Consider the following 55800-nt stretch of genomic DNA (forward strand, 5'->3'; position numbering starts at 1 on the left):
TCTGCCCGTCGCCCTTTGCTGCTCCCAACCGGCCACCACCCTGTGAAGAGCGTGTGGATCGGCGCGCATCAGTCGGTCATCACTTTGGCGTATGAATCCGGTCAGGGCCTCTGGATATGCTGTGGGCATGAATGTCACCCGTCACTTCAGTGATACGCGGACGGAAGAGGGCCGCGTGAGAATTCTCGTGCAGACCTCCCAGTTCGTGCTGGAGGCGGAAGGGCCGGGCTGGCATCATCGCAGCGTCCATCCGGATCTGGGCGACGTCACGCTGGAGTTGGCGTGGCTGCCGGGTCTGGGTGCGTGTCTGTATGGGCAGGTCTTGGAGGATCTGGTCCGGCAGGTGCAGCGGGACGGGACCGCCGCGGAGTTCGGTGGTACGGACCTGCCCGGCGCGGCGTGACCTTGTCCTGAGTTCTTTCTGGAGCGGCTCCGCCTGTGCCCGGCGGAGCCGCTCTCTGTGGTGGATGGTGGACAGGTGCTCACGGACAGCGGTGTTCAGTTCCAGTGAGGGGCGAACAGCACGCCCTTCGACTCCACCTCCAACCGTTGCCGTTCTCAGGTGCTCGCTCTGCTCCAGTCAGAGGTATCGAGGGAGACCGTCGATACCTCTGACTTCTGCTGTGGGTTGACCGCCTGGCGTCCGGGTTACTCCACGAACCAGAGGATGAACCGGGTGTTCTGTCCCTGGCTGTCCAGCGCGTAGGCGAAGGCGGCCCAGGCCATGATGCGGGGGTGGTGCAGTTCGGGCAGGTGAGCGGTCAACGTGGCGAGGTCGGCGGCGCTGAGGACGGTCTGTCCGGTGATGTGCCCGTCCTCGAAGAGGGCTTCGGCACTGACCTGCACGCTCAGGTCGTCTGGGTGGCCGCGCCCGGCGACGTCCGCGGCTTCAAGGGCCGCGTGGAGGTCCTGGGCGGGGTCGAGCAGGAAGCGCGCCTCGCCGGTCCAGTCGCCGGTGGGCGCGGGGTCCGGGTGGGTCGGCCGGGTTTCGCAGAAGATGAAGGCCAGGGTGGGCATGGCGCGCTCCTCGGGTCGCGGGTTCACGGTGGTGCCCGGTGCCTGCACCGCAGCCCTCACTGCCTCCGAGGGCTGCAGTCAGCAGAGCACGCGGGCATGAGGGCTGATGCTGGCGAGTCGGGGGGTGTGCTGATTGGCCTGGCCCGGGCAGGACCGTCGTCGGTGACCGGGCGGTCAGAGATTCGGTTCAGCTGGCCGAGCCGACGGCGCGGTCGCCTTCGGGGTTCTCAGGGGCGCGGTTCAGGATGGCCTGCGCGTCGGGCCGCTCGATGATCTGGAAGCGGCTGTTGCGGATGGCGGGCGTGAAGCCGGCGTCCACGGCGATGCGGATCAGTTCGCGCACGGTCGCCTGGTGGCGGTCGTGTCCGGCGGCGGCGGAAACGACGTTCTCCTCCAGCATGGTGCTCCCCAGGTCGTTGGCGCCGTAGTACAGCGCGGCCTGCCCGACCTTGAAGCCCTGCGCGGGCCAGGACGCCTGGATGTTGGGGATGTTGTCCAGCGCGATGCGGGCAATGGCGAGCTGCTGCAGGTACTCGTGCGCGGTCGCGCCGGGCGCCTTGCCGTGCAGGCGGGTGTGTTCGGTCTGCAGGGTCCACATGGCGAAGCCGGAGAACCCGTTGCCGTCGTAGTCGCGGTTCGCCTTGTCCTGCTGTTCGCGGATCTTCAGGAGGTGGCTGGCGCGCTGCGCGTACGTCTCGCCGAAGCCGATGACCATGGTGGCAATGGTGTACAGGCCCTTGCGCTGCGCGGCGTCGATGATCCGGAACCAGTCCTCGCTGCGGATGCGGGCGGGGGCGGCTTTCGCGCGCACATCGTCCTCGAGGATCTCGCCACCGGCGCCGGGGAGCCCGTCGAGGCCCGCCTCGATCAGCGTGTCGAGCAGCGCGTCGAGGCTCAGGCCGAAGGTCTTCTCCATGAACAGGACTTCTTCCGGTGAAAAGGCGTCGATGCGGATGGTGGGGTGGTGCGCCTTGACGTGCCGCAGCAGGCCCGTGTAGTAGTCCAGGCCCAAGTCGGGGTTCACGCCGCCCTGCAGCAGGATGCGGGTGCCGCCCACCGCTTCGAGTTCGCGGATCTTGTGGCTGATCTGCTCGTAGTCGAGGGTGTAGCTGTCTTTCTGGCGGCGGGTGCGGTAGAAGGCGCAGAAGTTGCAGCCGACGTTGCAGATGTTCGTGTAGTTGATGTTCCGGTCGATCAGGAACGTGACGGTGTCGGGGTCGCGGCGCGCGAGGCGCAGGTGGTGCGCGACGGCGGCGACGTCCGGGAGGGGCTGGTGGTACAGCGCCTCGATCTCGGGGTGGCTCAGGCGGTCGCCGCGTGCGGCGCGGGGCAGCAGGTCGCCCGCTGCGGCGGTGGAGGCGGGTGCGGTCATGTCCGGAGCGTAGCACCGCGCCCGGCGGGCATTGGTCTCCCCTTTCACGGACGTACCGGTGGCGCAGGGGCGCTGGGTTCGGGGTGCACCTGCCCCGGCCCAGCACACAGCACGACACGGGCAGCGGGCGGCACGGTGGCCGTTCGCTTCGCGGAACGCGGCTTTCAGGTCCACCAGCGGGTGGTGATCTGCAGGGTCACGGTCCGCAGGATTCTGGAGGCGCATATGGTCACGACGCGGACCAACAGGGCGCCGCGCAGAAGGTGGATGGGAGGGCGCGCCGATGCCGGGAACGGGCACGTCCGTCTGGAGGTCGGGAATGATGATGCCGCGCGGGTGCTCATGTCCCCTGATGAGATGACCGCAGGTGCTCCCCACATGGCGCTGTCCCCGCCAGGCCCCGGGGGTTCCGTGGCGCCTCGCTATCCGGTGGCGATCGTCCCCTCTGCTCGGGTCAGCGGGACTGAACGTGTTCCTCGGGGTCACCGGAAGCCGCTGTGAGCAGGCTGAGCAGGTCGCGCAGCTGTGGGTCGGTCAGGTGGGCGAACTGCCGGGCGTGCAGGTCGGTCAGGGGCGGGTCGAGGCGGGCCAGGAGGTCCCGTCCGGCGTCGGTCAGTCGGGTGGCGACGATGCGGCGGTCGGGCCGGTCGCGGTCCCGGGTGACCAGTCCGGCCTTCTGGAGGCGGTCGAGGAGGCGGGTGACGTCGGGGTCGTGGTCGAGGAGGCGGTCGCCGATCTCGCTGCAGGTCAGGCCGCCGTCTCCGGCGCCGCGCAGGATGCGCAGGACGTTGAACTGGGGGGCGCTGAGGCCGTGGGCGCGGAACAGGTCGGCGCCCTGGCGGTGCTGGTGCAGCGCGAGGCGTTGCAGGGCGAGGTAGGCGCGGTGATGCAGGCTGCCGGGCGCGCCGGGGGCGGGGGTGTCGGTCATGGGTTCAGGGTAGCGGGCGGACTGGCGGTCCGGTTCCGCTGCTCACCTCCATCTCGAGTTTATTCGTTGCCACGAGTATCCGTCAAAATCCTGATGCGGTGGTGGGGTGTTCATGCGGTCTGAAGGCGGCGGTTTCCCTGGACCCCCTGCGGGACGCTGGACGTATAGTGCAGCACGTTGAGGCTGGAGGCCGGAAGCGCTTCCATGCCGGGAGGACAACCATGAAACTAGGCATGATCGGACTGGGCAAGATGGGCGGCAACATGGTTCTTCGCCTCACCCAGGGTGGAATCGAGGTCACCGGCTACGACCGCAGCGAGGAATCCGTCGCGCAGATCGAACGTCAGGGCGCCCGCGGTGCCCGCAGCATGGACGACCTGATCGCCTCGCTCGGCGAGCCCGGCACGCGCGCCGTGTGGGTCATGGTGCCCGCCGGGAAGATCACCCAGAGCGTCATCGACGACCTCGCCTCCCGCCTCGCGCCCGGCGACATCGTCATCGACGGCGGCAACAGCAACTACAAGGACAGCATCCGCCGCGCCGAGGACCTCGCCGAACAGGGCATTCACTTCGTGGACGTCGGCACGTCCGGCGGCGTGTGGGGCCTCAAGGAAGGCTACGCCATGATGATCGGCGGCGCCGAGGAAGCCGTCGAGCGGCTGCGTCCCGCCTTCGAGGCGCTGGCACCCGCCGCGGACCGCGGCTGGGGCCGCATGGGTCCGGCGGGCAGCGGGCACTACGTGAAGATGGTTCACAACGGCATCGAGTACGGCATGATGCAGGCCTACGCCGAGGGCTTCGAGCTGATGAAGGCGCACCAGGACTTCAACCTCGACATGGCGCAGATCGCCGAACTGTGGCGGCACGGCAGCGTCGTGCGCTCCTGGCTGCTGGACCTGACCGCCGAGGCGCTGCAGAACAAGGCCGAGTTCGAGAAGCTCTCGGACTACGTGGCGGACAGTGGCGAGGGCCGCTGGACGATCATCGACTCCATCGAACTGGGCGTGCCCACGCCCGTGATCACCCTGGCGACGCAGATGCGGTTCCGCAGCCAGCAGGAGGTCAGCTACGCCGGGCAGATGCTCTCGGCGATGCGCCGCGCGTTCGGTGGGCACGCCGTGAAGACCATCGAGTCGCCCCGCCAGGAGGGGCTGGTGCCCGAGGTGGCGCCCGGCGATCACCCCAAGGTGGCCGCGCCGGAAAACATCGGCCAGACGGCCAGCGCGGGCGAGGGGAGCGCCGCCGAACAGCTGGGCGAGACCGGGCAGCAGCGCGTGAAGGGTGACGCATGACCCGCAGCACGAAGAAGAACAGCCCCGAAAAAGACACGACGAAGACTCCGGTCCCCAAGAAACCTGTTGCCAAGAAACCCGCCGCGAAGAAGGCCGCCAGCGCCGCCCCCGCGAAGTCCACCCGCGCCAGAGGCGTGAAGGCCAGTGAGGTGCAGGAGAACGTGGACCGCAAGGTCGCCGCGCAGGCGGTCGGCGTGGCCGACGCCGCCCCGAAGGCGAAGAAAGCGGCCCCGAAGAAGAACGCCCCCAAAAGCAGTGCGGGCGCTCCCGGCGAGGACGGCACGAACCCCTTCCGCGCGCTGATGCGCCGCAACCGCGCGCCGGAACCCGCGACGCTGGTCATCTTCGGCGCGACCGGCGACCTGTCCCGCCGCAAGCTGCTGCCCGCCGTGTTCGGCCTGTGGCAGGACGGCCTGCTCGGCAGTGCGTTCAACATCGTCGGGGTGGGCCGTCAGGAGATGACGGACGAGCAGTTCAAGGACTACGCCGTCCAGGCGCTGAAGGACAGCAAGGAAACCGACGCGATCCAGCCCGGCAGCCTGGAGAAGTTCCGGGAACTGCTGTACTACGAGTTCGGGGATTTCGCCGGGGACGAGGTGTACGCCAAGCTGGGCCGTGAACTCGACCGCGCCGAGGAGGCGCACGGTGGACGTAAGAACGCCCTGTTCTACCTCTCGACGCCGCCGAGCCTGTTCGAGCCGATCAGCAACGGCCTGGGCCGCCTGGGCCTGTCCGACGAGTCCGAGGGCTGGCGCCGCCTGGTGATCGAGAAACCATTCGGGCGGGACCTCGCGTCCGCGCGGGCGCTGAACGACGCGATTCATCACGTGTGGAACGAGTCGCAGGTGTACCGCATCGACCACTACCTGGGCAAGGAGACGGTGCAGAACCTCATGGCGATCCGCTTTGGGAACGCCATCTTCGAGCCGCTGTGGAACCGTGGGTACGTGGATCACGTGCAGATCACGGCCGCCGAGGACCTGGGCTTGGAGGGCCGCGCCGGGTACTACGAGGAGGCGGGCGTGGTGCGCGACATGCTGCAGAACCACCTGATGCAGCTGTTCGCCCTGACCGCCATGGAGCCCCCGGCGGCCTTCGACGCGGACGCCATCCGCGACGAGAAGGTGAAGGTGCTGCGCGCCGTGAAGGAGATCCCCAGCGGGCGCGTGCAGGAGGTCGCGGTGCGCGGCCAGTACGGCGCGGGCACCCTGTACGGCGAGAAGGTCCCCGGTTACCGCGACGAGCCCGGCGTGCGCGAGGGCAGCGTGACCCCCACGTACGTGGCGCTGAAGCTGGAGGTGGACAACTGGCGCTGGCAGGGCGTGCCGTTCTTCCTGCGGACCGGCAAACGACTGCCGAAGAAGGTCACGGAGATCGCCGTGGTGTTCAAGCGCCCCCCGCTGGGCATCTTCCCCGGCGGCCTGGAACGCAACGTGCTGGCGTTCCGCATCCAGCCGGACGAGGGCGTCAGCCTGAAGTTCAGCAGCAAAACGCCGGGGCAGGAGATGGTCCTGCGCGAGGTCGTCATGGACTTCCGCTACGACGCGTTCGGCGCGCAGCTCGAAAGCCCGTACTCGCGCCTGCTTCTCGACGCGATGGTGGGCGACGCGACGCTGTTCCCCCGCGAGGACGAGGTGGACCTCGCGTGGCAGATCGTCAGCGGGATCCTCAGCGAGTGGGACGCCGACCCGGCCCGCAAACCGCGCAAGGGTGAGGGGCCGGACTTCCCGAACTACACGTCCGGCACCTGGGGTCCCGACGCGGCCGACGACCTGATGGGCGAGGACCGCCGCTGGCGGCGCCTGTGAACCGGGAGGTGAGCGCGTGACATACGCGACGGACCTGAAACCGCTGGGGCCGGTGGACACCACCGTCCGCAAGGCCCAGGCGACCCTGGACGAACTGTGGGCGCAGACGAACGTGGAAACCCGCGCCTACACCGGCAACATGATCGCCCTGACGGTGAAGAAGCACCTGGGCCGCGTGCAGGAGGCCCTCGCGGGCCTGGAGGGCCGCTACGCGGGACGGCAGATCATCGGCGTGATGGACGGCACCGACGACCTGACCGTGCACGCCGCACTGGTCCCGCAGACCGGCGGGCTGTACGTGGAACGCCTGACGCTGGAAGCCAGCCCCGAGCAGCTCCAGGGCGCGATCCTGCCGCTGATCCGCCCGGCGACCGTGAACCACGTCTGGTGGGGCGCGGACAGCCGACCCGAGGGCACACTGCTGGCGGAACTGACCGAGATCGCCGATCAGGTGATCGTGGACAGCCTGACGCTGGACGTGCCCCCGTCGCGGCACTACGCGCTGGCGGACCTGGGCTGGAGCCGCTCGGCGAGCTGGCGTGAGGCGCTGGCGCAGCTGTTCGACTCGCCGGACGCGGCCCGTCAGCTGCCCCGCGTGACGCACCTGACCGTCCGGCACGCCGGGAAGAAGGACCTCCCGGCGCGGCTGTTCGCGGGCTTCATCGCGAGCACGCTGGGCTGGAGCGACCTGCGCGACGTGGAGTTCAAGATGGGCCGCTGCGGGCGCGAGAACGGCGACCTGTGCGGCGTCGAACTGCGCGGCGAGGGCGTGACCTTCAGCCTGAAGGCCGAGGGCGGCGACATCGCCCTGGCCGCCTGCCACTGGGACGGCACGCAGCGCGTCAGCGAGGTCCCGGTGCCCAGCATGACGCTGGCGCAGGGACTGGCGCGCGTCATGGCCCGCCCCGAACGCGGCGAGGTCTTCGAACGCGCCTGGACACTGGCGAAACAGACACTGTAACCGCACGACAGGAGGGGCCGCGCCGCTGATCTGGTGCGGCCTCTCCCCTTTTCGGTCCGGACGGCGCGGCATACTGCGCGGCGATGAGCGCCTCGCCCCATGACCGGCTGCACGACCTCGCCCTGAGCCTGGGGGCGGACGCGGTGGGGTGGGCTCCGGCGCGGGTGCCGCGCGCGGCGGTGGACGAGTACGCGGGGTGGCTCGCGGCGGGACGGCACGCGGGCATGGGTTACCTGGAGCGGCAACTGCCGGTGCGGGCCGATCCCGCGCAGCGCCTGGAGGGCGTGCAGAGCGTGCTGGTGCTGGGCGTGTCGCACGCGTTCGCGCCGCCACCCGTGCCGGAGGGGGGCGTGCGGGTGGGCCGCGTGGCGCGCTACGCGTGGACGCCGGACTACCACGATCAATTACAGCCGGTCCTGTCGTGCCTGGAGGCGGAGGCGGCGCGGCTGGGCGTGCGGGCGCGCGGGTACGTGGATCACGGCCCCATCATGGAGCGGCTGTTCGCGTCCGGCGCGTTCCTGGGCTGGCGGGGGAAGTCCGGGATGATGGTCAGCACGCAGCTGGGCGCGTTCGTGACGCTGGCGGTCCTGCTGACCGACCTCCCGCACCCCGGCGGGGCGGAGGCGCACCCGGACCGCTGCGGGCGCTGCATGCGCTGCGTGACGGCCTGCCCGACGGACGCCATCGGTCCGGACCGGGCGATCGACGCGCGGCGCTGCGTGTCGTACCTGACCATCGAGCACCGCGGGCCGGTACCCCACGAGTTACGCGCCGGGATGGGCGAGTGGCTGTTCGGCTGTGACGTGTGCAGCGAGGTCTGCCCCTGGACCCTGAAGGCAGGACCGCTGGCGCAGCTGCTGACACCCAACCCGGAATTGGCCCATCCGGACCTGTCCCGTTTCTTCGGGGTCAGCGAGCGGGAGTTCGAGCGGCAGTGGGCGGGCACGGCGTTCCTGCGCCCCCGGCGCAAGGGCATGGCCCGCAACGCCCTGACGGTCCTGGGGAACACCCGCGCGCCGCAGGGCTGGCCGCTGCTCCTCGCGGGCGCGCAGGACCCCGCCTGGGAGGTGCGGGAGGCGGCCGCCTGGGCACTGGCGCAGTGGGGCGAACTGGAACAGGTGCGCCCCCTGCTGGACGATCCGCACGAGATGGTGCGGGCCTCTGTACTTGGCTTACTGGACGGCGCGCAGGGCTGAGAGGAGGTCCGCCCGACCCTCCCGCACGAACACCGGGGGCTGGCCGACCGGGGCGTCCACGGTGACGCTCTGCCCGCCCTCGTGGGGCGTGCCGGTCCAGGCGTGCACCCAGCGGATCCCGGCGGGCAGGTGCACCTCCTGCCGGGTCACGCCGGGATTCAGGACCGGGGCGATCAGCAGGTCCGCGCCGAGCAGGTACGCGCTGGGGTGCGCCTCCAGCGGCTCGGCGGGGAACTCGAACCACAAAGGCCGCATCAGGGGCGTGCCGTCCCGCTGCGCCTCGCGCATCAGCGCGGCGCGGTAGGGGGCCAGCGCGGCGTACAGTCGGGCGGCGCGGGCCAGGGTGCGGACGTGCGCGGGGTCGTACGCCTGGGCGTTCGCGGCGGGGCGGTTGCCCTCATGGGTACGCAGCAGGGGCGTGAACGCGCTGAAGTCCAGCCAGCGGTCCAGCAGTTCGCCGCTGCGGCGGATGTTCAGCGGCGCCTGCGTGATCGTCGTGTACCCACCGGCGTCGGCGTGGTTGAGGCTCAGGCCGCTCAGGCCGCCGCTCAGCAGGCCGCTCAGGGCGGAGGCCAGTCCGTCGGGCTGCCCCCAGTTCACGAGTTGATCCCCGGCCCAGAACGCCACGGTCCGGCCGGGACTGGTGGTGAAGCCGCTGCGGTGGAACACCAGCGCCTCGCCGGTCAGGCCCAGGTCCGCGATGACCTGTCGGTTCAGGTCCTGCCACAGGCCGGGGTAGCGGTTGTGCAGGTCCAGCGGGGTGCCGCGGGCGGGCGCGGCGTCCAGGGGGACGCTCTCGCCGAAGTCGGCCATCCAGCCGTCCAGGTCCGCGTCGCGCAGCGCATCGGTCAGCACGCCGCGCAGCCACGCGGCGGCCTGCGGGTTGCTGAGGTCCACGAGCGCCGCGCTGAACGACGTGTTCCGCTGGTCGTACGGCGTGCCGTCCACGCGGCGCAGCAGGTAGCCCTTCTTCGCGGCCTCGCGGTACAGGTCGCGGCGGGCGTTGCCCTTGCCGCTCACGTCGGTCAGGAAGGGGTTCACGTACCCCAGGACGCGCACGCCGTCGCGGCGCAGTTCGGCGCGCAGGTCGGCCCACCCGGCGTAGTGGTCGCGGTCCAGTTCCCAGTTCCACCACAGTTGCTTGCCGAAGCTGGTGGTGCGCTGCCCCACCCAGTCCTGCAGCCACAGGGCCGCGACGGGCACCCCGGCGGCCTTCGCGCGGCGGTAGGCGTCGCGGACGCGCGCGGTGCCGCCCTGCATGCCCAGGATCACGCCCTGCCCCGTCCAGGCGGGCAGGGGGGCCATGCGGCCGGTGTCCGCCGTGACGGCCCGCACGAGGCTGCGGGCGTCGGGCCCGGCGGTCAGGTGGACGCGGAGGGTGGTGGCGTCCGCCTCCAGCCGCCAGCGTCCGGCGCGGGTGTCGAGCGCGCCGGGCTCGGTGTTCAGGCCCAGCACGCTGACGCCCGACCCGTCCGGCTGGCGCAGGAGCAGGTGCGGCGTGGGCGCGTAGGTACTCCAGCGGGTGCCGCCCGCACCGTTCTGCGTGAGGTTCGCCAGGAACGTCAGGGGCTGTTCGCCGCGCCCGACGCCCTGCTCGCTGACGATGACCGGGACGCGCTGTCCGGTGAGGTCCAGCGTGAACTGCTCGCCGCCGCCCGTAACGCGCGCGCCGCGCAGGTCGCCGCTGAGGCCGACGCGGTTCAGGCCGGACCCTTCTGGCACCTGCGCGGTGACGTCCAGGCGGTTCCCCTCGGCGCGGAGGGTGAGGGTGTACGGCACGCCCGTCACCCCGCACGCCAGTGTGCCCCGGACGGTGATGCTGCCGGCGGCAGGGGTGGCGTCGGTGACGCTCTGCGCGGCGCAGCTGCGGCGCACGCGTTCGCGGGTGCGGATCATGCCGCGCGCCTCGCTGTACGTGACGTCCACCTGCTGGGCGTACAGGCCGCCAGCACCCTGCCACACGACTTGCCCGGCTTGCTCGACCGTCCACTGTCCAGCCCCGGCGCGCAGGCGCAGCGGTCCGGCCTGCACGTCCCGCGCCGCGCCGCTCAGGTGGGCGCTCACGGCGCGTGGGGACGGTGCGGGACGGATACCACCGTTCAGGACGGGGATCAGGGTGGCCAGAAGGCCGAGTCCCAGGGTAGTCCCGGCGATCCGCGCGGCCAGGACGCTCCTCTTCTTCACGTTGTTCATGCAGGGCTCATGCTGCCACAGGTGGCGCGGCCAGCGCGGTTCTGTTCCACGCGCGGGTGACAGGAGATTGCGCCAGATGGCCCACGCGCCACGCCCCCGCCGCCCGCTACCATGGGAGGCGTGCGCCCTCGTCTGCTGACTGCCCTGACTGCCCTGATCCTCCTGCCGCCGGGGGTGGCGCAGTCGGTCGCGACACCTGTCCTGACCCCCACCGTCACCGCCCGCTTCCTGCATGACCGCGCGGCGTTCACGCAGGGCCTGCAGTACCTGGGGGGCGGCACGCTGCTGGAAAGCACCGGCGTCGTCGGTCAGTCCGGCGTGCGCCGCGTGGACCTGAAGACCGGGAAGGTCCTCGCGCGGGTCGCGACGCCCATCGCGGGCGCGTTCGGCGAGGGCGTCACGGCCCTGAACGGCGTGGCGTACCACCTCACCTGGGAGGACGGCGTGGCCGTCACCTTCGACGCCGCGACCCTCAAGGAGACCGGGCGATTCCGCTACAGCGGCGAGGGCTGGGGCCTGACCACCGACGGCAAGGCCCTGATCATGAGCAACGGTTCACCGACGCTGGTGTGGCGCGACCCCAAGACGTTCCGGGTCAAACGCAGCGTTCAGGTGACCGACGCCGGGCAGCCCGTGAAGAACCTGAACGAACTGGAGTACGTGCAGGGCAGCGTGTACGCCAACGTGTGGCTGACCGACCGCATCGCGCGGATCGACCCGCAGACCGGGAAGGTCACCGCCTGGATCGACGTCTCCGGCCTGACGCGCGAGGTCAGCGCCGCCGCCGCGAAGGCCGGGCACGCCCTGACCTTCGACGACGTGCCCAACGGCATCGCGTTCGTCCCCGAGCGCGGCACGCTGCTACTGACCGGCAAACGCTGGCCGACGGTGTTCGAGGTGAAACTGCCGGGCGTGAAGGCCGAGGACCCCGGCACGACCGGCCGCGCCCGCACCCGGCGCTGACCTGAACGCAGAAGGGGGCGGCCACTGATCGGCCGCCCCCTCTACCCTGCCTCGCGGTCAGGGCAGTCGCGCCTGCACCGCCTGCCAGATCGCGCCCGCCAGGTCGTCCTCCGCGCGGGTGGCGTCCAGCACCAGGAAGCGCGCCGGAGTCTGCTCCGCCAGGTGCAGGAACCCGGCCCGCACGCGGCGGTGGAAGTCCAGGTCCGCCTGCTCCAGCCGGTCGGGCTGCCCGCGGCGCGCGGCCCGCTCCAGACCCACCTGCGGGTCCAGGTCGAGCAGTACCGTCAGGTCCGGCGTGAGGCCGTCCGTGGCGGCCAGCGTGATCTCCCGCAGGAGGTTCACGGGCAGGCCGCGCCCCGCTCCCTGGTACGCGAGGCTGGACTCGGCGTAGCGGTCGCACACGACCACCTCGCCCCGCTTCAGCGCCGGGCGGATCTCGTTGGCGACCAGCTGCGCGCGGCTCGCGGAGTACAGCAGGAACTCCGGCAGCGGGTCGATGGTCAGGGTGGGGTCGAGCAGCACCTCGCGCACCCGCGAGCCCAGGGGCGTCCCGCCGGGCTCGCGGGTCAGGCGGTGCGGAATACCATCCGCGTCCAACCTTGCGCCCAGCCGGGCCAGTTGCGTGCTCTTGCCAGCTCCCTCGGGTCCCTCGAAGCTGACGAACAGCCCCGGATGCAGGGGCGTCACAGGCCGGTGGGGTGGTGCAGGAACTGCCACGCCAGCCCGAACTCGTCCTCCAGGCGGGCGGCCAGGGCGCGCACGCCGAACACCTCGGTCTCGTAGTGCCCGGCGTAGATGACGTTCACGCCGTACTCGAACGCGTCATGGAAGTGCTTGTGCTCCGGCTCGCCGGTCAGCAGTGTATCCAGGCCCATTGCGGCCGCCTCGGCGATGCTGCCCGCGCCGCTGCCGCTCAGGACGCCCAGGCGCCGCACGGTCGGGGAGCGCCCGCCCCCGTGCACGAGGCAGATCTCCCCGGTCAGTTTCTGCACGCGGTCCGCGAAGTCCTGCAGGGACTGCTCGAACGGCAACTCCCCTGCAATGCCGATCTTCCCGCCGGCCCACTCGCCGAACGGTTCGGTGTTCTGCAGCGTCAGCGCCTGCGCGATCATCGCGTTGTTCCCCACGACCGGATGCGCGTCCAGCGGAATATGCGACACGTACAGGTTCAGGTCCGCCATCAGCGCCGCGCGGACCCGCTCACGGTGCGGGCCACTCAGAGCCAGCGGATCACCCCAGAACAGACCGTGATGCGTGATCAGCAGGTCCGCGCCACTGTCCGCCGCGTGCTGGATGGTCTTCAGGCTGCTGTCCACCGCGACCGCCACGCGCCGCACCGTGCCGGTGCCCTCGATCTGCAGGCCGTTCAGGCTGGGGTCCTTGAAGGCCCCCACGTTCAGGTACTCGTTCAGCCAGCGGACCAGGGTGTCACGGGACACCTCGCCGCGGGTGGGGGTCAATGAGACATACGACATGACAGGCATTCTAGTCCTGCGCCCCCACCCGCGCAGGGTGCCGTCTCACACGCAGGAACGCGCTCAGCAAAGCAAAAACCCCGACCCACTGGGGGTCGGAGTTCTGTTGGTGGCGATGCCCGGACTTGAACCGGGGACCTAACGATTATGAGTCGTTCGCTCTAACCAGCTGAGCTACATCGCCTTGAAAAAGCCCCGCGTGCGTGCGGGGCACCTTCTGGTGGAGCTGAGGGGATTCGAACCCCTGACCTTCTGAATGCCATTCAGACGCGCTCCCAACTGCGCCACAGCCCCTCGCTGACCTTGCTGCCTCGTTTGAGGCTCAGCTATGCTAGCAGCGACTTTCCGGACTGTCAATACGCCGTGCGGGGCGCGGTCAGCGCGGCTGGAGCTGCTGCGCGGCCAGCTGCACGTACCCCTCGATCAGATGGATGATCACGGGGTTGTGCGTGTGGACGCCGTGCGCCTCGCCGACGCCGCCCTCGTCGATGAAGTGCGCGACCAGGGCCGCCTCGCCGTCGCGGGCGAGCAGGAACGCGCGCTGGCCAGGCGCGGCAATCGCGGGCAGATTCGTCAGCGGCGTGCGGTACAGGTCCACGCCGCGCGGGCTGAGGCGTTCCAAGCGGTCCGCGAAGCTGGCCTCACCGGCCATGAACAGGCTGCGGCGTGCGTTCAGGGTCAGGTCCTCGCACAGGCTGCGGATGGCCGCCTCGCCGTACAGGTGGTACACCGCCTCCGGGGCCGGGTCGGGGGCGAGGCGAGACAGGTCGCGGTCCAGGGCGCCCAGGCGGTCGTCGAAGGCGCGCCGGGCGCGGGCGAGGTACTCGCGGGCGCTCAGCGGGGCGTACTCCAGGGGATTCTGCCCCACCTTGGCGGCCAGACCGCGCCCCTCGAGCCGCTCGAGCGTCTCGTAGATCTTGGGCCGGGGAATGCCGGCCTGCCGGGCCACGCGGGCCGGAACGGCGCGGCCCAGGGCCAGCAGGGCGGTGTAGGCACGGGCCTCGTACTCGGTCAGCCCGAGCGCTTGCAGGTGAATCACGGCGCTCATTACGCCTCAGCATACGGGATGCGCCCCCCGGGGTCGGCCCGCCGCGGAAGATCAGGAGACGTGCCCGGCGGCGGCGCCGCGTGGCCCGGCAGGCCAGCATGCAGAGGACCGCCCACACCTGAAGGGTGAGTGGCCAGGGAAGAGTGATGGCACCCCGGAAAGACGCCGGGGTGCTCGTGAAGCCGTCGGGATCCGGCTTACTTGTTCTGAGAGAGCCGTTCGAGGACCAGCCGACTGACGGTCTTCAGGGTCTCGAAGACGCCCACGCCCTTGTCGGACACCGCTTCGAAGATCATGAGTTCCTTCTTGGGGTCCACGACCGCGCGGATCATATCGAGCGGCAGGGCGTCAGGCAGGTCGCGCTTGTTCACCTGCAGCACGATCGGCACGTCGCGCACGTCGATGCCGTGCTCCAGCAGGTTCTCGCGCAGGTTGCGCATGCTCTCGGCGTTGGCGCGCAGGCGGTTGGGGGCGCTGTCGGCGACGAACACGATGCCGTCCACGCCGCGCAGAATCAGTTTGCGGCTGGCGTTGTAGAACACCTGTCCGGGCACGGTGTACAGGTGGAATCGGGTCTTGAAGCCCTGCACGGTCCCCAGGTCCAGGGGCAGGAAGTCGAAGAACAGGGTGCGTTCGTCCTCGGTCGCCAGACTGACCATCTCGCCGCGCAGGTGACCGGGCACCTTGGAAAAGACGTGCTTGAGGTTGGTGGTCTTGCCGCTCATGCCGGGGCCGTAGTAGACGATCTTGCAGTTGATTTCGCGCGCCGCGAAGTTGATGGTGCTCATGGAACTCCTCTGGGGGGAAACAGGCGAACGGTGAGGGGTCGGATGAGCCGGGGATCAGCCCAGCAGATCGTCGAGCAGCGAGGTCGCGCCGGCGCTGAAGTCCTCGCCCAGCTGCACGGGGGGAATGTCCTTGAGTTCATCGAGGATCGACGCGATCTGCCCGATGGTTTTCTTGGCGTACACCTTGACCTTCCCGAGGGGAACGCTGGCGTCGAAGATCAGGGTCAGGAGCGAGTCGGTGCCGACGGATTCCACGTACAGCGTGCCGTTTTCACCCTGGTGGATCTGCTCGCTGAAGGTCCGTTCGCCCAGCATGTTCGCCAGGGCGGCGGTGGCGGCGGCGTTGCTGGCCACCAGTGTCGCGACGCTGTCCAGTGCAGGGGGGCGCGGCGCCCACAGGGCCTCCTTGTGAGAGAGAACGAAGCCCTTGCGGTCCACCAGCAGGCCGTACCGGACGCCGGTGGTGTCAAGGAGTTCCTGAATGAGGCCGTCGACGCGTTCGAAGGCGTCCCCGTACAGCGCCAGTGAAGGTTCGATCATATAGGTGCAAGTATAAAATCACTTTTCATACAAGCTCGTCACTACGCCGGACCGGACTGTCTGAATCTGACTCGACGGCTCACCCGCCCGCGCGCAGGGGGGCGCTACACTCCGCCACGTGAACGGATTCCGCCCATTCCAGGCCCTTCGACCTGCCCTTCTGCTGCTGGGCGCCGCCCTGCTGGGAATGGCCGGCGCGCGGCCCGTGGCGATCGGCGGCGTGGTGCAGCCGGCCGCCGTGGGCACGCAGCCCCTCCCGGGCGGCGAGATGCTGCCGGTGTGGACCCTGCCGCGCCTGGGCGTCACGGTCCGCAACGACCCGAGCGACCTGCGCCTGCTGGTCGGCCCGCGCGAACTGCGGTACGCCCCGGCGACCGGCTGGCGCGCCGTGGGCTTCCCGCTGACCGTGAAGCTGCCCGTTCCGCAGCTCAGCGGCGGCAGCCTGTTCGTGCCTCTGGCGTCCCTGACCGCGCTGGGCGTGCCGGTACTGGCGGATACGCCCACCCTGCTGGACTTCGCCGCGCCCGCCAGTGTCCCCATCGCGACGCTCCCTCCCTCACCGGACCTCGGGGTGCCAGCGGCTCCCGGCCCCACCCCGCAGACCGGCCCTGCCCCGCAACCGGGTCCCGCTCCCTCTCCCCTGCCGCAGCCCACGCCGGTATTCACGGTGAACCTGGACACCGTCCGCGTGAGCCGCACGCTGCACCGCACGGTGGAGGTGCAGCGCGTCGTGCTGGAACTCAGCGGCGCGGCCGCCTCCAGTGTCACGCGCCTCCAGACCGGCCTGAGCGTCACGCTGGCAGGCGTGTCGGTCACGCCGGGCACACAAATCCTGGAATCCGGCGACACCCTGACCCTCACGCAGACGCCGCAGGGCGCCACCGTGAACCTCACGACCGGGGGGGGCCGCAGTGAGATCTTCACACTGAACAACCCCGAGCGAGTCGTGATCGACACGACCACCTACCTGGACGGCACCGTGCCCCCGCCCATCGACCCGGAATCCCTGCCCGAGGGGGTCACGTACCGGCAGCTGGGCGCCCTGCACCTGCTGAGTTTCGACCCGGCCCGCTACCAGCCGCGCGTGGTCAGCGCCCCGACCGGGCAGGCCAGCGGCGTCGCGGACCTCGTGAAGCGTGCCGGGGGCGTGGCCGGCGTGAACGGCGGGTACTTCGACCCGGGCACGCACCTCCCCGTGGACCTCGTCGCCGTGGGCGGCCTGATGACCGCGCCCAGCCTCGAGAAGCGCGCCACGCTGGGCTTCACCGCGCAGGGCGAGACGCTGTTCGGTTACCCACGCCCCCGGTACGTGCTGAGCGGCGCGGGGTTCAGCGTGACCGTGAACAGCGTGCGCGCCCGGCCGGACCCATCCCTGCTGACGGCGTTCGTCGGGGACGGCCGCACCCGCGTCGGGGCCGATCAGCTGACGACGCTGCTGCTGACACCCGGCGCGGCCCAGGTGCTGTCCGCGCTGACCGGGGTGGTCACGCCGCCGGCCGGAACGCTGGCGTTCACGTTCGATCCGGCGCGCTTTCCGCAGCTGCCCCGCTCGGCCGGGGCGCCCCTGACCGCCACACTGAACTGGCGGGCGGACAGCAGCTGGAACGCCGCCGCCGACGCGCTGAGCGCCGGGCCGCTCCTCGTGCAGGCCGGACGGGTGGCGCTGGACCCCGCCCGCGAGGGCTTCAACACCGCCGCGAGCATCTGGCGCCCCACCCGCCAGGTGGCGTTCGGGACGCTGGCCGGACAGCCCACCATCGCGTTTCTGGAGCACGGCAGCCCAGAGGCGTTCGCAGGCGCCCTGGTGAAGGCGGGCCTGCGGGACGCGGTGCGCCTCGACAGTGGCAGCAGCGCCACCGCCTACGTGACCGGCGGGTACGCGAACCTGGGCGGGTACCTGAACACCGTCTGGAGTCGGTCCGTGCCGAACGCCATCGTGCTGGTGCCCCGCACGGACCTCGTCCCGGCCGCGCGGCGCTGAGCCGCCCGGCTGGCAGGGGGCGTCAGCGGACCGTGACGGTGAAGGGAGACACCACGGTGCTGTCCGCCTTGCCGTTGTCCTTGAGACGGACCACCAGTTCACCCGTGACGACCGTGCCGGGCGCGGGTTTCTGCGTGAACTGCAGTTCCAGGCAACCCTCCGCCTCGGCGCTGTTGAAGAGCCTGCCGAACATGGCGGTCAGCTCATCCGGGTCGTTGGTCTGCTGAAAAAATCCGCCGGTGCGGGACGTGATGTCCTGCGACACCGTGAAATCCACCTCGCCGGTCACGTCCAGACCCACGATGTACACCGGGGTGCCGTTGGCGTTCGCCGTGCGGACCACGTCGTCCACGGTGGACGTGCTGGCGTTGTCCTCGCCGTCGGTGAGGATCAGGATGCGGGTGTTGGTCTTTCCGGTCGCCTTCAACAGGTCGCTGACGTCCAGGATCGCGTCGTACAGCGGCGTGTTGCCCCCCACGAAGGTCGCGTGGTTCACTGCGGCCGTCATCAGACCCTGATTCCCTGTGAAGTCCTGCCACAGGTGCGCGGCGCGCAGCCCTGCACTGGGACCGGTGGTGGCGTCAAACGACAGGACGGCACCCATGTCCTCCTTGCGCATGCGTTTGGCGAAGGCGTGCCCGGCCTGACGGCGACGGTCGTCCGGATCGTTCCAGGACATGCTGCCGGTGGAATCCAGGGCCAGCGCCGCCGTCAGGTCGCCGCCGGCCTTCACGTTGCCGCACACCCTGACGTTCGCCTGCCCGGCACTGAGGTTGCGTACGGACGCCGAGTCGATCTGCGCGGTCCCCGTGACCGTCTCGCCGCTCTTGGGGGTGAAGCTGAACTGGTAGGTGTCCTGCGCGACGAGGCGCGATCCGTTGACCTCGCCGGACGACGCGGCCGGGGGGAGGCTCGGCTGGGCCGGTTGCGCAGGGCCGGACGATCCGCCGCAGGCCGTGAGGAGCAGGGAGCAGGTGATCAGCAGTGGGGTGGTGTGTCGCATCGGTGGGACCTCCTGGGATGAAGTGCCCCTGACGGTAAGCAGGGCGGCGTGTCACGCCACCCACCCCGCAATTCATGAACAGCCGCAACAGAGTCCCGACAGAACGCCGAGACGATGCACTCCCACTTCAGTTCATCGGGGCACCGGTCCCGGGTGCATTCAGGGCCACCCGGCCGCATTCAGAGAGGGTGAACTGGACCCTCAACGCGGTGGGACGTGAAGTTGAGAAACCTGCTGCTGACTCCTCACTTCCAACCGCTGTTGTCGACGGCCTCTCGCTCTGCTTCGCAGCTCTGCGAGTCCGCTCGTTTCAGGTGTGCTGCGGGAACCCCTCACCACACCCGAAAACCGCTGTGAGATTGAACACTGCTGCCCGGCCCTCGGGCCCGTTCGCGCAGGGCGTCCTCGTAGAAGAGTTTCGTGTGGTGCATGCGGATCAGCCCGGCGTCGTACAGCGCGTCGAACTCGGCCTTCGGGACGAAGCGGACCTCCAGCACCTCGTCCGGCAGGGTGGGGACGAGTGTCGAGCCGGGCAGGGCCTCGGCCAGCCACGCGTGCCTCAGCACCGGCTCGCCGTCCGGGAAGTGCCCCAGGTAAGCCGCGAGGAACTTCAGCAGGCCTGCGCGGACGCCCGCCTCCTCCCAGGCCTCGCGCACCGCCGTGTCCTGGGGGTTCTCGCCGGGTTCGACGGTCCCGCTAGGGATGTGCCACAGCCCAGCCTTCTGCCGCTTCCCGGGCACGCCCCGCTCCCGCACGAGCAGGATGTCGCCCGCCTCGTTCAGGATCACGACGCCCGCCGCGCGATGCTCCACGGGGGTATGCCACTCCGGGCCGAACTGCATCAGCCCACCCGCCTCACGACCAGCCCAGCCGCTCACGCAGGGCCGTGATCTGCGCCACGTGATGCCGCCCGTGCCACGCGTACATCGCCAGCAGCGTGTCCACGCTGTACGTGCGGCCCTGCGCCGGATGCGTCCACGGGCGCGCCCAGTCGTCCCCCTGCGGGTCCAGCGACGCCAGCAGCATTCCCAGCCGCGAGTGCAGCGCGTCCAGCAGGTTCAGGCTCACCTCGGGCACCAGCTCATGGTCCGCCAGGGTCGCCCAGCGGTCCTCCTCGTACGGCTTGATGACCGGATTGTCCTCGGTCAGGGCCAGCTTCAGGCGAACGAACGCGTTCATATGACTTTCCGCCACGTGATGCACGACCTGCCGCACCGTCCAGCCCCCCTCGCGGTACGGGGTGCCCAGTTGCGCCTCCGAGAGACCCTGCACCGCCTCGAACAGGTCGGCAGGCAGCGCGAAGACGTGCCCCAGCGCCTCCACCCGCTCGGCAGGCGTCAGCGTCATCGGCGTGGGCATCGGCCCGATCGGGTAGCGCAGGTCCGCCGTCACAGCGCGCCCTCCACAGCCGCGCGATCCGCTGACTCCTGCGGGTCCTCCTTGCGGGTCCAGCGGGTCGCGTCGCGCCGCTCGATCTTCGCCATCATCCGCTCGAAGCCCCGCTCCAGGCTCAGGCCCCGCTCGTTCGCCATGCAGATCGTCACGAACAGCAGGTCCGCGAGTTCCATCTCCAGATCCCCGGCGTCCTCACCCTCCTTGGGCTTCTTGCCGTTCTGGTGCGCCAGGACGCGGGCGATCTCGCCGGTCTCCTCGGTCAGGCGGGCCAGCATCAGCAGCGGCGGGAAGTACCCCTCCTCGAACTGACCGATGAAGGCGTCCACCCGCGCACTCGCTTCCTGAAAGGTGAGGCTCATGCGCGCAGGATAACCGGCCTACCCGCCCCTGCGCCGGATAGCGGATGCCGCCCCGCGCCCCGGAGGCGCACCATGACGGCATGACCCGATCCGCCCGCCCCCTGCACGCCGGGCCCCCCGTGTGGGACCTGACCCGCCCCGAGGGTCTGGGCGTCACGCCCGACCTGGGGGACGCCCGCGCGCACCTCCCCGCGCTGCGGGCGGCCCTGGCGGGCGCGCTGGTCGCGGCGGACGGCGCCGACCTGGTGTTCGTCGGGCGCTCGCCCGAACCGCTGCGGGCGTACCTGCTGGGCCTGCTGTCCGGCGTGCCCACCCCTCAGCGCGTGGCGACGCTGAACGTGTCCCTGCTGAACGCCACGCTGACCCCGGCGCAGGCGCGCACGCTGCGGCCCCTGCTGGCCGGGGCGGGCCTGCACCCGCGCACCCTGGTCCGCGAGGACCGCCGCGCGGCCCTGGTGGACGTCGTCGCCTCCGGCGGGACGTTCGCGGAACTGCACCGCACCCTGCGCGACTGGGCCGCCGAGGACGGCCTGGGCCGCGCGTGCATGACCCGCAGGGTGACCGCCGTGGGCCTGCTGCGCGCCGCGTACGCCCGCCCCGGCGCGTGGCGCTGGACCACCCAACCGGACCTGCACGCCGTGAAGACCCGGAGCGTGCTGACCGACCCATCACTGTGGCAGTGGCTGGCCGAGGAAAGCGTGAAGGTCTCGCCCCGCTGGCCCACCCAGGACTGGCCGCACCCGCGTGAGCACCTGCCCGAGCGGACCAACGACACGCGCGCCGCACTGGCGCAGAACCGCGCGCTGCTGCTGCTCGGCGAGGACCGGACTGAACGGGAGCAGATGACGGCCGCCCTGATCCACGCAGGCGGTCTGGACAGCGCCGCTGTTCGTACCCTCATCCAGCACTGGCGGGTCGGGGGGCGACCCGTCCGCCGGGACCGCCCGGCCCACCGCCCCCGACCCAACTGAACGTGGGGGGCAGCCAGACCGGCTCCCCCCCACCGTTTCCCTTAGGTCAGCGGATGTACAGGTACGTTTCCTGCACGTCGCGGTCCTCGACGGCGTACGGCTGCAGGTACGCGGTGCTCGTGGCGTTCCAGCGGCCCTCATCGTACGTGCCACGCAGGACGAGATCCGTGGTGGGACGCACGCGGGTGAAGATCGCACGGACCCGCTGAATGCCGCGCGGGGAGGACACGTTGTACGTCACGCCATCCTGAGCGCGCGGGAACACGGTCGAGCCTGCCGGGACGTACACGTTGCGGACGAGGGTGCTGGCCTCGCTGCCCTGCAACGCAATCAGGGTCACGTACCCGGCGGTCCGGGAGCTGAACAGGAACCGGACGGACTCCCCGACCGCGTAGGTGCTGCCCTCGCCGCGGTCCGGGCGGAAACTGGTAATCAGGTTGCTGCCCGACCCCTGCAGGTTCAGGTTGGGACGGACAGTGACAGAGCAGGCGCTGAGGCCCAGGGCCAGGGTGCCGAGCAGAATCGCATTGCGCATGTGATCACCCTATGACGCGAAACTGACCGGGAGCTGAGTGCCGTCCTCACGAAGTCAGGCGGCGTGACGGGCGTAGGATGGAGCATGCGTCCCCGACAGTTGCTGCGCCCGCTGCTCGTGCTGGCCGTGGCCTGCAGCGTCCCGGCCCTGGCCGCCCCTGGCGACGGTCCGTACACCACCAACCGGTTCTTCGCGGACCTGACCGCAGACCGGGTCACGCGCGTGACACTGAACAGCGCCGGTCTGGCCAACGTCACTCTGGCCGGCGAGACCGGCACGGTCGTCCGCTCGCTGGTCGTCCCACCCGACGGCGCGACCCTGAAACGCATCCGCGCAGCCAGCGTACCCCTCACCGTCACCGGCAGTGGCAGCACGCTGGGCTGGCTGGGGCAACTGCTCCCGCTGATCCTGACCGGCCTGATCCTCGTGGTGCTGTGGCGGTCCATGCGCGGCGCGCAGGGCGGCAACAACCCCACAAACTTCGGGCGGTCACGGGCGGCGGTGATCAGCGAAGGGCAGATCAAACTCACCTTCGGCGACGTCGCCGGCTGCGACGAAGCCAAAGCCGACCTCCAGGAAGTCGTCGACTTCCTCCGCCACCCCGACCGCTACCACCAGCTCGGCGCCCGCATCCCACACGGCGTGTTATTGGTCGGCCCCCCAGGCAGCGGCAAGACCCTCCTCGCCAAAGCGGTCGCCGGTGAAGCCCGCGTCCCCTACTTCAGCATCTCCGGCAGCGACTTCGTCGAGATGTTCGTCGGCGTCGGCGCCGCCCGCGTCCGCGACCTGTTCGAACAGGCCCGCAAGAGTGCCCCCTGCATCGTCTTCATCGACGAGATCGACGCCGTCGGCCGCAAACGCGGCGTCAACATGCAGGGCGGCAACGACGAACGCGAACAGACCCTCAATCAGCTGCTCGTCGAGATGGACGGCTTCTCCTCCGGGCAGGAGGTCATCATCCTGGCCGCCACCAACCGCCCCGACGTCCTCGACGCCGCGCTGCTGCGGCCCGGACGCTTTGACCGGCAGGTCGTCGTGGACGCCCCCGACGTGCGGGGCCGGGAGATGATCCTGCGGATCCACGCCCGGAAGAAACCGCTGGACGCGAGCGTGGACCTGAGCGTCATCGCGCGGCGCACGGCAGGGATGGTCGGCGCAGACCTGGAGAACCTGCTGAACGAGGCGGCACTCCTGGCCGCGCGGTCCGGGCGGACCCGCATCACCGCACGGGACGTGGACGAGGCGCGGGACCGGGTGCTGATGGGACCCGAACGGCGCAGCATGGTCGTCCGCGAAGCGGACCGCAAGGTCACCGCCTACCACGAAGTCGGCCACGCCCTCGCCGCCCAGCTGCTGCCGCATGCCAACCGCGTCGCGAAACTCACCGTCGTCCCCCGCGGCCGCGCCGCCGGCTACATGATGCCCGACGCCGACGACCGCCTCCACGTCACCCGCCCCGCCCTCGAAGACATGATCGCCGTCGCCCTCGCCGGACGCGCCGCCGAAGACATCATCTTCCACGAAATCACCACCGGCGCCCAAAACGACTTCCAACAAGCCACCACCATCGCCCGCCGCATGGTCACCGAATGGGGCATGAGCGACCACATCGGCAAAATCGCCCACGCCACCGACCAGAGCACCTACCTCGGCGGCGGCCCCCAGATGCTCCCCATGAGCGAACACACCGCCGCGCAGATCGACCACGAAATCAAAACCCTCATCGACGCCGCCTACACCCGCGCCACCAACCTCATCGGCGAACACCTCACCCGCGTCCACGAGATCGTCAGCGTGCTCCTCACCCGCGAAACCCTCACCGGCGAAGAATTCGCGGCGCTCCTCAACGGCGAAACACTCGAACCACTGCCACCCGCAGCGCCCAGCACGCCGCCCAGTCTCGCGGGGTGAGGTCGTAACAAGCCTGTTTGGCAGTGACGTCGTGGGGCTGCGCCTGCGGCGGGCCTCCCCACCCCCCAGCCCCCTACCCCAGGGGGGCAGGGGGAGCGGTCGCTGCGCTCGGCAGGTATTTCTCTGAGCTGGTCGGCAGGTATGGGGCGGGTTCGGCCACTGATGGGGTTGCACACCTCCGGGTTTGCTGCGGGCGCCCCGCGCGCTGCGCGCACGACGGGCTCGATTGCCACGACGATGGGTTGGCCCCACACCTTGGTGCGTGCCGGAAGGTTCTACTTTTTGGGCTTCTGCCAAAGCGGTCTTTTGAAAGTCGATCAACGGCTCGCTTCATGTTGCCCAGCCACTGACCGCAGACCACCACCAGCCGTCGTGCGCGCAGCGCGCGGGCCTTACGGGGGGCGGTAGGATGGCGTCGAGGCCAGACCCGTCACCGCCCGACACAAACACGCCGCACAAGTAAAAACTCTTGCCCAGTGCAACGTAAGCCCCCCCTGCCCCTCTGGGGTAGGGGGCTGGGGGGTGGGGCAGCCCGCCGCCAGGCGCAACCCTTCCAACAGGGAGCCCCACCGCCAGGCGCCCCCTGCCAACTTCTTTTACCCGAAGTACCCGAGCAGGTCGATCAGCGTGCGGGCGTAGTCGTTGGGTTTCAGGCCGCGTTTGTCGAGTTTGACGCTGGGTGGGAAGGTGACGACTTCGGTCTTGTAGGGGAAGGCGCGGAGGGCGGGGGCGTCGTAGTCGAGGGTTTTGTAGGCGAAGGTGATCTGGATCTGGGTCATGGTTTCGCCGATGCTGAGGACGCGGCGGGCGGCGGCGGTGAGGCGGAGTTTGGCGAGGTCGATGAAGTTTTGCACTTCGGGGGTGGGGGGGCCGTATTTTTTGCGGAGGTCGCGTTCGACGCGGCTGATGGCCTGGAGGGTGCGGCTGTCGCTGAGGCGTCCGTAGGTGGCGATGCGGGCTTCTTCGTCGTTCTCGAAATAATCGGGGGACAGGCGGGCGTCGATGGGGAGGTCGATGCTGATGGTGGCGGGCACTTCGATTTTTTCGCCTTTGAGTTTGGCGACGGCTTCGGCGAGGAGTTCGGTGTAGACGTCGATGCTGACGGCCTGGACGTGGCCGTGTTGTTCTTCGCCGAGGATGTTGCCGACGCCGCGGATTTCCATGTCTTTCTCGGCGAGGAGGTGCCCGCTGCCGAGGTCCTGGAGGTCGGCGATGGCCCACAGGCGGCGCTGGGCGTTCTCGGTCATGCGGGGGGGGTAGAAGAGGTACGCGTAGGCGGTCTGGGCGCGGCGGCCGACGCGGCCGCGGAGTTGGTAGAGCTGGGCGAGGCCGAGGCGGTCGCTGCGTTCGATGAGGATGGTGTTCGCTTCGGGGATGTCCAGGCCGGTTTCGACGATGGTGGTGGCGAGGAGCACGTCGAAGGCGCCCTGTTCGAAGCCGAGCATGATCTCTTCGAGTTCTTCTTCGTTCATGCGGCCGTGCGCGACGCCGATGCGGGCTTCGGGGACGAGGTTGCGCAGGTAGAGGCTGCGGGCGCCGATGCTGGCGATGCGGTCGTGGATGTAGAAGACTTTGCCGCCGCGTTCGATTTCGCTGAGGATGGCGTCGCGGACGGTGATGGGGTCGAACGGGGCGAGGACGGTCTGGATGGGTTTGCGGCCCTTGGGTGGGGTCTGGATGCTGCTCATGTCGCGCAGGCCGACCATGCTCATGTAGAGGGTGCGGGGGATGGGCGTGGCGGACAGGGCGAGGGTGTCGACGGCGCGGGCGTCCTCGGGAATGTCGAGTTTGCCGTCCTTGGGCACGTCGGGAAGTCCTCGGAGGGCGCGGAGTTTTTCTTTCTGGCCGACGCCGAAGCGGTGTTCCTCGTCGACGATGATCAGGCCCAGGTCGCGGAACTGCACGTCGCCGCTGAGGAGGCGGTGCGTGCCGATGAGGATGTCCACCTTGCCTTTGGCGGTGTCGGCGAGGATGCTCCGGGCCTGCTGGGGGGTGGTGAAGCGGGAGAGGCCCTCGACACGGACGGGGAGGCCTTTGAAGCGTTCGACGAAGGTGCTGGTGTGCTGCTCGGCCAGCAGGGTGGTGGGGACGAGGACGGCGACCTGTTTGCCGTGGCCGACGACGCGGTGCGCGGCGCGCAGGGCGACCTCGGTCTTGCCGAAGCCGACGTCGCCGGAGATGAGGCGGTCGGCGGGGTTGGCTTTCTCCAGGTCGCGCATGGTTTCTTTCAGCGCCGTGCGCTGGTCGGCGGTGAGTTCGAACTTGAAGTTCGCTTCAACCTGCTCGTCCCATTCGGGTTGGGCGGGGAAGGCGTTGCCGGGCGTGACCTGCCGCGCGGCGTACTGCACGAGGAGTTTCGCGGCGACCGCCTCGGCGTTCTTGCGGGCCTTCTCCTTGGCTTTCGCCCAGTCCTTCTTGTCGAAGGAACTCAAGGAGGGTGGGTCGTCGGTGGTGCCAGGGTGGCGGCGCAGGACCGGGAGTTGCTCAATGGGGACGCTGAGGCGCGCGCCGCCCCGGTACGTGAGGTTCAGGTAGTCGCGCGTGACGCCCAGTACCTTGCGGGTTTCGAGGCCCTCGAACTGCCCGATGCCGTGCTCGGGGTGGATGAGGTAATCCCCGACGTGCAGGCCCAGCGCGTCCGTGACGGGCTTGCCGTTCAGGCGTTTGCCGCGCAGGGCACTGCCGCCCTGGAAGCCGTAGATCAGGTCCTCGGTGAGGACGACCGTCCTGTGCTCGGGGATGACGAAGCCGCCCTCCCCTGCCGCGCGCAGGAAGCCCAGGCCCCCCTCGGGCACGCGGGGGATCTTCAGCCACGGGATCTCGTGGGTGTTCAGCAGCTTGTCGGCCAGGTACGCGGCGGTGCGGTCGTGCCGCACGAGGATCATCACGCGGTAGCTGGCGTCGCGCCATTCGTTCACGTCGCGTTCCAGGTCGCTCAGGCGTGCGCGGTAGAACGGCAGGGTGGTCAGCCCGGTATCCAGGTCCGGCAGGTCCAGCGGGGTGCGTCCGAAGCTGGTCACCTCGCGCCCGGCCAGTTTCGGCCAGAAGGTGTCGATCAGGACGCCCAGCGCGGACGCGTAGAACTCCGGCGAATCCAGAAACACCCGCCCCGGCAGCAGGTCCAGGCGGGTGGCGTCCCATTTCACCTCCGTCAGGTAGTCGGCGGTGGGTTCCAGCGTGAAGCTCTGCGCCTTCTCGCCCGTCAGCGCGCCGGGCTTCAGGAAGCGCAGGGTGTCCAGTTCGTCCCCGAAGAACTCGGCGCGGACCCACTGGCCCTCCTCGGCCTCGGCGGGCAGACCCGATCCGGCCGACAGGCGCAGTTCCAGCGTGTCGCCCTGAATCTCGAATCCGGGCTCCTCGCCGCGTTCGTACCCGAGGCGTTCCAGGCGTTCTAGAAGGACCTCGCGCGGGTAGCTGGCGCCCACCTTCAGGGTCAGCGCGTGATCCTCCGGGCGGGACGGGAACAGGTCCAGCGCGGTGTTCACGTCCAGCACCACGTGCTCGTGCCGGGCGTCCCAGTCGCGCAGGCCAGGGTTCACGCTGACCGGCGCGCCCAGCACCCCGGCCGTCGCGTAACTGCCCAGGCGGTCGGGGGTAGTCAGCAGCACGGCCGGACCAGGGAACGCCGCGAACAGCGCCGCGCGCGCCACCTGCGGGAGCAGCAGCAGGTTTCCGGGCGGGGCGGCGGGCAGCAGTTTCGACAGGTTCGGCGCAGCAACAGTCACCGGAAGAGTTTACGCGCCCCCACGAGAAAACACCGAGAGCGAAAAGACTTACCGAATGCCCCCCGGGGGTCCACCCGCTGCTGCACCCAAATGAGGACGTGCCCTCGGTGCGCTCCGCGTACGGTGAGAGGTATGACCCTGCGCATCCTGCTCCTGAACCCTCCGCACGGTTCAATCGGCAGCCGCATTCCCGTCGAGCAGCTCCCCCCACTGGGTCTGCTCAGCCTGGGCGGCCCGCTGCTGGACGCGGGATTCACGGTGGAGCTGCTGGACGCCGACCTGTACAACCTCCCCCTGCACGAGATCCGCCACCGCGCCCTGCACTTCGCGCCGGACGTCGTCATGACCGGCCACGCCGGGTCCACGTCCGCGCACCCGGTCATCATGACGATCCTGAACGCGCTTCGCGGCGCGCTGCCCGGCGTGCCGTTCGTGTACGGCGGCGTATTCCCCACGTACCACTGGTTCGACATCCTGACCGAGCACCCGCAGGTGGACATCGTCGTACGCGGCGAGGGCGAGGTCACCGCTGTGCGACTCGCGCAGGCCCTCGCGCAGGGCACTCCCCTGATGGACGTGCTTGGCCTCGCCTACCGCCAAGACGGAAAGCCGCACGCCACCGCGCAGGCCACCATGCTCACCCCGCTGGACGACGCCCGGGTCGGGTGGGAACTCATCCGGCACGCCGACTACTTCTACTGGGGCGCGCGGCGCGCCGTGGTCGCGCAGTTTTCGCGGGGCTGCCCCTACCCGTGCAGCTACTGCGGCCAGCGGGGCTTCTGGACGCAGCGCCGCCACCGCGACCCCGTCCGCTTTGCGCAGGATCTCGCCCGGCTGCACCGCGAGGAGGGCGTGCAGGTCATCAACTTCGCGGATGAACTGCCCACCGGGAACCGCGCCGCTTGGGCCGCGTTCCTGGACGCCCTGATCGCCGAGAACGTGAAGCTCACGCTGGTCGGCTCCACCCGCGCCGGGGACGCCGACCTGCTGCCCCGATACCGGCAGGCGGGCGTGATCCGCTTCCTGCTGGGCATCGAGAGTTACGACCAGGTGACCCTGCAGAGCATCCGCAAGGGGGCCAGCACGAAGGACGACCGCGAAGCGATCCGCCTGATGCGCGAAGCCGGGATCATCAGCATGGCCACGTACGTCGTGGGCTTCGAGGAGGAACGCGACATCGACTACTGGCACTCGTTCCGGCAGCTGATGCTGTACGACCCCGATCAGATCCAGCTGCTGTACATCACCCCGCACCGCTGGACGCCGTTCTTCGAGACCGTCAAGCACCGCCAGGTCGTGCAGACCGACGTCACCAAATGGGACTACAAGCATCAGGTGCTCGCCACCCGCAACGTCCCGCCGTGGCGGGTGCTGCTGTGGTTCAAGCTCATGGAGGTCGCCGTGCAGCTGCGCCCCGCCATGCTGTGGCGCACCCTGACCCACCCCGACCCGGAGTACCGCCACGCCATGCGCTGGTACTACGCCGTGGGTTTCCGGGTATGGCTGCATGAGATCCGCGAATTCACGTTCAAGCTGCGCCTGCGCCGCGACGGCCCCAGCCTGGAGGACTTCTGGGGCAGCAGCCTCGCCCAGCACGAGGAAGCCCTGGCCCGACCGTCCCGCCGCCCCGCCCACACCCAGAACGGCGGACTCAACCCGTAGCCGTGCGTGGGCGACCCGTCGCCAGTTTCAGCACCCGGTCCGGAAAGGCGCTGAACGCACTCGCGGGGACCTCCACCTGCGGGTGATCCCAGCTGATCATCCGCACGGCGACCAGCCTCGCCCCTCGGTGAACGATCAGGTGCTGCCCGCGGAAGCCGTCGTGCCGGAACCCCACCTGCGGCGCGCCCGGCCCGGCCGTCCCTCAGGTCAGCGTCCAGTGGTCTTGCAGCCGGTCAGGAGGGTTTTCGTGGTGGTGGTGCTGTTCCCGGTGAAGGTGCTGAGTTCCGCGGTGCCCTGGTGTTCCCACCATTGCAGGCCGCCGCGCGCTCCGGCGGGGCCGCTGAGGCTGGCGTAGCGGGCGCCGCTGGCGCTGATGGCCTGCGCCAGTCCGTGCCGCTGGCCTTTCCAGTCGAGCATGGCGAACATGGGCTGGTCGCCGAACTGCACGTAGTACACCTTGAGGGTCTGCCCGCCGGCGCAGGCGTACTGGTAGACGCGGTAGTTGACCTGCACCGGGGGCGTGGCGGCGTGCGCGGTGCCGAGGATCAGGGTGGCGAGGGCCAGGGTCAGTCGGTTCATGCGTTTACCGTAAGGAGCTTCCGTGAACCTTTCCCGAGGGCTGCATGACAAACTCCGGTGTAGGCTCCGCGCATGACCGTGAATTCCGGGCGTTCTCCTCACGCGGCCCGTCGTCTGCTGATCGGACTGGTGGTGGGTGTGCTCGTGGGGTTCGGCACGCCGCGCGGCTGGCCGCCGGAGGCGCGCGTCCTGCTGGGCTGGGTGGCGTTCACGGTGACGGTTATGGCGCAGTTGTGGCCTCTGATGATGACGGCTGGGCCTGCACGAACGCGGGAGCTGGCGACGCGGGAGGACGACAGCCGGGCGGTGGCGGGGACGTTGACGACGTCGGCGGCGCTGGTGAGTCTGATCGGGGTGATGTTCCTGCTGTCCGACGCGCACGACGCCAGGGGTACGCGGGAGGTGCTGCTGACGCTGCTGGCGGTGGGGACGGTGGCGGGCAGCTGGCTGCTGGTGCAGACGGAGTACGCGCTGCATTACGCGCGGCTGTACTACCGCGACGGGCGCGGCATCCTGTTCCCGCATGGGGACGGAAATCTGGATGAGCCCACGTACTGGGATTTCGCGTATCTGAGCGTGACGATCGGCATGACGTATCAGGTGAGCGACACGAACCTGAACACCCGCGCGATGCGGCGCCTGCTGCTGGGGCACGCGCTGCTGTCGTTCGTGTTCGGCACGGTGATCATCGCGGTGACGATCAACGGCGTGGCGGGCCTGATCCAGTAACCGGGGCGTACAGTCTGGGCATGCTGCCTCTGCTGCTGTCCGGTCTGCTCGTCACGGCTCCACTGTCCGTCAGCCGGACGCCTGCCCTGCTGGAGGGTGCTCGCGCGGCGTCCACCGTTCCGGCGGAGGGGGGTGGGGTGATCGTGCGAATCGACAGTGAACTGGACGTGCTCGTGTCGGGCGACCGGGGGCAGGTGACGCGGGTGGTCCTGGCGTTCAACACGCAGAGTCCGTCGTACCCGTACGCGCTGCCGGACCTGGGCAGTCGCCTGGGCCGACTGGCGCGCGAGTACGCCACGCGCTGCTTCGGGTTGCCCGCCGGGGACCGGAAGGCGCTGGGGGAACGGATCTGGCAGGCGCTGAAGAACCCGGACACGGACTTCCCGGAGTTCTGGTCGTACGGTCCGCTTGACGTGCAGGTGAATGCCGTGGTCGAGGGTGGGTACTCCCGCACGCTGGGGGATTCCGGGGAGGTGGACGTCCCACCGGACGTGAGTGTGCGCGTGGTTCTGGAACGGGCAGCGGCACCCGGCTGGGTGCCCGGGTGCCGCTGGCCCTGAATCGGGTTTACCCGAGTCGTTCGGTGGCGCGGGCGGCGAGGACGTCCACGAGGTGCGCGCGGTACTCGGCGCTGGCGAAGCGGTCGCCGAGCAGGTCGCCCGCGTCGACCAGTCCGGTGGGGACAGCCTGGGAGGCGTTCACGGCGTCCTCCAGCTTGTTCAGGCGGTGCGCTTTCTCGGCGGCGCCGGTGTACGCGGCGCGGACCTTCCCGTCGGCATGGCGGACGACGGCGACGCCCACGACGGCGTAGTGGCTGGCGGGGTGACGGAACTTCTCGTACGCGCTGGCCTGCGTGGTCGTGGGAACGCGGATGTGCGTCAGGAGTTCGCCGGGCTGCACGGCGCTCTCGAACATGCCCTGGAACATGTCGTCGGCGGGCACGGTGCGTTCACCGCCGGGGCCGCGGATGACGAATTCCACGCCCAGCGCGAGGGCGGCGGCGGGGTAGTCGGCGCTGGGGTCGGCGTGCGCCAGACTGCCGCCGATGGTGCCGCGGTTGCGGACCATCGGGTCGCCAACCCAGCCCGCCACTTCCGGGAACAGCGGGAGGTTGCTGCGCAGCACGTCCGCGTGTGTGGTCATCGCGCCCACCACGAACCAGTCGCCGTCGCGGGTGATGCCTTTCATCTCCTGGATGCCCCAGATGTCCAGCAGCGCCGGCGGTTGCGCCAGCCGCAGTTTCATGGCGGGCAGCAGGCTGTGCCCTCCCGCGATCACTTTCAGGTCCGGGTTCCCGGCCAGGGCGGCGATGGCCTGATCGACACTCTCGGCCTTCTGATACTCGAAGTTGGCTGGATACATATATCCCTCCGGGATGGGTTGATGGTGGAAAGGTGATGGTCGATGGAGAAGGGACGGTCTATCGACCATCGACCTTCACCCATCGACGCTTCAGTCGTCGGCGGCCTGGGGCTGGCTGGCCCGCGCGTCTTTCAGGGCGCGCCAGACCTTCTCGGCGGTGTAGGGCATGTCCAGGTGCGCGATTCCGGCTTCGTGCCACAGGGCGTCCATGACGGCGTTGGCGACGGCGGCGGTGCTGGCGATCGTTCCGGCCTCGCCGATGCCCTTGACGCCCAGGGGGTTGTGGGGGCTGGGGGTGACGGTGTGGCCGTGCTGGATGAACGGCAGGTCGTCCGCGCGGGGCATGGCGTACTCCATGTACGTTCCGGCCAGCAGGTTGCCGTCCTCGTCGTACGCGGCTTCCTCCAGCAGCGCCTGGCCCATGCCCTGGGCGACGCCGCCGTGCACCTGTCCCTCGGCGATCAGGGGGTTGATGAGGGGGCCGCAGTCGTCCACGCTGCCGTAGTCGCGCAGTTTCACGTGCCCGGTATCGGTGTCGATCTCCACGACGGCGATGTGCGTGCCGAAGGGGTACACGAAGTTCTTCGGGTCGTAGAACGCGGTCGCTTCCAGGCCGGGTTCCAGGTCGGCCGGGTAGTTGTGAGCGAGGTGCGCCATCAGGGCGATGTCGAAGAAGCTCTTGCTCTTGTCGGGCGCGCCCTTGATGCGGAAGGTGCCGCCCTCGTGCTCGATGTCGTCCTCGCTGGCTTCCAGCAGGTGCGCGGCGATCTTCTTCATCTTGGCGGTGATCTTCTGCAGGGCCATCTTCAGGGCGCTGCCGCCCACAGCGGCCGAGCGGCTGCCGTAGGTGCCCCAGCCGTAGGGCATGCGGCCGGTGTCCCCGTGGATGAGTTCGATGTCCTCGATGGGAATCTGCAGTTCGTCGGCGGCGATCTGCGGGAACGCCGTCTCGTGGCCCTGCCCGTGGCTGTGGCTGCCGGTGTACAGTTCGACCTTCCCGGTGGGGTGCACGCGCACGAGGCTGGATTCCCACTGTCCGGCCTGCGCGCCGAGCATGCCGACCAGGGCGCTGGGGGCCAGTCCGCAGGCTTCCAGGAAGGAGATCAGGCCCACGCCGAGGATCTTCTTCCCGCCTTTCATGCGGGCCTGTTCCTCGCGCAGGGCCGCGTAGTTCATCATCTGCATGGCCTGATCCAGCGCGGGTTCGTAGTCGCCGCTGTCGTACACGAGCGCCACGGGCGTCTGGTAGGGGAACTCGTCGGGGCCGATGAAGTTCTTGCGGCGCAGTTCGGCGGGGTCCATGTTCAGTTCGTGGGCGGCCATGTCCACGATCCGCTCGATGAGGTACGTGGCCTCCGGGCGGCCCGCGCCGCGGTACGCGTCGACGGGGACGGTGTTCGTCATGACGCCCGTCACCTTGGCGTGAATGGCGGGCATCTTGTACACGCCGTTCAGCAGCGTGCCGTACAGGTACGTGGGCACGGCGGGCGCGAACAGCGTCTGGTACGCGCCGAGGTTCGCCAGGGTGTTCACGCGGAAGCCGAGGATCATGCCGTCGTCACTGACGGCCAGTTCGGCTTCGGTGTCGTGGTCGCGGCCCTGCGCGTCGCTGACGAACGCCTCGCTGCGCCGCGCGGTCCACTTGACGGGGCGGCCGATCAGGCGCGCGGCGAGCAGCACGATGACCTCTTCCTGGTACTGGAAGATCTTCGTGCCGAAGCCGCCGCCCACGTCGGGGGAAATCACGCGCAGTTTGTGTTCGGGGATGCTCATCACGAACGCCGCGATGATCAGGCGGTGAATGTGGGGGTTCTGGCTGGTGGTGTACAGCAGGTAGTCGCCGCCCGCCGGGGTGAACTGCGCGAGGCTGCTGCGCGGCTCGATGGGGTTGGCGACCAGCCGGTGGTTGCGGAGCTTCACGCTGACCTTGCGGGCCGCGCCGCTAAACGCCTCGTTCGTGGCGGCCTCGTCCCCGATCTCCCAGCGGAAGGCGACGTTGCCCGGCACGTCGTCGTGCACGAGGGGCGCGCCGTCGGCGATGGCCGCGTGGGACGTGGACACGGCGGGCAGGGCCTCGTAGTCGACTTCCAGCGCGGCGGCGGCGTCCTCGGCCTGCGCGCGCGTCTCGGCGATCACGACCGCCACGATGTCCCCGACGTGGTTCGCTTCCGTCAGGGCGATGGCGGGGTGGGCGGGCGTCTTGAGTTCCGGCAGCAGCCACCCGACCGGGATGCTGCCCAGGCCCGCGTCCGCGACGTCCTGACCGGTCAGCACGCGGATCACTCCCGGCATGTCCTTCACGGAGTCGGTGTTGATGCCCGTGATCTTCGCGTGCGCGTAGGGGCTGCGGACCATCGCGGCGTGCACCATGCCGTGCAGGACCATGTCGTCGGTGTAGTTGCCGGTGCCCGTGATGAAGCGCGGGTCTTCCTTGCGCTTGAGGGCCTGTCCGAAGTACTTCTCGGTCCGGGTGTCGCTCATGGGGTGATGCCTCCCTGGGTTGTGGAGAAGGGCAGTGAAGCTGAGAGTCCAAGCGTCTGACGGTCTGAGAGGGTCTGCGGAGTCCGGATCTGGACGCTGTGCCTGTTCGACCCTCGACCCACGTCAGTCGTCGGCGGCCTGACTGGAACCCTGCATGGCGCTGGCGGCGTGCTGCACGGCCTTGACGATGTTGTGGTAGCCGGTGCAGCGGCAGTAGTTCCCTTCGAGGTGGTGGCGGATCTGGTCCTCGGTGGGGTTGGGGGTGTGCTTCAGGAGTTCGGCGGAGCTCATGATCATGCCGGGCGTGCAGAAGCCGCACTGCAGGCCGTGCTCCTCCCAGAAGCCGGTCTGGAGGGGGTGCAGGTCGCCGGGCGTGCCGATGCCCTCGATGGTGGTGACGTCCATGCCCTGGGCCTGCACGGCGAGGACGGTGCAGCTCTTGACGGCGTCGCCGTTCAGGTGGACGGTGCACGCGCCGCACTGGCTGGTGTCGCAGCCGACGTGCGTGCCGGTCAGGCCGAGGTCCTCGCGGAGGAAGTGAACGAGGAGCGTTCTGGGCTCCACGTCACGGGTGTAGGTCTTGCCGTTCACTTGCAGGGTGACGTTCATGCGTGCCTCCCACGGGCTGGGGTGGAGTGCGCTGGTTCAGGGGTGAACCGCCGAGTTGTCTGACCTTCACCATCTAAACACACCAAGGTTGGAATCAGGTGCGGACTCCCGGAGGTGCTAGCGTGGGGGCATCAGAATGCAGTGGGGTCCGCCGGGGCCGGGCGGGACCGTTTCGGAGGCTCGGGCCGTTTCGAAGGGCCGTGTGGAGGTTCGGGGCGTGATGAATGACCGCTTGTCGCTGGAACGTCAGCAGCTGATCCGCGCGTGGGGCGGCTTCGTGCACCGCCGCGTGCCGGAGGTCCGGCCTGACGTCCCTGGGCCTGACCTCGCTGGGCCTGACACGACTTGGCCGACTGTGACCCCGGAGGTCGCGGCGTCGTGGGCGCGTTCGGCGCTGACGGTGTCGCCGGAGCGGGTGTGCGCGCCGGTCCTGAGCGAAACGGACGTGCGGCACGCGTGGCGGGAGAGTGCGCTGGAGTACGGCATGCGCGGCCTGATTCCGGAACTGACCCGCCTGGCGGAGGACGCGGACCTGATCGTCGCGGTGGGCGACGTGGACGGCACGCTGCTGTGGACGCAGGGCAGCGAACGCATGACGGCCCTGGCGCGGCGCGTGAACTTCGTGCCGGGCGGACAGTGGGGCGAGGGCACCGTCGGCACGAACGCGCTGGCGCTGTCCCTGCGCACGCGGCAGCCCGTGCGGGTGTTCAGCGCGGAACACTACGTGCAGACCGTGCACGACTGGGTGTGTTACTCCAGCCCGATCCGTGATCCGGGGTCGGGGGCGCTGCTGGGCGTGCTGGATCTCAGCAGCACCTGGGAGCACAGCACGCCGCTGGGCCTGGCGAGCGCGCGGCACTACGCGGCGCAGATCGAGCAGGCGATCGGGGGCCGCCCGCCCGGCGCGGCGGACGCGCTGAGCCTGTCGTTCTGCGGGTCGCCGCGCGTGACGCTGGGTGGGAGGCGGCTGCACCTCACGCCCCGGCAGCATGAGCTGCTGGGCGTGCTGGCCCTGAATCCGGGCGGGCTGAGCCTGGACGCGCTGCACGCGCACGTGTACGGGGATCAGCCGGTCAGCCTGAGCACCCTGAAATCCGAGGTGAGTACGCTGCGGGCGCTGCTCGGCGGGCAGATCGCGTCCCGCCCGTACCGGCTGAGCGTGCCCGTCACGCTGGACGCGCAGCGTATCGAGGAGCACCTGCTGGCGGGGCGGGCCGCGCAGGCGGCGGAGCTGTTCGACGGGCCGCTGCTGCCGAACTCGGCGTCGCCGCTGCTGACGTACTGGCGGGAGTACCTGGGCGCGGCGGTGCAGGCGGCGGTGTGCCGCAGCGGCGACCCGGACCTGCTGTGGCGCTACGCGTCCCGTTTCGACGATCCGGAGTGCCTGGACGTGCTGGACGACCTGCTGCCCGCCGGGGACCCGCGCCGCCCGGTCGTGCGGGCGCGCCGCGCCGCGCTGGACGCCTTCTGATCAGGCGTCGCGTAGGGTGGGGGGCACGCGATGCCCTCCCCTGCCCCTTTGCCTGATCCCGCGCCGATGCCTGATCCGACGCTGATGAATGATGCTGCTCCCCCGGCCCGGCCCCCAGCAGCGCGTCTATCCCCGACGGCGGCGCTGATCCTGCTGGCGTGCAGCGTGGTGCTGGGCATGAGTCCGTGGTTCAGTGCGGCCGCCGCGCTGCCGCAACTGCGGGAGGGCTGGGGTCTGAACGCCTTCCAGGGGTCGTGGTTGACGCTGGCGGTGCAGCTGGGCTTCGTGCTGGGCGCGGTGCTGAGTGCGCTGCTGAATCTGGCGGACCGGGTGCAGCCGCGCGTGCTGATCGCGCTGGGGGCGCTGCTGGCGGCGGGGGCGAACGCGGCGCTGCTGCTCAGTCCGGGCCTGTGGGGGGCGCTGCTGGCCCGCGCGGGGGTGGGGGCGGCGCTGGCGCTGGTGTACCCTCCGGCGCTGCGGGCCATGAGTGCGTATTTCACGCGGGGGCGGGGGCTGGCGCTGGGCGTCATGGTGGGCGCGCTGACGCTGGGGTCGGCCAGTCCGCATCTGGTGAACGGGCTGGGCGGCGCGGACTGGCGGGTGGTGGTGGGCGTGACGAGCGCACTGGCGGCACTGGGGGGGTTGCTGGCGCTGCCGGTCGGGCCGGGCCCGTTCGCGGGGGCCGCTCCGGCGTTCCGGCCGGCGCAGGCGTGGCGGGTGCTGTCGGCGCGTGGGCCGGCGCTGGCGACGCTGGGGTACCTGGGGCACATGTGGGAGCTGTACGCCATGTGGACGTGGTTCGCGCTGTTCTTCAGTGGGATGCTGACCGGGGCGGGGCAGCCGGACGCGCTGCGGGGCGCGGCGCTGGCGACGTTCGGCGTGGTCGGGGTGGGCGCGCTGGGCTGCGTGGTGGGGGGCGTGCTGGGGGACCGCTGGGGCCGCACGCGCCTGACGGAACTGTCCATGTGGCTGTCGGGCGGCGCGGCGCTGGTCCTGGCGGGGCTGCTGATGTGGGGGTCGCCGCCCCCGGGGGTGGTGCTGGCGCTGAGTGTGTTCTGGGGGTTCTGGATCATCGCGGACAGCGCGCAGTTCAGCACGGTCATGAGTGAGATCGCCGAGCCGGGCTACGCGGGGACGGCGATGACGGCGCAGCTGGCGCTGGGGTTCACGTTGACGGCGGTGACGATCGCGCTGGTGCCGTTGCTGCTGCCCCGGCTGGGGTGGGGTGGGTTGTTCGCGCTGTGGGCGGTGGGGCCGCTGCTGGGTGCGCTGGCGATGCGGGCACTGCGCGGCACGCCGGACGCGGCGCGGATCGCGGGTGGTCGGGGGTGAGTGCTGGGAGGCAGGACGGGCGTGCATGAACGGTCTCACTAGACGAGACGACACTGTGTGGGCGCGTTCAGGTGTATTTGGTGTAACATGTACACTGTTGCCGTGTGGAGGTCCCCGACCCCCAGCGGTGTTTGCGTGCCGGTGGGAGCCCTCCCAGCCGACTCGTGAATTCGTTCACAGGAGAAAGAAACATGAAGACCCTCATCCTTGGTGCTGGTTACTCCGGCCTTGCTGTCGCCACCAAAATGAAGCCCGCCCCGGGCCTCGAAGCCCTGATGGTGGAGCAGAACGCCTACCACACCTTCGAAACCCGCCTGCACGAAGCGGCGGCCCACAACACCCCCGTCACCCTGCCCCTGGCTCCTTTGCTGCGGGGCACCGGCGTGAACCTCGAACAGGCCCAGGTCGAAGCCGTCAACCTGGACGACAAAGAAGTCAAGCTCAAGGACGGCCGCGTCCTCACGTACGACACCCTGGTCGTCGGCCTGGGCAGCGTCACGAACTTCTACCGCATCCCCGGCCTGGCCGAGAACGCCTCTGAACTCAAGCAGCTCAGCGACGCCGACGAGATCTTCAACTTCGTCAACCGCGCCTACACCACCGAGTACCAAGGCAACCGCGACATCGTCGTGGGTGGCGCGGGCCTCACCGGCGTGGAACTCGTCACGGAACTCGCCCAGCGCGCCCAGCTCCTGACCAAGGAACGCGGCCTGTCTCCCTTCAACATCTACCTCGTGGAAGCCGGCCCCAAGATCCTCCCGATCTTGGATGACGCGCTGCGCGCCAAGGCCCAGCGGACCCTCGAGGAGTACGGCATTCACATCCTCGTCGGGCACCGCATCACGCAGGCCACCGCCGACACCGTCACCGTGCAGACCGCCAGCGGCGAGCAGAAGACCGTCAGCGCCGGGAAGATCATCTGGACCGGCGGCATCCAGGCGCGCGACATCGTCAGCGGCAGCAAACTGGAGAAGGGCCCCGGCGGCCGCATCGCCGTGGACGACAAACTGCGCGCCAAGGGCTACCCCGAAGTGTTCGTGATCGGCGACATGGGCCTCGCGCTGAACCAGGAAGGCAAGCCTGTCCCGACCACCGCGCAGCACGCCGGGCAGCAGGGCCGCCTGACCGGGAAGAACATCATGCGTCTCGTGCGCGGCGAGGAACCCGAAGCGTACGAACCCACCACCCTGGGCGAGTTCGTCAGCCTGGGCGGCCTGATGGCCGTCGGCTGGATGAAACTCCCCTGGAACCAGAAGCTCGCCATCACCGGCGGCATCGCGCACGTCATGAAACGCGCGAGCGAATGGCGCTGGCGCATCAGCATCGACTGAACCCCGATCAGTCCGGAAGACTCCCGAGCCCCACGCGGCGCCGGGGGTCTTCTCATACGGGAACCAAGTGATTCCAAATCATTCGGAGTCGCCCGGTGACCCCCTCACCCTTCCGTCGCTTCGCTCCTCCTTTCCTCTCCCTCCGGGGAAGAGGGGACAACGGAACGCGATCACGTTGGAAGCCAGTCATTTTCATCCCGTCTGAGCTGTAGGCACGCTGGCCTACCGACCACACCTGCAGTCCCGCCCGGCGCGGCGCGCCCCTACACTCGGGTCATGCGCCTGCCCCTCCTGATGATCCTCGCCCTGCCCGCCGCGCTCGCCTCATGTAGCGGCATGTTCGAGAAACACAACACCGACCGCGCCGAGCAGCTCAAGATCGACAACGCCCTGTACTTCCGCACGCAGTGCATCCAGGCGCTGGAACGCGCCCGCGCCACCGCCACACCTCAGCAGTTCCCCGCCGGACTGAACGGCCAGCCCTGCACGTCCCCACTGCTGGGCGACTACTCGCTCAGCCAGGAGATGGGCGACACGATCAAGAGCAGCGTCATCACCCTGGACCCGAAACGCCTGAGCGACTACACCCTGACTGTAACCAGCCTGAACGGCAAGACGTTCAGCTACGCGGACCGCGGCGACGCCGAGGCCGCCGCCGAACAGGCGGGAACCTACACCGAAACGGCCCCCGACGTCGTCAGCGAGGACACCGACACCAGCACCCTGAACGTCGATCAGCAGACGCCCTGACCGATCAGAGAGATCCACCGTTCAGCCCGCGCAAGGCAGAGCCCGCGCGGGCTGATTCGCTGGGCTGTCAGTCCAGCCAGGGAAACCCCCACGGATCGGCAGCGCAACGCGCGTTGACCGTGGCAGCGTCGTGCAGGCGGACCGGCAGAGGGAAGTCACCCGGCGTGACCGGCACCGCCAGCAGTGGACGGACCGGGTGCGGGCAGATCAGGTGCGGTTCGCGCACGCGCCCCAGCCCTGGCCAGTCATAGGGGGGCATCAGGTCGAAACCGTCGGGGGGCAGAACGTACACCACGCCGGGGGTGAGCAGGTCCTCGCCCCGCGTGACGGTCGCATCCGGCTGCGGTGCCAGCGAGAGGAAGTAGCGCACGTCGCTCCAGCCGCCCGCCTCCTCGACCTGCAGGGCGGCATTCAGCATGCCCCGGACCCGGCGGCGGTCCCGCAGGGCGTACATCAGGGCCCACAGCGCGTCGGAGGTGGCGAACACCCCGTTGCGTTTGCTGAACTCGTCGGCACTCCGGTCGTGGGGTGTGCGCGGCTCGAATTCGGTCAGTCCGGGCTGCGGTGAACCGTGGAAGAGCACGCCCTGCCCCTGAAGCCAGCGCAGGAATAGCCAGCGGGGCGTCCCTGGCGGCAGGAGGGCCGGGTCGCGGGCGTCCCACGCGGCCTGAAACGCCGTGAGGGCAGATTCGATGAGGGTGACCTGTGGGGCGGTCAGCATCCAGGGGCGCATGACTCAACGTGGCAGTTGAATCGTGCCGACGCATCGGCCACTCACTACATAGACAGACTGGGCTTGACAATCATCCAACCAAGACAGACTATGTAGACAGACATAGCTATGCAGGGGCGGCAACCACGCGGGACGCCACGCGGCCGACGCCCCACCCCGGAGCACCCATGAACCCAGACCTGCTGCGCGGCAACCTCGACCTGATCCTCCTGACCCTCCTCGAACAGCAACCCCTGTACGGCTTCGCGATCATCCAGGCCGCCCGCGACCGCACCGGCGGGTACTTCGACTTCAAGGAAGGCAGCCTCTACCCCGCCCTGCACCGCCTGGAAGCCGAGGGGCTGCTCGCCGCGCAGCACGGCGAAACGGGCCGCAACGGCAAACCCCGCAAGTACTACGCCATCACCGACCGGGGCCGCGACACTCTGAACGCCAAACGCCAGGAATTCGCCGCCTTCACCGGCGCCGTGAACCAGCTCGGCGGGACCGGCGCGTGACCACCGCGGCCCACACCACCCACCGCGCCCTGACCGCATACCTGACCCGCGCCACCTGGGGCCTGCCCGAAACGCGCCGCCAGGAACTCTGGGACGAACTCGAAGAGCACATCCTGACGCGCGCCGACCACCTGATCCTCAGCGGCCTCACCCCCACTCAGGCCACCGCCCAGGCCATCCACGAACTCGGACCACCCGCCCGCGTCACCCTGGGCATGGCAAAGGTGTACACCATGCCGAAACTCATCCTGACCGCCGCAACCTTCGCCCTCGGCATCAGCGCCGGACTCTACGCCCTCGCGGGCGGCAGCACGACCAGCACGACCCTCACCGTCGTCCGGCAGGCACCCGTCAAGCCGAGCTGCGTGCGCGGCACGAAGCCCTCCGGAGACGACATCACCATCATCAGCGAGACAGGCGGCGTCACCTGTTACACCTTCAATGACAACGAGGTGAACAAAGGCGTTTTCCTGAAAGGCACCGACGTCACCCGAGCCCTGGATGCCCAGGGGGTCACGCTCAGCCGGGACGGCCGGTCACTGGCTTTGGCAGACCATTCAGTCAACGCGCGATTTACCCGTGACGGCGCAGCGTTCTTCGACGCCAGCAGTATCGTCGACCTGCTGACTCAGGCCCGTTCCGTACGGTTCAGCGGGTACACCTCTCCCCGCGTGCAGGTGGGCGACGCCACTCTCCTGCTAAACGCGGGTACGGAGGACATCGGCGCGGCGTTCTACAACTCTAGCAACAGCGTGTTCCTGTCGACGCTGGTCGGCCAGCCCGTCCGGGGAAGCTACTTTGTCGGGGCAAAGACCAGCCCCGAGCACCTGATCTCAACGGGACTCAAGACGGGCGAGGCCGTCATGCTCGTCACCAGTCGCGGCGGTACGAACTTCATGGTGGACACGGGCAAGGTAGACGCCCAGGGTCGGCTGAGCGTCCACAGTCCGGACCGGCAACTGCGGTTCGTCTCCAGCCTCGATCAGCTCGGGCCGTACCTGTCCGGGGGCCGCCGCAACGCCCTGCTCGTGCGGATCACGAACCTGCCTCTGAACAACCTGAAGTCCGGCATCTTCGTGCCCGATCAAGCGACGTCCGACGGCCGCTGAGCGGTCCGACACTGAAAGCCCCGGCTGATCAGTAACCGGGGCGCTCGCTTTGCAGGGGGAGCGGCATGAATGGAAAATGGCTGATCGGCGTATCGTGTGTGCTCCTGTCCCTGGTGATCGGGACATCGGCGTGGTTGGCGTGGCCTACTGGACGCGCGTTCTCGTACCTGAACGACCACAGGCACAGTTACCGGATTGACGAGCGACTGACCGCGAGTGACCTACAAGGTGGCAGGCGACGTGCCCCCACAGGGGGAAACCAGGGCCGCGCCATCCGCGAGGTCACCGCAATCACAGGTGGGCAGGCGGCCACGTACGCCGTGCCGACCACGTTTATGCAGGAGGAGCTGGCCTGGCACGGCATGACAGCGGCAAATCTCGAGTTCGCCTGGGTGATGGGCGAGTACCTGAAAGGCCGCCAGCTGACCCTCTTGGCCGGTCGGGAGCCTCGCGTGAACCAACCTGAACTGGTACTCAGCGAGACCGTGGCCCGGCAGTTGACGGACACGCCAGTTGCCCTGATCGGGCAGAAGATCACCCTGAACACACGTATCAGCGGGGACCAGTACACGGTGACGGGCATCGTGCGGTCCAGTCTGTGGCGCTCGGAGGATGATCCGGATGCCGGGGGGTACCGGGTGGTCGACCCGGCTCAACCGGGCCTGAGCGAACTTGATGCTGGTGTGCTGCGGCACGCGACGCCACGGCTGACCGTGGTGTTCCAGCATGCACCCACGGCGGCAACGGTGGCCGCTCTGGAGCAGTACGTCGCTTCGAACCTGCCGGGCCTGTTCCTGATCGACGAACAGGCGGAACAGACTGCGTCTGCGGACCGGCAGGCGATCGCGCGCCGTGTGCAGCAGAGGAGCGTGTCGCTGCCGCTGCTGGCCGCGCTGCTTGGAGGGTCTGGCCTGGTGTCACTGGGCACGGTCCTGCTGGCCGGGCTCCTGCGCCGCCGGGCCCTGCTGGGCGTGGATCTGGCACTCGGGGCGACCCGGCGTCGGCTGCGATGGACGTTGGTCTGGACGACACTGTGGCCCGCGCTCCTCGGGACTACCCTCGGAACTGCGCTGGTTACACGCGTGCCTGTGGTGCTGCCGGAGGTCCTGACGGGTCAGCCTCCTGCGCAGGTGCTGGCGCTAGCCTGGACGCTCCCGAACTTCACTCTGCTCCTCTTGAGCCTGCTGGTCAGCGGCGGCGTTCTGCGCGACTCGGCGTTCGGGCTGCTTCGCGGCGTCAGACCCGGGCAGTTCGTCCGGCCCCTGCTGGGACTGATGGTGTTCTCGTTCGTCCTCGCACTGGGCGGCCTGCTGAGCGCCCTGGGAGTCAAGGAAAAGCTCGACGCTCAGACCACGCGGATCCGCAATGATTTCAGTCGGGTTCTGGAAGTCACCACGACGGGTGATCCGGAGAACCGGACCGGTGCTGGCCTGTCGCGCACCTCCCGTCGCATCACAGTGGCGGATCTCGACTGGTTCAGACGTCTGGATGACGTGGCGTCGGCGAGTGCCGCCGAGAGGCTCAATCCGAATTTCCAGATTCTCGGGAAGACCGTGCCGATTGACCGGCCCGTCGCTGGCGACGACCTGATCGACGTGCTCGGTATCAGGGTACTTTCCGGCACCGAGGGCGGCTGCCTGCTCAGCCGCACCCAGTCGGTCAGGCTGGGCATCCACGTGGGCGGCGTGATCGGGGTTCCCACTGCCACCGGTGTCCTCCCCTGCCCTGTCAGCGGGATCACCGCGGACCCAGATGATCTGAAACGGTTCGTGATGCAGAACTTCCCGGCTCTGCTGGTGCCTGCGCGGTTGGGATTGAAGGGCCGGCAGGACTCAACCGGCCGGGCGACAGGACACGAACTGACAGTGACCGGGCTGACGACCACCAATGTCCTGCTGCGACTCCGTCATGACGTGAGTCCCGAGACCGTGCGGGCACTGCACCGTCAGATTCAGCAGAAGTTTCCCGGAATGTCGTTCGCACTGCGTCCCTACGCTCCAAACATTGATGTCCTGCTGGGGCGCCTGCGCAACCAGCAGCTGCTGTTCCTGGCGCTGGCCGCTCTGGGCAGCGTGATGACGTTCACCGGGCTGCTGGGTTCCTTCGTGGCGTACCTGGACGCCCGCCGTTACCGCATCGCCCTGGACCGGGCGCAGGGCATGAGCGTGAACCGACTGCGCGCCGGGTGGTTGGCGGCAGGCAGTGGTCTGGGGGCCACTGGAGCCGGACTGGCCCTCGTCACCGCCGCCACCCTGACGCCCGCGCTGTACAACGCCTTTTCACTGGACGCGCCCGTGGGCATGTCGCGCGAACTGCTTCCCAGCGCCGCACTGGCACTTCCGGGCTCGCTGACCCTGACCGTGGCAGCCATCGTGATCGTGCTGCTGGGTCTCGTTCTGGCCACCCTGGGTGACCGCTGGCTGAGCCGCCAAAGCCTGACGGCCCTCCTGAAACTCGGCGACTGAATCTGGGTGCCTCATCACTTCGTCGGGCTGATTCAGGCTGTGGAAGCCGCGTTCAGAAATCTTTTTCCCTCCTCACAACCGTTCAGACGGAATGGTCTCACGCCTCCATATTTCCGGACCGGTACGACAACATTCGAGGGCTCTGCCATGACCTACGCTGATCACACCACCACCGCCTCCGACGCCCCGCTGGTCTCACTGTCATCTATTGGCCTGACCTACGGCCAGCTTCCCATTCTCCAGAACATCAACCTTGACATCCGCGCGAGCGATTTCATGTCGATCACCGGCCCATCAGGGAGCGGCAAGTCGACGCTGCTGGGCATTCTCGGCCTGCTGGAACGACCGACGTCCGGGCGGCACTGGATGGCCGGGCAGGACGTCTGGTCCCTTCGGGACGACGCCCAGTCGCAGTTGCGGGGAAGCGCGCTAGGGTTCGTCTTCCAGCAGTTTCACCTGCTGCCGGAACTCTCCGCGCTCGAGAACGTCGCGCGACCCCTCAGGTTTGCCCCCCGCAGCGGCGCGTCCGACCGGGACCGCGCGGCCGCCATGTTGGAACGTGTGGGACTCGCAGACCGACGACACCACCGGCCCGCCCAGCTGTCGGGCGGTGAGCAGCAGCGGGTTGCCATTGCCCGCGCGCTGGTCAGGCAACCCAAGCTGCTGCTGGCAGACGAACCCACGGGGAACCTCCCGCAGAGCATGTGGACCGAGGTCCTCGACCTGTTCGGTCGGTTGAATGCGGATGGCGCGGCAGTGGTCGTCGTCACTCATGATCCGATGGTCGCTGCCCACGCCCGGCGGCACATCAGCCTCCGGGATGGTCAGCTGACATCAGATTCCTTCACCTGAGTGCCCGGTCCATTCTTCCAGGAGGTACTGGAGTCTGGTCTGGGCGTTCTCCTGGCTGCCGTACACGCTGCGGATGAGGTCGCCGCCGGGCGCGAAGGCGAGCCAGTGGGGGGTGCCTTCGGTGTGCCAGTGTCGGGCGAGGGTGCCGGTGAGGTCGAGGGCGACGGGGAATGGGAGTTTCGCGTAGTCCTGCGCGAATTTTTTCAGGGTGGGTTCGACGTCCTCTCTGGGGAGTTGGCGGTGTCCGTGGCTGGTGTGCACAGCGAGGAGGTGGACGGCGTCGCCGAATTCGGCGTGGAGGCGTTTGAGGAAGGGGATGCCGCGGGAGACGCAGCCGGGGCATTCGAGGTTGAAGGTCATGACGAGGCCGGGCCGCGTCCAGGTGGTGGGGGCGGGGAGGGGGTCGCCGTGGACGAAGTCGGTGGGGGCGGGCCATTCCATGCAGGCAGCGTACTGGACGGGCGGGGCGGGCCTATGCTGGGCGCATGAAGCGTTTCGTGATGATTGCAGCGGTCCTCGGTTCGGCCCTTGTGGGTGTGTCGCAGGCGGCGACGGTGGCCGAGGTGAAGAAGAAGGGCGTGCTGGTGCTGGGCACGGACCCGACGTTCGCGCCGTTCGAGTTCAAGGGCCCGGACGGAACGATTCAGGGCTTCGATATCGATATCGCGCGGGCGGTGGCGAAGGACCTGGGCGTGCGGCTGGAGGTGCGCGCGGTGGGCTTCGGGGCGTTGATGCCGCAGGCGGTCACGTCGGGCCGGGTGGACATGGCCATGAGTGGCATCACGATCACGCCGGAGCGGGCGAAGGTGGTGTCGTTCAGCCAGCCGTACTTCCGGTCGGCGCAGGTGTTCATCGTGCGGGCCGGGAATCCCGGGAAGTTCGCGTGGCCCGCGAGCGTGAAGGGGAAGGTGATCGGCGTGCAGGGGAACACGACGGGGCAGTTCGTGGCGAACGACACGCTGAAGCCCAGGGGCGCGACGCTGAAGGTGTATGACGATTTCGCGGCGGGACTGGCGGACGTGCGCGCCGGGCGGATCGCTGCGCTGGTGGGGGACGCGCCGACGGTGGATGACCTGAAGAAGCGCCTGCCGGGGCAGTTCGACCGGGCCGGGAAGGACCTGGCGGCCGAGGATTACGGCATGGTGTTCAGGAAGGGCAGTGATCTCGCGGCGGCGGCGAACAGGACGCTGGCGCGCCTGAAGGCCAGCGGGGAGTACCAGAAACTGCTGAACAGGTGGATCGTGCAGAAGTAACGCCGGGTGTGGCGGGGCGCGGGCGACGGTGTCGTCCTGCGCCCTTCTTCTTTGGTGGGGGCGCGTCCCCGGGGCGGTTGTGTCCTATGGTGGGGCGGTGAAGGGGTCCGCGTGACGGTATTCAGTGGTGTCGTGCCCGGCGGGGCGCGCCCGTGACAGAGGTTCTGGAGGGCTTCCGGACGGTGCTGTCCGGGGAGTACCCGCGTCTGCTGCTGTCGGGTCTGGGCCTGACCCTGGCGGTCAGCGTGTGTGCGCTGCTGGTGTCGGTACTGGTGGGCACGGCGCTGGGCGCGGCGCGGGTGCTGCGCGTGCCGGTACTGGGGCGGCTGGGGGACGCGTACGTGACGGTGGTGCGGGGCATTCCGCTGATCGTGCTGCTGTCGGTGGTGTACTACGGTCTGCCGACACTGGGCGTGACCCTGCCGGATTTCCCGGCGGCGGTGCTGGCGCTGGGGTTGTACTCGGCGGCGTACACGAGTGAGATCGTGCGGGGCGGGATCAGCAGTGTCCCGGCGGGGCAGGCGGAGGCGGCGCGCAGTCTGGGCCTCAGTCGGGGGCAGGCGCTGCGGTTCGTGGTGCTGCCGCAGGCGTGGCGGGTGGCGTTGCCTGCGCTGGGGAACGAGTTCATCAGCCTGATTCTGGGCAGCAGTCTGGCGAGCGCGGTGACGTTGCAGGAGCTGTTCAGTCAGGGGCGGTACATCACGAACGCGACATACCGGCAGTTCGAGGTGTACGCGGTGCTGGCGCTGGTGTACTTCCTGCTGACGTTCGTGCTGTCGCGGGTGGTGCGCGGGCTGGAGGCGCGCCTGAGTCGGGGCGTGACGTTGCCGGAACGGCGCGTGATCTGAGCGCGGGCTGAGCGAAGAGAGGCGGCGTGGGCCGCCTTTTTTCTTATGTCCGTAGCGGTTGTGGCCTGCTGTGGGGCCGGGGTGGTGTCGGTGATCTGGCGTGCCGGTATTGGGTGAGGTGGCGCATCGCCCACTACGCCCATTCTGCTATTTGCGAAATAAATGACATTGTTCTATAATTTACATAGTCGCCAGGACGCCCCTGACTGATCCTGAAACCCCGATTCAATCCTCGCTCCACCCGAACCCTTCACCCCAGCCACGTCTGAGGTGAACGGCGTTCCACGCCCACTGGCGGCCCGAAACGGGTGACATCCCGCTTCGCTGGCCGCGCCACCTCCCCCACCCACAGTCGGCCCAGACCATCCGGCACCCCACGGACACCAGACAGGCCGCGACTGGAGACTAATTATGTTTTCAGCGTATTTTTTAATCTGGATCTTCCGCCTGTTCACCAGTACCACTCATTCGTGGAACACACATCTGATGGCGCAGGAAGAAGATCGGCCCCGCGTCTAGTTGAAGACCGTTAAGCTCTCGCTGTGGCCGTCCCACTTATCCCGCTCCGTCAACTGCTCCTCCGTGACGACGCAGAGGGAACGCTAAATCACCTGATCCGGACAGCCCAACATGCAGGCAGCGTGGCGGACGTTCTTCCGGTCATTTCAGCCCTGCCGGAGGTGCCGCAGGACTGGTTGCACAGTGAGCAGGGCGGCCTCGCCCTGGCCTGGCTCTACTTCCGGGGGATGCAGCATCGCCAGCTCGACGACCTACTGGACATCCGACCTGCCGAGCAGCTTCTCCCCTTCCGGGCGCATCTTCACCTGATTCACCGGCGCAGCGAACTGGCGCTGAGCCTCGCGCGCTTCAGCGTCCTGCAGGCACCCGACGTGCCCACCCGTGCTCTGACCATCACGCAACTAGCGGGGGCAGCGGCCATGCTTCACCTCCCAGCGTGGAAGGAACTGTACCGATTCCAGATTGCTCAGGCCCCTCCCCTATACCGGGGGATAGCCCGCATTCAGTTCGCCTTCGACCTGCAACAGCACTTGGAACTGGGCGAGGCGACCACCGAACTCACGCGGGCACTGGGTGACCTGCGACATGACCCGACGACTTCCACCTACGTCTACCGGACGCTCGTGGCCATTGCGCTCGACACCAATCAACCGGGCGCAGCCCTGAATGCCCTGCGAAAGGCGGAATCCGTAGCTCAGGGCGGCCTGCTCGCCTCAGAACTGTTCCTGTCAAGGGCACTGCTGACCCTGAACCTGACTCAGTATCCCATCACGCTCGAGACGGCCACTGCAGCCCGTGAACACATCTCTGCTCCCGATCGGTTGGCCTCAATCCTGGCCGTCGGCTCAAGGACATTGGCAATCATGGGGCAGAGGTTCGAGGCTGTCCTGATGGCGCAGGAGGCGGCCGCGCTGCACCGGGTGCTGGACTCGGGTCGGCACGCGATCCTCAACCACCTGGCGCTGGCGTACCTGCACGCGGGGGATCTGCCGCGTGGGCAGGAGGCTCTGAGCCGCGCGGACAGTCACTCGCAGAATGCAGGCACGCTCTCGTGGTTGGCCCGCGCGGAGTGTGCCCGGCAGTCAGGGGGTGACCCGCTGCCGCCGGGTGACGGCATTCGCGCGCAGCTGGCGACGCTGCGGTGGTCGTGGGTGCGCGCGTACCTGCCCGCGCTGCTGGAGCAGTACGGCGTGGTGACGTTCGCGCCGCCGGAGTGGACGGTAAGGGTCAGTCTGGCCGGGCCGGTGCGGGTGTGGATGTCTGGCGACGAGTTGCCGCTGCGCTCCACGCGGCCTGATGCGGGCCTGCTGGCGCTGCTGGTGACAGCGGGCGGGCAGGTGTCGCGCGAGCGGGCCCTGGACGCGCTGGACCTGCCGGGGAAGACGCCGACCGCGCGGCGCAAGGCGCTGAGTGCGGCGGTCGCCGCGCTGCGGGAGTTGCTGGGCTGGCCGGGGGCGCTGACGGTGGACGGTGGCGTGCTGCGCCTGTCGGACGCGCCCCGCTGGGAGGAACCGGCGCTGCCGGGGCGGGGGCGGGAGGATTTCTTCTGCGAGGGCCGCTTCGATCCGTGGGTGCTGGAGTGGCGGGAGGAACGGGCGTTGGCAGCAGTGCCCGACTAACCGCTTATTGATCGATCTTTCTCAGAAACATGGACGTTTCGCGGACACCCGCTCTGCAGACTGGAGACATGACCCCCGACGAGCAGCCCGAGCGTGCCCAGAGCCCCGTCCAGCGCCTGTTCCTCCTGGCCCGCCTGCTGCGCGCCCGTCCGCACACCGTTGCGGAACTCGCGGCGGCCACCGGGCAGACCCTGACGGTCACGGCGCGCGACCTGCACGAACTGCAGAGCTTGGAACCCGAGTTGCGCGTCCTTCCCGGCCCGCCCCAGGGGTACGTGATCGGCACGCCGGACCTCGACGACGCGGCGCGACTGACGCTGCTGCGCGGCCTGGACGCCCTCGCGGCGCGCGGCAGCGAACCGGCCGCCAGCCTCGCCCCGCTGCGCGCCGCGCTGACCGCGCCGCTGCCCGCGCACGTCCGCGCGGCCCTGCCCACCACGGTCACGGCTCGCCCCGCCGCCTCCGACCTCGCCCTGAACGCTGTCACGCAGGCGTGGCTGGCCTGCCGCCCCATCCGCTTCCAGGAATGGCAGCCCGGGAATCGGCGTGCCGCGCGGCTGCACCCCCTGCGGATCGAGACGCACCCGGTCAGCGGTGACCTGCTCGTCGTGGGGCGCGACCCCGACCACGCGGGCGAGGTCCGCACGTACCGCCTGGGCCGGATGCTGCACGTCACGCCCGAGGCGGGCACCTTCACGCCCGACCTCCTCGACCCGGCGCAGACGCCCGCGCTGCCGTGCACGCCGCTCCCGGTGGAAGCAGAGCGCAGCGTGCCGGTCACCCTCCGCTTCACGGGCGAGGCGACCTTCCGCGTGCTCGAAGGCGGGCACGCCTGCCTGGGCGAACCGAGCATCAACCCGGACGGCAGCGTGGACGCGCCCCTGCTGGTCCCGCACGACGCCGGGGGCGTGCCCCGCAGCGTGCTTCCGTGGCTGCTGTCCTGGGGGCCGCAGGTGCAGGTGCTCGGCCCGGACGCGGTGCGCGCCGAGTGGCAACGCCTGACGCGCGAGGCGGCCGAGGTGGCCACGCAGACCCCCACGCTGTTCGTGCAGCACGGCGCGGCGTGAAGGGCAGGAGAGTCGGCCCCTCCCCTGCTGTCCGCTACTCGCCCTGCGCGTCGGCCCAGGCGGTCACGGCGGCACTCTGGTACGCGGCCAGTCCGGCCCGTGCCCGGTCGATGTTGCGGGTGAAGCGCTCGTCCGCCACCCACATCTGCGCTAGGCCGCGCATCATCTGCGGCGACGCGTCGTAGTACGCCCCGCTGATGTGCACACGGTGCCGAGCCGCGACCCCCTGCGCCCGAACGTCTGTGGCGGACACGCCCGCGTCCATCAGCTCCACGTATGCGGCGGTGATACCGTCCATCTCCGCGCGGATGCGTACCCAGTCCACCTTCGAGTACCGGGCGGTCCGCGCGGCACTCTGGCGGTAGGCGTCCGTGTCGCCCCAGCGTTCACGGACCTCGTCCTCGTATTGCGTGGGGTCGAATCCGTCGAACACGGCCTTCACGTCCTCGTTGTTCATGATGGTCTCCTCTGCCCCGTCCTCCAGGGCTTTCAGGCGGGCCTGCACCTCGCTCAGCGTGTGCTCGGCGCGGCGCAGGTCCTCACGCAACCGCCCGGCGTGGGCACGCAGGGCCTCGCGTTCCAGGTCCGGCGGGGCGTCCAGCACCCCCGCCACCTCCGCGAGCGGCACGCCCAGCGCCCGCCACGTCAGCACGCGCCGAAGCCGCGCCAGATCGCCCGGCTTGTACAGGCGGTAATTGCCGTCGCTGCGCTCGGCGGGGCGCAGCAGCCCGATCTCGTCGTAGTGGTGCAGGGTGCGCACGCTCACGCCCGTCAGGGCCGCGACCTCCCCCACCGTCCAGCGCCTCGCGTCCACGGTGGAACCTCCTGAGGGGCAGCGTAGGCCCTCCCGCCGCGTGAGGGTCAAGCGGGTGGCAGACTGAACCATGCGCCTGATCGCCGCCGCATTGCTGACCCCGCGCTGGGAGCCGCTCGCGCCGCGCGTGGTCGGGCCGGGCGAGGTGCGCGTCCAGACGCGCCTGAGTGCCCTGAGTGTCGCCTCGGAGCTGAGCGTGCTGCGAGGCGGGCCGTTTCCATCGGCCCTGGGGTACCAGACGCTGGGGACGGTCACGGAGGTCGGACCGGGCGTGACGCTGCCGGTGGGCGCGCGGGTCGTGACGACGCTGGGACACGCGGCGTGGGGAGTGCACGGCGCGTCGCGGGTGATTCCCGTGCCGGACGACGTGTCGGACCGGGCGGCGCTGAGCGTGATCCTGGCTGAGGAGACCGCCAAGGGCCTGCGCCGCGTGCGCCCAGGACCGCGCGAGCGGGTGCTGGTGGCCGGGGCGGGCCTGCTGGGGCTGCTGAGCGTGTTCAACCTGACCCGCGCGGGCGTGCGGGACGTGAGCGTGATCGAACCGCGTGCCGACCGGCAGGCCCTCGCCCGGCAGTTCGGCGCGCGTGAGGTGTACGCGCCAGCAGAAGCGCCGCGGGACGCCTTCGACGTGGGCGTGGAATGCAGCGCCGCCCCCGCCGGGTTCGCCACGCTGCTGGGCGCACTGAAACCGCGTGGGCGCTGCGTGGTGCTCTCGGACGGCAACTGGGGCGCACTGACGCTGCCGCCGGACTTCCACCGCAAGGAACTGAGCGTCGTGGCGTCCAGTGACGGCGAGGACTACGCCGCGCACGCCCGCTGGTGGTGGCCGCGCGTCCACCCGGTGCTGGAGGCCCTGTACCCACTGACGGTCGCAGCGACTGACCTGCCGGGCCTGTACGCGACGCTGGACCGACCGGACCGGCCCGTGAGTGTGCTGGTGGACTGGCAGAGGACCATCCGCCCGTAGGACACGGCGGCTGTGCAGAGCGGGCACGCACCTGCCGGGGCCGACCCGGTAGCCTGCGCGGCATGACCGGGCAGAGGTTCGACTGGGGGGCGTTCGGGCGGGGCTTCCGGGTGATGGTGCCGCTGTGGGCGGGCGTGGTGCCGTTCGCGGTGGCGTACGCGGTGACGGCCCGCGCGGGGGGCCTGAGCGTGTGGGAGACGTGCCTGATGAGCGTCACGGTGTTCGCCGGGGCGAGTCAGTTCGCGGCGGCCGGGCAGTTCGTGGGTGGGGGCGTGCCGGGGGTGGCGGCGGTCGCGCTGGTGGGGACGACGTTCGTGCTGAATGCCCGGCACGTGCTGTACGGCCTGAGCCTGTCGCGGCAGGTGCCGCTGAGTCGGTGGCAGCGTGCCGTGGCGGCGCAGTTCCTGACGGACGAGGCGTACGGCATGGTGCTGGTGGCCGGGCCGCGCGATCCCGGGGGGCTGAGCGTGGGCTTCCTGCTGGGCGCGGAACTGAGCCTGTTCGCGGCGTGGAATGCGGCGACGCTGCTGGGCGCCCTGGCGGGCGCGGTGCTGCCCGACCCAGACGCGCTGGGGGTGGGTGTGATCTTCCCGCTGGCGTTCCTGGGGTTGCTGGTGCCGCTGCTGGTGGGCCGCGTGGCGGTGCTGGTGGCGGTCGTGTCGGGTCTGGGCGCGTGGGCGCTGGGACGGGTGCTGCCGGGCGGACTGGTCGTGCTGCTGGTGGGCGTGGGTGGGGCGCTGCTGGGCGCGCTGATCAGCACGCGGCGGGCGGAGGGCCGCGCGTGAGCGGCTGGCTGGTCATTGGGCTGATGTGGGCCGTGACGTACGCGGCGCGGCTGCTGGGGCTCAGTCTAGGTGGGCTGAACCTGCCGCCGTTCTGGCTGGCGTTCCTGCGCTTCGTGCCGGTCAGTGTGTTCGCGGCGCTGATCGTGCCGGACGTGCTGGGCAGCCCCGAGTGGGCGCAGCGGCTGGTGGGGGCCGCCGTGGGCGGGGCGCTGCTGTGGCGCACCCGGAACCTCGCGGCGGGCATCGTGGGGGGCTTCGCGGCGTACTGGGCGGCGCGCATGCTGGGCGTGTGACCGCCTGTGACGGCGGCTGCGGCGCGTGGGGGTGGGGGCGCGCTATGCTGGGCGGCGCATGACGGGTCAGGTGGGCAGGGTCAAGATGATCGACGGGAAGTACGAGGTGCTGCGCGAGGTGTCCGTGCAGGGCCCCGTCACGCTGTCCGAGGTCCGCGCGGCCGAGGGAGTCACGCGGCAGGTGGCGTGGTTCAACGTGGCGTCCCCCGCCGACCGGCAGGCCTTCCACGCCTACCGCACGGCGCTGCGGGCCCTGAGCCCCGCGGGCCTGACGGACGTGGTGGCGCGGCCCGGCGCGTTCTACGCGGTGTGGCAGCCCGTCACGGGCCAGCCACTTGAGGCGGCGCTGGCGCACAAGGGTGTCCCGCAGGAACTCGTGGAGAACGTGAACGCGCTGGCCGCCTCGCTGGCCGAGCACGGTTACGCCCTGGAGGACGCGCAGGTACTCGTCGAGGGCCACGAGCTGCGCGTGGCTTACCTCGCCCCCCGCGTGACGCCCCGCACGCCGGACGACGTGGCGGCACGCAACGCCGCGACCCTCGCCCCGCTGAAGCAGGCGCGAGTGAAACGCCGCCGCGAGCCGGGCGCGTGGCTGACCTTCGTGCCGGGCCTGCTACTCCTCGGCGGCGCCACCTACCTGGGCGCTCAGGCCGTGCAGATCTACCTCAACCCCCCGGTGCGGCCGGTCTCGAGCGTGCTGGGCCAGACCGCGAAACAGGCGGCCAGGCAGCTGACCGGCGAGGGCTTCCGCGTGGAATTCGCCACCGGTCAGGCGGCGGGCCGCGCGATCGGGTCGATTATCCGGCAGGACCCGGCGGGCAGCTCGAACCTGCCGGTGGGCCGACTCGTGACCCTGACCGTGAACAATCCGCCGGCGATCGAGGTGCCGCGCCTGGAGGAGATGACGCCCGCTCAGGCGCGCGACGCGCTCAAGGGCAGCGCCATGACGGTCGGCAAGGTCGTGAAGGTCGACGGCACGCTGACGGGCACGCCGGAGGGCCGCGTCGTGGCGCAGCTGCCGGAATCCGGTTCGACCGCGCAGCAGGGACAGGTTGTGCAGCTGATGGTCAGCACCGGCATCACCGGGAAGAAGACGTTCCTGCCGAACCTGGCGGGCATGCAGTACGAAGACGCCCTGAAGGACATCCGCGCGGCCGGGCTGGTCGTCACGAAGGTCACGCCGCAGCCCAGCGACCGCAAAGAGGGCACGGTGCTCGAGCAGACGCCCCAGCCGTACGCGACGGTCACGACCGGCAGTCCGGTGTCCCTGACGGTGGCCGCGCCCCGCTACAGTTCCCCCAGTCGGCCGGCGGGGAGTCTGCCGCTGCCGCCCGCGATTCCCGATCCGGAGCCCACGCCAGAACCGACGACCCCGGTCGATCCCCTGCCGACCGAACCGGTGGACGGTGGGACGGTCACGCCGGATGAGATTCCGGCGGTACCGGCCACGGATTCGACGCCGCAGGTGGCGGCGCCCGTGCCCCGGAGTGTCAGCCTGCGCTACACCTTCCCGACGGACCTGCCGGAGGGCACCTACACCCTGGCGGTGCGTGACGATGCGGGGGAGCGTCCGCTGGATCTGAGTGCCGATGCGGCCGCGCTGGCCGGGAAGCAGATCACCACGACCGCGTCGGTCAGTGGGAGCGCGGTGTTCGTGATCCGGCGGGACGGCGAGGATTTCGCGCTGGTCACGCCCTGAGGGAAAGATGATCTACCTGGATTACGCGGCGACGCACCCCATGACCCCGGAGGCCCTGACGGCGTACGCGCAGGCGGCGGCGCTGCCGGGCAACCCGGCCAGCGTGCACGCGGCGGGGCAGGCGGCCCGCGAGCGGCTGGAGGAGGGCCGCGCGCGGGTCGCGGCGGCGTTCGGGGTGGACCCGCGCACGCTGATCGCGAACGGCGGCGGCACTGAGGGCGACAATCACGTGCTGCTGGGCACCGCGCGCGCGTGGCAGGACGCGCACGGGCGGCCCGGGCACCTGATCACCACGCCCACCGAGCACTCGGCGGTGCTGGCCCCCGCGCGGGCGCTGGCGGCGCAGGGCTGGACGGTCACGTTCCTCACCCCGGACCGGTTCGGGCGGTACGACCCGGCGGAACTCGCGGACGCGCTGCGGGATGACACGGCACTGGTGTCCCTCCACCACGCGAACAACGAGCTGGGGGCCGTGCAGGACACGCCGGCGCTGGCGGCCCTGGCGGCGGCGCG

General features: G+C 69.7%; 51 protein-coding genes and 2 tRNA genes (1 of these 53 cut by a window edge). 29 read left to right on the forward strand and 24 right to left on the reverse strand.

Features of this window, described 5'->3' with window-relative positions; all coding sequences use genetic code 11:
• Positions 1-127: 127 nt before the first annotated feature.
• Positions 128-403, forward strand: coding sequence for a hypothetical protein (locus tag IEY69_RS06090; protein ID WP_189072177.1), 276 nt, complete (start codon positions 128-130; stop codon positions 401-403).
• A gap of 245 nt (positions 404-648) precedes the next feature.
• Here IEY69_RS06090 and IEY69_RS06095 read toward each other — a convergent pair whose 3' ends face one another.
• The 3 genes from IEY69_RS06095 to IEY69_RS06105 all read right to left on the reverse strand — a co-directional run bounded on the left by IEY69_RS06095 (position 649) and on the right by IEY69_RS06105 (position 3317).
• Positions 649-1017, reverse strand: a complete 369-nt coding sequence (locus IEY69_RS06095) for a hypothetical protein (protein ID WP_189072178.1) — start codon at positions 1015-1017, stop codon at positions 649-651.
• Positions 1018-1204: 187 nt separating this feature from the next.
• Positions 1205-2389, reverse strand: a complete 1185-nt coding sequence (gene mqnC, locus IEY69_RS06100) for a cyclic dehypoxanthinyl futalosine synthase (RefSeq protein ID WP_189072179.1) — start codon at positions 2387-2389, stop codon at positions 1205-1207.
• Positions 2390-2843: 454 nt separating this feature from the next.
• Positions 2844-3317: a MarR family winged helix-turn-helix transcriptional regulator gene (locus IEY69_RS06105; RefSeq protein ID WP_189072180.1), complete on the reverse strand. Its 474-nt coding sequence runs from the start codon at positions 3315-3317 to the stop codon at positions 2844-2846.
• Positions 3318-3484: 167 nt separating this feature from the next.
• On the opposite strand from IEY69_RS06105, the gene gnd reads away from it, so the two are divergent.
• The 4 genes from gnd to queG all read left to right on the forward strand — a co-directional run bounded on the left by gnd (position 3485) and on the right by queG (position 8574).
• Complete coding sequence (gnd, locus tag IEY69_RS06110; protein ID WP_229783672.1) at positions 3485-4609, forward strand: phosphogluconate dehydrogenase (NAD(+)-dependent, decarboxylating); 1125 nt, start codon at positions 3485-3487, stop codon at positions 4607-4609.
• Complete coding sequence (gene zwf, locus IEY69_RS06115) at positions 4606-6417, forward strand: glucose-6-phosphate dehydrogenase (protein WP_189072181.1); 1812 nt, start codon at positions 4606-4608, stop codon at positions 6415-6417. Before gnd ends, zwf begins: the two co-directional genes overlap by 4 nt.
• A 16-nt stretch (positions 6418-6433) precedes the next feature.
• Positions 6434-7378, forward strand: coding sequence for a glucose-6-phosphate dehydrogenase assembly protein OpcA (locus IEY69_RS06120; protein WP_189072182.1), 945 nt, complete (start codon positions 6434-6436; stop codon positions 7376-7378).
• An 83-nt stretch (positions 7379-7461) separates the two neighbouring features.
• A complete protein-coding gene (gene queG / locus IEY69_RS06125) occupies positions 7462-8574 on the forward strand; it encodes a tRNA epoxyqueuosine(34) reductase QueG (RefSeq protein WP_189072183.1) in 1113 nt (370 codons plus the stop codon).
• Here queG and IEY69_RS06130 read toward each other — a convergent pair.
• Positions 8551-10767, reverse strand: a complete 2217-nt coding sequence (locus tag IEY69_RS06130; protein WP_189072184.1) for an alpha-glucosidase — start codon at positions 10765-10767, stop codon at positions 8551-8553. The two genes, queG and IEY69_RS06130, sit on opposite strands and share 24 nt — an antisense overlap.
• Positions 10768-10878: 111 nt before the next feature.
• Here IEY69_RS06130 and IEY69_RS06135 point away from each other — a divergent pair, with 111 nt between their 5' ends.
• Positions 10879-11730, forward strand: a complete 852-nt coding sequence (locus IEY69_RS06135; protein WP_189072185.1) for a glutaminyl-peptide cyclotransferase — start codon at positions 10879-10881, stop codon at positions 11728-11730.
• Between the two features lie 57 nt (positions 11731-11787).
• Here the strand turns inward: IEY69_RS06135 and tmk are convergent, their stop codons facing one another.
• From tmk to mglB, 7 genes are all read right to left on the reverse strand, one after another.
• Entirely contained in the window at positions 11788-12408 is a 621-nt protein-coding gene (tmk, locus tag IEY69_RS06140) for a dTMP kinase (RefSeq protein WP_189072398.1), read from the reverse strand.
• A 5-nt stretch (positions 12409-12413) separates the two neighbouring features.
• Positions 12414-13205, reverse strand: coding sequence for a Nif3-like dinuclear metal center hexameric protein (locus IEY69_RS06145; protein WP_229783674.1), 792 nt, complete (start codon positions 13203-13205; stop codon positions 12414-12416).
• A 107-nt stretch (positions 13206-13312) separates the two neighbouring features.
• Positions 13313-13389: transfer RNA gene (locus IEY69_RS06150), tRNA-Met, on the reverse strand.
• A gap of 34 nt (positions 13390-13423) precedes the next feature.
• Positions 13424-13499 (reverse strand) — tRNA-Ala (locus IEY69_RS06155).
• Positions 13500-13581: 82 nt separating this feature from the next.
• Positions 13582-14253: a TrmB family transcriptional regulator gene (locus IEY69_RS06160; protein ID WP_046842813.1), complete on the reverse strand. Its 672-nt coding sequence runs from the start codon at positions 14251-14253 to the stop codon at positions 13582-13584.
• 197 nt (positions 14254-14450) lie between these two features.
• On the reverse strand, positions 14451-15041 hold the full coding sequence (mglA, locus tag IEY69_RS06165) for a GTPase MglA (protein WP_189072187.1): 591 nt from the start codon (positions 15039-15041) through the stop codon (positions 14451-14453).
• Between the two features lie 54 nt (positions 15042-15095).
• Positions 15096-15581 (reverse strand): GTPase-activating protein MglB, encoded by a 486-nt coding sequence (mglB, locus tag IEY69_RS06170; RefSeq protein WP_189072188.1) that lies wholly within the window; start codon positions 15579-15581, stop codon positions 15096-15098.
• 118 nt (positions 15582-15699) lie between these two features.
• Between mglB and IEY69_RS06175 the strand changes: the two genes are divergently transcribed.
• A complete protein-coding gene (locus tag IEY69_RS06175; protein WP_373290993.1) occupies positions 15700-17562 on the forward strand; it encodes a phosphodiester glycosidase family protein in 1863 nt (620 codons plus the stop codon).
• A 22-nt stretch (positions 17563-17584) separates the two neighbouring features.
• Here IEY69_RS06175 and IEY69_RS06180 read toward each other — a convergent pair whose 3' ends face one another.
• The 4 genes from IEY69_RS06180 to IEY69_RS06195 all read right to left on the reverse strand — a co-directional run bounded on the left by IEY69_RS06180 (position 17585) and on the right by IEY69_RS06195 (position 20319).
• Entirely contained in the window at positions 17585-18565 is a 981-nt protein-coding gene (locus IEY69_RS06180) for a vWA domain-containing protein (RefSeq protein ID WP_189072189.1), read from the reverse strand.
• 332 nt (positions 18566-18897) lie between these two features.
• Positions 18898-19407, reverse strand: a complete 510-nt coding sequence (locus tag IEY69_RS06185) for a Nudix hydrolase (RefSeq protein WP_189072190.1) — start codon at positions 19405-19407, stop codon at positions 18898-18900.
• A gap of 13 nt (positions 19408-19420) precedes the next feature.
• Complete coding sequence (locus tag IEY69_RS06190; RefSeq protein WP_189072191.1) at positions 19421-19957, reverse strand: YfiT family bacillithiol transferase; 537 nt, start codon at positions 19955-19957, stop codon at positions 19421-19423.
• On the reverse strand, positions 19954-20319 hold the full coding sequence (locus IEY69_RS06195; protein ID WP_189072192.1) for a nucleotide pyrophosphohydrolase: 366 nt from the start codon (positions 20317-20319) through the stop codon (positions 19954-19956). Before IEY69_RS06195 ends, IEY69_RS06190 begins: the two co-directional genes overlap by 4 nt.
• Positions 20320-20399: 80 nt before the next feature.
• Between IEY69_RS06195 and IEY69_RS06200 the strand changes: the two genes are divergently transcribed.
• Positions 20400-21290, forward strand: coding sequence for a hypothetical protein (locus tag IEY69_RS06200; RefSeq protein ID WP_189072193.1), 891 nt, complete (start codon positions 20400-20402; stop codon positions 21288-21290).
• A gap of 46 nt (positions 21291-21336) precedes the next feature.
• Here the strand turns inward: IEY69_RS06200 and IEY69_RS06205 are convergent, their stop codons facing one another.
• Positions 21337-21825: a DUF4384 domain-containing protein gene (locus IEY69_RS06205; RefSeq protein WP_189072194.1), complete on the reverse strand. Its 489-nt coding sequence runs from the start codon at positions 21823-21825 to the stop codon at positions 21337-21339.
• An 84-nt stretch (positions 21826-21909) separates the two neighbouring features.
• Between IEY69_RS06205 and ftsH the strand changes: the two genes are divergently transcribed.
• Positions 21910-23736 carry an ATP-dependent zinc metalloprotease FtsH gene (ftsH, locus tag IEY69_RS06210; RefSeq protein WP_189072195.1) on the forward strand — a complete coding sequence of 609 codons (1827 nt, stop codon included), beginning with the start codon at positions 21910-21912 and terminating at the stop codon, positions 23734-23736.
• A gap of 596 nt (positions 23737-24332) precedes the next feature.
• Here the strand turns inward: ftsH and IEY69_RS06215 are convergent.
• A complete protein-coding gene (locus tag IEY69_RS06215) occupies positions 24333-27461 on the reverse strand; it encodes a DEAD/DEAH box helicase (protein ID WP_189072196.1) in 3129 nt (1042 codons plus the stop codon).
• Between the two features lie 132 nt (positions 27462-27593).
• Between IEY69_RS06215 and IEY69_RS06220 the strand changes: the two genes are divergently transcribed.
• Positions 27594-29123 (forward strand): B12-binding domain-containing radical SAM protein, encoded by a 1530-nt coding sequence (locus tag IEY69_RS06220; RefSeq protein WP_229783675.1) that lies wholly within the window; start codon positions 27594-27596, stop codon positions 29121-29123.
• 207 nt (positions 29124-29330) lie between these two features.
• On the opposite strand, the gene IEY69_RS06225 is transcribed toward IEY69_RS06220, so the two are convergent.
• A complete protein-coding gene (locus tag IEY69_RS06225; protein ID WP_189072197.1) occupies positions 29331-29702 on the reverse strand; it encodes an MliC family protein in 372 nt (123 codons plus the stop codon).
• 72 nt (positions 29703-29774) lie between these two features.
• On the opposite strand from IEY69_RS06225, the gene IEY69_RS06230 reads away from it, so the two are divergent.
• Positions 29775-30431, forward strand: a complete 657-nt coding sequence (locus IEY69_RS06230) for a DUF1345 domain-containing protein (RefSeq protein WP_189072198.1) — start codon at positions 29775-29777, stop codon at positions 30429-30431.
• A gap of 20 nt (positions 30432-30451) precedes the next feature.
• Positions 30452-30991 (forward strand): hypothetical protein, encoded by a 540-nt coding sequence (locus IEY69_RS06235; RefSeq protein ID WP_189072199.1) that lies wholly within the window; start codon positions 30452-30454, stop codon positions 30989-30991.
• Between the two features lie 7 nt (positions 30992-30998).
• Here the strand turns inward: IEY69_RS06235 and IEY69_RS06240 are convergent, their stop codons facing one another.
• The 3 genes from IEY69_RS06240 to IEY69_RS06250 all read right to left on the reverse strand — a co-directional run bounded on the left by IEY69_RS06240 (position 30999) and on the right by IEY69_RS06250 (position 34883).
• Positions 30999-31793: an FAD binding domain-containing protein gene (locus IEY69_RS06240; RefSeq protein ID WP_189072200.1), complete on the reverse strand. Its 795-nt coding sequence runs from the start codon at positions 31791-31793 to the stop codon at positions 30999-31001.
• A 90-nt stretch (positions 31794-31883) separates the two neighbouring features.
• Complete coding sequence (locus IEY69_RS06245) at positions 31884-34274, reverse strand: xanthine dehydrogenase family protein molybdopterin-binding subunit (RefSeq protein WP_189072201.1); 2391 nt, start codon at positions 34272-34274, stop codon at positions 31884-31886.
• A gap of 123 nt (positions 34275-34397) precedes the next feature.
• Positions 34398-34883 carry a (2Fe-2S)-binding protein gene (locus IEY69_RS06250; RefSeq protein WP_174368371.1) on the reverse strand — a complete coding sequence of 162 codons (486 nt, stop codon included), beginning with the start codon at positions 34881-34883 and terminating at the stop codon, positions 34398-34400.
• 220 nt (positions 34884-35103) lie between these two features.
• On the opposite strand from IEY69_RS06250, the gene IEY69_RS06255 reads away from it, so the two are divergent.
• From IEY69_RS06255 to IEY69_RS06270, 4 genes are all read left to right on the forward strand, one after another.
• Positions 35104-36354, forward strand: a complete 1251-nt coding sequence (locus IEY69_RS06255; RefSeq protein WP_189072202.1) for a helix-turn-helix domain-containing protein — start codon at positions 35104-35106, stop codon at positions 36352-36354.
• A gap of 84 nt (positions 36355-36438) precedes the next feature.
• The gene (locus tag IEY69_RS06260; protein WP_189072203.1) at positions 36439-37686 is read left to right on the forward strand and encodes an MFS transporter; all 1248 of its coding nucleotides are present in this window, start codon (positions 36439-36441) and stop codon (positions 37684-37686) included.
• Positions 37687-37877: 191 nt separating this feature from the next.
• Positions 37878-39017, forward strand: coding sequence for an NAD(P)/FAD-dependent oxidoreductase (locus tag IEY69_RS06265; protein ID WP_189072204.1), 1140 nt, complete (start codon positions 37878-37880; stop codon positions 39015-39017).
• Between the two features lie 276 nt (positions 39018-39293).
• Positions 39294-39767: a hypothetical protein gene (locus IEY69_RS06270; protein WP_189072205.1), complete on the forward strand. Its 474-nt coding sequence runs from the start codon at positions 39294-39296 to the stop codon at positions 39765-39767.
• 67 nt (positions 39768-39834) lie between these two features.
• Here IEY69_RS06270 and IEY69_RS06275 read toward each other — a convergent pair whose 3' ends face one another.
• Positions 39835-40500, reverse strand: a complete 666-nt coding sequence (locus tag IEY69_RS06275; protein WP_189072206.1) for a hypothetical protein — start codon at positions 40498-40500, stop codon at positions 39835-39837.
• A gap of 167 nt (positions 40501-40667) precedes the next feature.
• Here IEY69_RS06275 and IEY69_RS06280 point away from each other — a divergent pair, with 167 nt between their 5' ends.
• The 4 genes from IEY69_RS06280 (at position 40668) to IEY69_RS06295 (ending at position 45423) form a co-directional block, all read left to right on the forward strand.
• Positions 40668-40997 (forward strand): PadR family transcriptional regulator, encoded by a 330-nt coding sequence (locus tag IEY69_RS06280; protein ID WP_119672495.1) that lies wholly within the window; start codon positions 40668-40670, stop codon positions 40995-40997.
• Positions 40994-42106 carry a permease prefix domain 1-containing protein gene (locus IEY69_RS06285; protein WP_189072207.1) on the forward strand — a complete coding sequence of 371 codons (1113 nt, stop codon included), beginning with the start codon at positions 40994-40996 and terminating at the stop codon, positions 42104-42106. The genes IEY69_RS06280 and IEY69_RS06285 overlap by 4 nt, the downstream gene beginning before the upstream one ends.
• A gap of 65 nt (positions 42107-42171) precedes the next feature.
• Positions 42172-44571 carry an ABC transporter permease gene (locus tag IEY69_RS06290; protein ID WP_373290994.1) on the forward strand — a complete coding sequence of 800 codons (2400 nt, stop codon included), beginning with the start codon at positions 42172-42174 and terminating at the stop codon, positions 44569-44571.
• Positions 44572-44718: 147 nt separating this feature from the next.
• On the forward strand, positions 44719-45423 hold the full coding sequence (locus IEY69_RS06295; RefSeq protein WP_189072209.1) for an ABC transporter ATP-binding protein: 705 nt from the start codon (positions 44719-44721) through the stop codon (positions 45421-45423).
• Here the strand turns inward: IEY69_RS06295 and IEY69_RS06300 are convergent.
• Positions 45406-45864, reverse strand: a complete 459-nt coding sequence (locus tag IEY69_RS06300) for a TlpA family protein disulfide reductase (RefSeq protein ID WP_189072210.1) — start codon at positions 45862-45864, stop codon at positions 45406-45408. The two genes, IEY69_RS06295 and IEY69_RS06300, sit on opposite strands and share 18 nt — an antisense overlap.
• A 44-nt stretch (positions 45865-45908) precedes the next feature.
• Between IEY69_RS06300 and IEY69_RS06305 the strand changes: the two genes are divergently transcribed.
• The 4 genes from IEY69_RS06305 (at position 45909) to IEY69_RS06320 (ending at position 50729) form a co-directional block, all read left to right on the forward strand.
• Positions 45909-46676 (forward strand): ABC transporter substrate-binding protein, encoded by a 768-nt coding sequence (locus IEY69_RS06305; RefSeq protein ID WP_189072211.1) that lies wholly within the window; start codon positions 45909-45911, stop codon positions 46674-46676.
• A gap of 152 nt (positions 46677-46828) precedes the next feature.
• Positions 46829-47524: an amino acid ABC transporter permease gene (locus IEY69_RS06310; protein ID WP_189072212.1), complete on the forward strand. Its 696-nt coding sequence runs from the start codon at positions 46829-46831 to the stop codon at positions 47522-47524.
• 641 nt (positions 47525-48165) lie between these two features.
• Positions 48166-49662: an AfsR/SARP family transcriptional regulator gene (locus IEY69_RS06315; protein ID WP_189072213.1), complete on the forward strand. Its 1497-nt coding sequence runs from the start codon at positions 48166-48168 to the stop codon at positions 49660-49662.
• A gap of 68 nt (positions 49663-49730) precedes the next feature.
• The gene (locus tag IEY69_RS06320) at positions 49731-50729 is read left to right on the forward strand and encodes a helix-turn-helix transcriptional regulator (protein ID WP_189072214.1); all 999 of its coding nucleotides are present in this window, start codon (positions 49731-49733) and stop codon (positions 50727-50729) included.
• 34 nt (positions 50730-50763) lie between these two features.
• On the opposite strand, the gene IEY69_RS06325 is transcribed toward IEY69_RS06320, so the two are convergent.
• The gene (locus IEY69_RS06325; protein ID WP_229783677.1) at positions 50764-51543 is read right to left on the reverse strand and encodes a MerR family transcriptional regulator; all 780 of its coding nucleotides are present in this window, start codon (positions 51541-51543) and stop codon (positions 50764-50766) included.
• Between the two features lie 70 nt (positions 51544-51613).
• Between IEY69_RS06325 and IEY69_RS06330 the strand changes: the two genes are divergently transcribed.
• The 5 genes from IEY69_RS06330 to IEY69_RS06350 all read left to right on the forward strand — a co-directional run.
• Complete coding sequence (locus IEY69_RS06330) at positions 51614-52510, forward strand: zinc-dependent alcohol dehydrogenase (RefSeq protein ID WP_189072216.1); 897 nt, start codon at positions 51614-51616, stop codon at positions 52508-52510.
• A gap of 62 nt (positions 52511-52572) precedes the next feature.
• Positions 52573-53295 carry an AzlC family ABC transporter permease gene (locus IEY69_RS06335; RefSeq protein ID WP_189072217.1) on the forward strand — a complete coding sequence of 241 codons (723 nt, stop codon included), beginning with the start codon at positions 52573-52575 and terminating at the stop codon, positions 53293-53295.
• Positions 53292-53588 carry an AzlD domain-containing protein gene (locus IEY69_RS06340; protein ID WP_189072218.1) on the forward strand — a complete coding sequence of 99 codons (297 nt, stop codon included), beginning with the start codon at positions 53292-53294 and terminating at the stop codon, positions 53586-53588. The genes IEY69_RS06335 and IEY69_RS06340 overlap by 4 nt, the downstream gene beginning before the upstream one ends.
• A 58-nt stretch (positions 53589-53646) precedes the next feature.
• Positions 53647-55287: a PASTA domain-containing protein gene (locus IEY69_RS06345; RefSeq protein ID WP_189072219.1), complete on the forward strand. Its 1641-nt coding sequence runs from the start codon at positions 53647-53649 to the stop codon at positions 55285-55287.
• A gap of 7 nt (positions 55288-55294) precedes the next feature.
• On the forward strand, positions 55295-55800 hold the beginning of the coding sequence (locus IEY69_RS06350) for a cysteine desulfurase family protein (RefSeq protein WP_189072220.1). Its footprint extends 628 nt past the window's final position; 506 of the gene's 1134 nt are visible here — the first part of the coding sequence; the start codon lies at positions 55295-55297; its stop codon lies beyond the right edge, outside the window.

This window comes from Deinococcus sedimenti (assembly GCF_014648135.1).
Taxonomy (GTDB): Bacteria; Deinococcota; Deinococci; order Deinococcales; family Deinococcaceae; genus Deinococcus; species Deinococcus sedimenti.

Excerpts from the sequence above, each read along its gene's own strand:
- IEY69_RS06090 (WP_189072177.1), top strand. The coding sequence starts at position 128 with ATGAATGTCACCCGTCACTTCAGTGATACGCGGACGGAAGAGGGCCGC.
- IEY69_RS06095 (WP_189072178.1), bottom strand. The coding sequence starts at position 1,017 with ATGCCCACCCTGGCCTTCATCTTCTGCGAAACCCGGCCGACCCACCCG.
- mqnC (WP_189072179.1), bottom strand. The coding sequence starts at position 2,389 with ATGACCGCACCCGCCTCCACCGCCGCAGCGGGCGACCTGCTGCCCCGC.
- IEY69_RS06105 (WP_189072180.1), bottom strand. The coding sequence starts at position 3,317 with ATGACCGACACCCCCGCCCCCGGCGCGCCCGGCAGCCTGCATCACCGC.
- zwf (WP_189072181.1), top strand. The coding sequence starts at position 4,606 with ATGACCCGCAGCACGAAGAAGAACAGCCCCGAAAAAGACACGACGAAG.
- queG (WP_189072183.1), top strand. The coding sequence starts at position 7,462 with ATGAGCGCCTCGCCCCATGACCGGCTGCACGACCTCGCCCTGAGCCTG.
- IEY69_RS06130 (WP_189072184.1), bottom strand. The coding sequence starts at position 10,767 with ATGAACAACGTGAAGAAGAGGAGCGTCCTGGCCGCGCGGATCGCCGGG.
- IEY69_RS06135 (WP_189072185.1), top strand. The coding sequence starts at position 10,879 with ATGGGAGGCGTGCGCCCTCGTCTGCTGACTGCCCTGACTGCCCTGATC.
- IEY69_RS06145 (WP_229783674.1), bottom strand. The coding sequence starts at position 13,205 with ATGTCGTATGTCTCATTGACCCCCACCCGCGGCGAGGTGTCCCGTGAC.
- IEY69_RS06160 (WP_046842813.1), bottom strand. The coding sequence starts at position 14,253 with ATGAGCGCCGTGATTCACCTGCAAGCGCTCGGGCTGACCGAGTACGAG.
- mglA (WP_189072187.1), bottom strand. The coding sequence starts at position 15,041 with ATGAGCACCATCAACTTCGCGGCGCGCGAAATCAACTGCAAGATCGTC.
- mglB (WP_189072188.1), bottom strand. The coding sequence starts at position 15,581 with ATGATCGAACCTTCACTGGCGCTGTACGGGGACGCCTTCGAACGCGTC.
- IEY69_RS06180 (WP_189072189.1), bottom strand. The coding sequence starts at position 18,565 with ATGCGACACACCACCCCACTGCTGATCACCTGCTCCCTGCTCCTCACG.
- IEY69_RS06185 (WP_189072190.1), bottom strand. The coding sequence starts at position 19,407 with ATGCAGTTCGGCCCGGAGTGGCATACCCCCGTGGAGCATCGCGCGGCG.
- IEY69_RS06195 (WP_189072192.1), bottom strand. The coding sequence starts at position 20,319 with ATGAGCCTCACCTTTCAGGAAGCGAGTGCGCGGGTGGACGCCTTCATC.
- IEY69_RS06200 (WP_189072193.1), top strand. The coding sequence starts at position 20,400 with ATGACCCGATCCGCCCGCCCCCTGCACGCCGGGCCCCCCGTGTGGGAC.
- IEY69_RS06205 (WP_189072194.1), bottom strand. The coding sequence starts at position 21,825 with ATGCGCAATGCGATTCTGCTCGGCACCCTGGCCCTGGGCCTCAGCGCC.
- ftsH (WP_189072195.1), top strand. The coding sequence starts at position 21,910 with ATGCGTCCCCGACAGTTGCTGCGCCCGCTGCTCGTGCTGGCCGTGGCC.
- IEY69_RS06220 (WP_229783675.1), top strand. The coding sequence starts at position 27,594 with ATGACCCTGCGCATCCTGCTCCTGAACCCTCCGCACGGTTCAATCGGC.
- IEY69_RS06225 (WP_189072197.1), bottom strand. The coding sequence starts at position 29,702 with ATGAACCGACTGACCCTGGCCCTCGCCACCCTGATCCTCGGCACCGCG.
- IEY69_RS06230 (WP_189072198.1), top strand. The coding sequence starts at position 29,775 with ATGACCGTGAATTCCGGGCGTTCTCCTCACGCGGCCCGTCGTCTGCTG.
- IEY69_RS06235 (WP_189072199.1), top strand. The coding sequence starts at position 30,452 with ATGCTGCCTCTGCTGCTGTCCGGTCTGCTCGTCACGGCTCCACTGTCC.
- IEY69_RS06240 (WP_189072200.1), bottom strand. The coding sequence starts at position 31,793 with ATGTATCCAGCCAACTTCGAGTATCAGAAGGCCGAGAGTGTCGATCAG.
- IEY69_RS06245 (WP_189072201.1), bottom strand. The coding sequence starts at position 34,274 with ATGAGCGACACCCGGACCGAGAAGTACTTCGGACAGGCCCTCAAGCGC.
- IEY69_RS06250 (WP_174368371.1), bottom strand. The coding sequence starts at position 34,883 with ATGAACGTCACCCTGCAAGTGAACGGCAAGACCTACACCCGTGACGTG.
- IEY69_RS06255 (WP_189072202.1), top strand. The coding sequence starts at position 35,104 with ATGAATGACCGCTTGTCGCTGGAACGTCAGCAGCTGATCCGCGCGTGG.
- IEY69_RS06260 (WP_189072203.1), top strand. The coding sequence starts at position 36,439 with ATGAATGATGCTGCTCCCCCGGCCCGGCCCCCAGCAGCGCGTCTATCC.
- IEY69_RS06265 (WP_189072204.1), top strand. The coding sequence starts at position 37,878 with ATGAAGACCCTCATCCTTGGTGCTGGTTACTCCGGCCTTGCTGTCGCC.
- IEY69_RS06270 (WP_189072205.1), top strand. The coding sequence starts at position 39,294 with ATGCGCCTGCCCCTCCTGATGATCCTCGCCCTGCCCGCCGCGCTCGCC.
- IEY69_RS06275 (WP_189072206.1), bottom strand. The coding sequence starts at position 40,500 with ATGCGCCCCTGGATGCTGACCGCCCCACAGGTCACCCTCATCGAATCT.
- IEY69_RS06280 (WP_119672495.1), top strand. The coding sequence starts at position 40,668 with ATGAACCCAGACCTGCTGCGCGGCAACCTCGACCTGATCCTCCTGACC.
- IEY69_RS06290 (WP_373290994.1), top strand. The coding sequence starts at position 42,172 with ATGAATGGAAAATGGCTGATCGGCGTATCGTGTGTGCTCCTGTCCCTG.
- IEY69_RS06295 (WP_189072209.1), top strand. The coding sequence starts at position 44,719 with ATGACCTACGCTGATCACACCACCACCGCCTCCGACGCCCCGCTGGTC.
- IEY69_RS06300 (WP_189072210.1), bottom strand. The coding sequence starts at position 45,864 with ATGGAATGGCCCGCCCCCACCGACTTCGTCCACGGCGACCCCCTCCCC.
- IEY69_RS06305 (WP_189072211.1), top strand. The coding sequence starts at position 45,909 with ATGAAGCGTTTCGTGATGATTGCAGCGGTCCTCGGTTCGGCCCTTGTG.
- IEY69_RS06320 (WP_189072214.1), top strand. The coding sequence starts at position 49,731 with ATGACCCCCGACGAGCAGCCCGAGCGTGCCCAGAGCCCCGTCCAGCGC.
- IEY69_RS06330 (WP_189072216.1), top strand. The coding sequence starts at position 51,614 with ATGCGCCTGATCGCCGCCGCATTGCTGACCCCGCGCTGGGAGCCGCTC.
- IEY69_RS06335 (WP_189072217.1), top strand. The coding sequence starts at position 52,573 with ATGACCGGGCAGAGGTTCGACTGGGGGGCGTTCGGGCGGGGCTTCCGG.
- IEY69_RS06345 (WP_189072219.1), top strand. The coding sequence starts at position 53,647 with ATGACGGGTCAGGTGGGCAGGGTCAAGATGATCGACGGGAAGTACGAG.